The organism is Pseudomonas sp. S2_H10, assembly GCF_054668285.1.
Map to the genome: position 1 here is coordinate 6,091,811 of NZ_CP162754.1, position 57,671 is coordinate 6,149,481.

General features: G+C 58.1%; 51 protein-coding genes (2 of these 51 running past the window's edge). 24 read left to right on the plus strand and 27 right to left on the minus strand.

The genetic code is table 11. The features are described from left to right. A protein-coding gene (locus tag AB4O16_RS27640; RefSeq protein WP_460156343.1) for a sensor domain-containing diguanylate cyclase crosses the window boundary here: on the plus strand, positions 1-442 show its end. It extends 1,055 nt beyond the left edge of the window; 442 of the gene's 1,497 nt are visible here — the last part of the coding sequence; the start codon falls outside the window, past its left edge; its stop codon occupies positions 440-442. Between the two features lie 3 nt (positions 443-445). Here AB4O16_RS27640 and AB4O16_RS27645 read toward each other — a convergent pair whose 3' ends face one another. From AB4O16_RS27645 to AB4O16_RS27685, 9 genes are all read right to left on the minus strand, one after another. Then, entirely contained in the window at positions 446-1,363 is a 918-nt protein-coding gene (locus tag AB4O16_RS27645) for a LysR family transcriptional regulator (protein WP_460156344.1), read from the minus strand. An 819-nt stretch (positions 1,364-2,182) separates the two neighbouring features. Then, the gene (locus AB4O16_RS27650) at positions 2,183-3,049 is read right to left on the minus strand and encodes a S66 peptidase family protein (RefSeq protein WP_460156345.1); all 867 of its coding nucleotides are present in this window, start codon (positions 3,047-3,049) and stop codon (positions 2,183-2,185) included. A gap of 37 nt (positions 3,050-3,086) precedes the next feature. Next, positions 3,087-4,811 carry a condensation domain-containing protein gene (locus tag AB4O16_RS27655; RefSeq protein WP_460156346.1) on the minus strand — a complete coding sequence of 575 codons (1,725 nt, stop codon included), beginning with the start codon at positions 4,809-4,811 and terminating at the stop codon, positions 3,087-3,089. Beyond that, entirely contained in the window at positions 4,808-8,527 is a 3,720-nt protein-coding gene (locus tag AB4O16_RS27660; protein WP_460156347.1) for a MupA/Atu3671 family FMN-dependent luciferase-like monooxygenase, read from the minus strand. The genes AB4O16_RS27655 and AB4O16_RS27660 overlap by 4 nt, the downstream gene beginning before the upstream one ends. 16 nt (positions 8,528-8,543) lie before the next feature. Next, the gene (locus AB4O16_RS27665; protein WP_460156348.1) at positions 8,544-18,062 is read right to left on the minus strand and encodes an amino acid adenylation domain-containing protein; all 9,519 of its coding nucleotides are present in this window, start codon (positions 18,060-18,062) and stop codon (positions 8,544-8,546) included. 126 nt (positions 18,063-18,188) lie between these two features. Beyond that, on the minus strand, positions 18,189-19,418 hold the full coding sequence (locus tag AB4O16_RS27670) for an MFS transporter (protein ID WP_460156349.1): 1,230 nt from the start codon (positions 19,416-19,418) through the stop codon (positions 18,189-18,191). Positions 19,419-19,421: 3 nt separating this feature from the next. After that, on the minus strand, positions 19,422-20,006 hold the full coding sequence (locus AB4O16_RS27675; protein WP_460156350.1) for a hypothetical protein: 585 nt from the start codon (positions 20,004-20,006) through the stop codon (positions 19,422-19,424). Positions 20,007-20,240: 234 nt separating this feature from the next. Next, positions 20,241-20,960: a class I SAM-dependent methyltransferase gene (locus AB4O16_RS27680; RefSeq protein ID WP_460156351.1), complete on the minus strand. Its 720-nt coding sequence runs from the start codon at positions 20,958-20,960 to the stop codon at positions 20,241-20,243. A 19-nt stretch (positions 20,961-20,979) separates the two neighbouring features. Further along, positions 20,980-21,684: an alpha/beta hydrolase gene (locus AB4O16_RS27685; RefSeq protein WP_460156352.1), complete on the minus strand. Its 705-nt coding sequence runs from the start codon at positions 21,682-21,684 to the stop codon at positions 20,980-20,982. 269 nt (positions 21,685-21,953) lie between these two features. On the opposite strand from AB4O16_RS27685, the gene AB4O16_RS27690 reads away from it, so the two are divergent. Beyond that, positions 21,954-22,679 (plus strand): polyphenol oxidase family protein, encoded by a 726-nt coding sequence (locus AB4O16_RS27690; RefSeq protein WP_460156353.1) that lies wholly within the window; start codon positions 21,954-21,956, stop codon positions 22,677-22,679. Positions 22,680-23,125: 446 nt separating this feature from the next. Here AB4O16_RS27690 and AB4O16_RS27695 read toward each other — a convergent pair whose 3' ends face one another. The 5 genes from AB4O16_RS27695 to AB4O16_RS27715 all read right to left on the minus strand — a co-directional run bounded on the left by AB4O16_RS27695 (position 23,126) and on the right by AB4O16_RS27715 (position 26,539). After that, on the minus strand, positions 23,126-23,341 hold the full coding sequence (locus AB4O16_RS27695; RefSeq protein WP_460156354.1) for a LuxR C-terminal-related transcriptional regulator: 216 nt from the start codon (positions 23,339-23,341) through the stop codon (positions 23,126-23,128). A 95-nt stretch (positions 23,342-23,436) separates the two neighbouring features. Continuing rightward, a complete protein-coding gene (locus AB4O16_RS27700) occupies positions 23,437-23,826 on the minus strand; it encodes an autoinducer binding domain-containing protein (protein ID WP_460156355.1) in 390 nt (129 codons plus the stop codon). A gap of 190 nt (positions 23,827-24,016) precedes the next feature. After that, positions 24,017-24,382 carry a DUF2784 domain-containing protein gene (locus AB4O16_RS27705; protein ID WP_460156356.1) on the minus strand — a complete coding sequence of 122 codons (366 nt, stop codon included), beginning with the start codon at positions 24,380-24,382 and terminating at the stop codon, positions 24,017-24,019. A gap of 60 nt (positions 24,383-24,442) precedes the next feature. Then, complete coding sequence (gene dapA, locus AB4O16_RS27710) at positions 24,443-25,318, minus strand: 4-hydroxy-tetrahydrodipicolinate synthase (protein WP_160387258.1); 876 nt, start codon at positions 25,316-25,318, stop codon at positions 24,443-24,445. A 285-nt stretch (positions 25,319-25,603) separates the two neighbouring features. Continuing rightward, entirely contained in the window at positions 25,604-26,539 is a 936-nt protein-coding gene (locus AB4O16_RS27715) for a GGDEF domain-containing protein (RefSeq protein ID WP_460156357.1), read from the minus strand. Positions 26,540-26,707: 168 nt separating this feature from the next. Between AB4O16_RS27715 and AB4O16_RS27720 the strand changes: the two genes are divergently transcribed. From AB4O16_RS27720 to AB4O16_RS27730, 3 genes are all read left to right on the plus strand, one after another. Further along, positions 26,708-27,406 carry an AzlC family ABC transporter permease gene (locus tag AB4O16_RS27720; RefSeq protein WP_160387253.1) on the plus strand — a complete coding sequence of 233 codons (699 nt, stop codon included), beginning with the start codon at positions 26,708-26,710 and terminating at the stop codon, positions 27,404-27,406. Continuing rightward, positions 27,406-27,717: an AzlD domain-containing protein gene (locus tag AB4O16_RS27725; RefSeq protein WP_160387273.1), complete on the plus strand. Its 312-nt coding sequence runs from the start codon at positions 27,406-27,408 to the stop codon at positions 27,715-27,717. Before AB4O16_RS27720 ends, AB4O16_RS27725 begins: the two co-directional genes overlap by 1 nt. A 63-nt stretch (positions 27,718-27,780) precedes the next feature. Beyond that, positions 27,781-27,927, plus strand: coding sequence for a hypothetical protein (locus AB4O16_RS27730; protein ID WP_178120608.1), 147 nt, complete (start codon positions 27,781-27,783; stop codon positions 27,925-27,927). 48 nt (positions 27,928-27,975) lie between these two features. Here the strand turns inward: AB4O16_RS27730 and AB4O16_RS27735 are convergent, their stop codons facing one another. Together AB4O16_RS27735 and AB4O16_RS27740 are read right to left on the minus strand one after the other, a co-directional pair. Further along, positions 27,976-28,251, minus strand: coding sequence for a hypothetical protein (locus tag AB4O16_RS27735; protein ID WP_160387272.1), 276 nt, complete (start codon positions 28,249-28,251; stop codon positions 27,976-27,978). 235 nt (positions 28,252-28,486) lie between these two features. Continuing rightward, positions 28,487-29,167: an SOS response-associated peptidase family protein gene (locus tag AB4O16_RS27740; RefSeq protein WP_160387251.1), complete on the minus strand. Its 681-nt coding sequence runs from the start codon at positions 29,165-29,167 to the stop codon at positions 28,487-28,489. Between the two features lie 144 nt (positions 29,168-29,311). Here AB4O16_RS27740 and AB4O16_RS27745 point away from each other — a divergent pair, with 144 nt between their 5' ends. Continuing rightward, positions 29,312-30,211 (plus strand): polysaccharide deacetylase family protein, encoded by a 900-nt coding sequence (locus tag AB4O16_RS27745; RefSeq protein WP_160387249.1) that lies wholly within the window; start codon positions 29,312-29,314, stop codon positions 30,209-30,211. A 118-nt stretch (positions 30,212-30,329) separates the two neighbouring features. Beyond that, positions 30,330-30,569 carry a DUF1652 domain-containing protein gene (locus AB4O16_RS27750; protein ID WP_160387247.1) on the plus strand — a complete coding sequence of 80 codons (240 nt, stop codon included), beginning with the start codon at positions 30,330-30,332 and terminating at the stop codon, positions 30,567-30,569. On the opposite strand, the gene AB4O16_RS27755 is transcribed toward AB4O16_RS27750, so the two are convergent. Next, positions 30,570-31,454: a LysR family transcriptional regulator gene (locus tag AB4O16_RS27755; RefSeq protein WP_160387245.1), complete on the minus strand. Its 885-nt coding sequence runs from the start codon at positions 31,452-31,454 to the stop codon at positions 30,570-30,572. 127 nt (positions 31,455-31,581) lie between these two features. Here AB4O16_RS27755 and AB4O16_RS27760 point away from each other — a divergent pair, with 127 nt between their 5' ends. The 9 genes from AB4O16_RS27760 to AB4O16_RS27800 all read left to right on the plus strand — a co-directional run bounded on the left by AB4O16_RS27760 (position 31,582) and on the right by AB4O16_RS27800 (position 39,954). Next, positions 31,582-32,730: a muconate cycloisomerase family protein gene (locus tag AB4O16_RS27760; protein ID WP_460156358.1), complete on the plus strand. Its 1,149-nt coding sequence runs from the start codon at positions 31,582-31,584 to the stop codon at positions 32,728-32,730. Positions 32,731-32,740: 10 nt separating this feature from the next. Continuing rightward, the gene (gene catC / locus AB4O16_RS27765; protein WP_007985250.1) at positions 32,741-33,031 is read left to right on the plus strand and encodes a muconolactone Delta-isomerase; all 291 of its coding nucleotides are present in this window, start codon (positions 32,741-32,743) and stop codon (positions 33,029-33,031) included. A gap of 55 nt (positions 33,032-33,086) precedes the next feature. Continuing rightward, positions 33,087-34,016: a catechol 1,2-dioxygenase gene (gene catA, locus AB4O16_RS27770; protein ID WP_460156359.1), complete on the plus strand. Its 930-nt coding sequence runs from the start codon at positions 33,087-33,089 to the stop codon at positions 34,014-34,016. A gap of 184 nt (positions 34,017-34,200) precedes the next feature. Further along, positions 34,201-35,160 carry an AraC family transcriptional regulator gene (locus AB4O16_RS27775; protein ID WP_460156360.1) on the plus strand — a complete coding sequence of 320 codons (960 nt, stop codon included), beginning with the start codon at positions 34,201-34,203 and terminating at the stop codon, positions 35,158-35,160. Between the two features lie 227 nt (positions 35,161-35,387). Then, complete coding sequence (gene benA, locus AB4O16_RS27780; protein ID WP_460156361.1) at positions 35,388-36,752, plus strand: benzoate 1,2-dioxygenase large subunit; 1,365 nt, start codon at positions 35,388-35,390, stop codon at positions 36,750-36,752. After that, positions 36,749-37,237 (plus strand): benzoate 1,2-dioxygenase small subunit, encoded by a 489-nt coding sequence (benB, locus tag AB4O16_RS27785; protein WP_160387235.1) that lies wholly within the window; start codon positions 36,749-36,751, stop codon positions 37,235-37,237. Before benA ends, benB begins: the two co-directional genes overlap by 4 nt. 10 nt (positions 37,238-37,247) lie before the next feature. Beyond that, on the plus strand, positions 37,248-38,261 hold the full coding sequence (benC, locus tag AB4O16_RS27790) for a benzoate 1,2-dioxygenase electron transfer component BenC (RefSeq protein WP_460156362.1): 1,014 nt from the start codon (positions 37,248-37,250) through the stop codon (positions 38,259-38,261). Between the two features lie 149 nt (positions 38,262-38,410). Beyond that, positions 38,411-39,184, plus strand: coding sequence for a 1,6-dihydroxycyclohexa-2,4-diene-1-carboxylate dehydrogenase (locus AB4O16_RS27795; RefSeq protein ID WP_460156363.1), 774 nt, complete (start codon positions 38,411-38,413; stop codon positions 39,182-39,184). 41 nt (positions 39,185-39,225) lie between these two features. Next, positions 39,226-39,954 (plus strand): alpha/beta hydrolase, encoded by a 729-nt coding sequence (locus tag AB4O16_RS27800; RefSeq protein ID WP_460156364.1) that lies wholly within the window; start codon positions 39,226-39,228, stop codon positions 39,952-39,954. Here the strand turns inward: AB4O16_RS27800 and AB4O16_RS27805 are convergent. Next, entirely contained in the window at positions 39,929-40,291 is a 363-nt protein-coding gene (locus AB4O16_RS27805; RefSeq protein ID WP_460156365.1) for an NUDIX hydrolase, read from the minus strand. The genes AB4O16_RS27800 and AB4O16_RS27805 overlap by 26 nt on opposite strands. Before the next feature lie 219 nt (positions 40,292-40,510). Here AB4O16_RS27805 and AB4O16_RS27810 point away from each other — a divergent pair, with 219 nt between their 5' ends. Then, a complete protein-coding gene (locus AB4O16_RS27810; protein WP_160387225.1) occupies positions 40,511-40,711 on the plus strand; it encodes an SPOR domain-containing protein in 201 nt (66 codons plus the stop codon). Positions 40,712-40,758: 47 nt separating this feature from the next. Here AB4O16_RS27810 and osmE read toward each other — a convergent pair whose 3' ends face one another. Together osmE and AB4O16_RS27820 are read right to left on the minus strand one after the other, a co-directional pair. Next, positions 40,759-41,109, minus strand: a complete 351-nt coding sequence (osmE, locus tag AB4O16_RS27815; protein ID WP_160387223.1) for an osmotically-inducible lipoprotein OsmE — start codon at positions 41,107-41,109, stop codon at positions 40,759-40,761. A 13-nt stretch (positions 41,110-41,122) separates the two neighbouring features. After that, on the minus strand, positions 41,123-41,362 hold the full coding sequence (locus AB4O16_RS27820) for a hypothetical protein (RefSeq protein WP_057396004.1): 240 nt from the start codon (positions 41,360-41,362) through the stop codon (positions 41,123-41,125). 285 nt (positions 41,363-41,647) lie between these two features. On the opposite strand from AB4O16_RS27820, the gene AB4O16_RS27825 reads away from it, so the two are divergent. After that, complete coding sequence (locus AB4O16_RS27825) at positions 41,648-41,983, plus strand: hypothetical protein (protein WP_160387221.1); 336 nt, start codon at positions 41,648-41,650, stop codon at positions 41,981-41,983. Between the two features lie 86 nt (positions 41,984-42,069). On the opposite strand, the gene AB4O16_RS27830 is transcribed toward AB4O16_RS27825, so the two are convergent. Then, entirely contained in the window at positions 42,070-42,630 is a 561-nt protein-coding gene (locus AB4O16_RS27830) for an RrF2 family transcriptional regulator (RefSeq protein WP_160387219.1), read from the minus strand. 309 nt (positions 42,631-42,939) lie between these two features. Between AB4O16_RS27830 and AB4O16_RS27835 the strand changes: the two genes are divergently transcribed. From AB4O16_RS27835 to AB4O16_RS27850, 4 genes are all read left to right on the plus strand, one after another. Then, positions 42,940-44,142 (plus strand): NAD(P)/FAD-dependent oxidoreductase, encoded by a 1,203-nt coding sequence (locus AB4O16_RS27835; RefSeq protein WP_460156366.1) that lies wholly within the window; start codon positions 42,940-42,942, stop codon positions 44,140-44,142. Between the two features lie 136 nt (positions 44,143-44,278). Continuing rightward, on the plus strand, positions 44,279-45,568 hold the full coding sequence (locus AB4O16_RS27840; protein WP_460156367.1) for an NAD(P)/FAD-dependent oxidoreductase: 1,290 nt from the start codon (positions 44,279-44,281) through the stop codon (positions 45,566-45,568). A 25-nt stretch (positions 45,569-45,593) separates the two neighbouring features. Continuing rightward, positions 45,594-46,148 (plus strand): helix-turn-helix domain-containing protein, encoded by a 555-nt coding sequence (locus AB4O16_RS27845; protein WP_160387215.1) that lies wholly within the window; start codon positions 45,594-45,596, stop codon positions 46,146-46,148. A 20-nt stretch (positions 46,149-46,168) separates the two neighbouring features. Beyond that, positions 46,169-47,515, plus strand: coding sequence for a glutamine synthetase family protein (locus AB4O16_RS27850; protein WP_460156368.1), 1,347 nt, complete (start codon positions 46,169-46,171; stop codon positions 47,513-47,515). Between the two features lie 287 nt (positions 47,516-47,802). Here AB4O16_RS27850 and AB4O16_RS27855 read toward each other — a convergent pair whose 3' ends face one another. The 4 genes from AB4O16_RS27855 to AB4O16_RS27870 all read right to left on the minus strand — a co-directional run bounded on the left by AB4O16_RS27855 (position 47,803) and on the right by AB4O16_RS27870 (position 51,877). Next, positions 47,803-49,161: a purine-cytosine permease family protein gene (locus AB4O16_RS27855; protein ID WP_460156369.1), complete on the minus strand. Its 1,359-nt coding sequence runs from the start codon at positions 49,159-49,161 to the stop codon at positions 47,803-47,805. A 5-nt stretch (positions 49,162-49,166) separates the two neighbouring features. Then, positions 49,167-49,844 carry a cysteine hydrolase family protein gene (locus AB4O16_RS27860; protein ID WP_460156370.1) on the minus strand — a complete coding sequence of 226 codons (678 nt, stop codon included), beginning with the start codon at positions 49,842-49,844 and terminating at the stop codon, positions 49,167-49,169. A 404-nt stretch (positions 49,845-50,248) separates the two neighbouring features. Continuing rightward, a complete protein-coding gene (locus AB4O16_RS27865) occupies positions 50,249-51,292 on the minus strand; it encodes an LLM class flavin-dependent oxidoreductase (RefSeq protein WP_460156371.1) in 1,044 nt (347 codons plus the stop codon). 99 nt (positions 51,293-51,391) lie between these two features. Continuing rightward, positions 51,392-51,877 (minus strand): flavin reductase family protein, encoded by a 486-nt coding sequence (locus tag AB4O16_RS27870; RefSeq protein ID WP_460156372.1) that lies wholly within the window; start codon positions 51,875-51,877, stop codon positions 51,392-51,394. Between the two features lie 324 nt (positions 51,878-52,201). On the opposite strand from AB4O16_RS27870, the gene AB4O16_RS27875 reads away from it, so the two are divergent. Beyond that, complete coding sequence (locus AB4O16_RS27875; RefSeq protein ID WP_160387960.1) at positions 52,202-53,608, plus strand: purine-cytosine permease family protein; 1,407 nt, start codon at positions 52,202-52,204, stop codon at positions 53,606-53,608. 146 nt (positions 53,609-53,754) lie between these two features. On the opposite strand, the gene AB4O16_RS27880 is transcribed toward AB4O16_RS27875, so the two are convergent. Continuing rightward, positions 53,755-54,375 (minus strand): glutathione S-transferase family protein, encoded by a 621-nt coding sequence (locus tag AB4O16_RS27880; RefSeq protein ID WP_460156373.1) that lies wholly within the window; start codon positions 54,373-54,375, stop codon positions 53,755-53,757. A 348-nt stretch (positions 54,376-54,723) separates the two neighbouring features. Between AB4O16_RS27880 and AB4O16_RS27885 the strand changes: the two genes are divergently transcribed. Beyond that, positions 54,724-56,049, plus strand: coding sequence for an OprD family porin (locus tag AB4O16_RS27885; protein WP_160387962.1), 1,326 nt, complete (start codon positions 54,724-54,726; stop codon positions 56,047-56,049). A 298-nt stretch (positions 56,050-56,347) separates the two neighbouring features. Here AB4O16_RS27885 and AB4O16_RS27890 read toward each other — a convergent pair whose 3' ends face one another. After that, positions 56,348-57,671, minus strand: the 3' portion of a protein-coding gene (locus AB4O16_RS27890; protein ID WP_460156374.1) for a hypothetical protein. It continues 242 nt past the right edge of the window; 1,324 of the gene's 1,566 nt are visible here — the last part of the coding sequence; its start codon lies off the right edge, out of view — the gene reads right to left on this strand; its stop codon occupies positions 56,348-56,350.

Genomic DNA, 57,671 nt, shown 5'->3' on the forward strand with positions numbered 1-57,671 from the left:
TGCCGAAATGGGCCGAGCCCGGCGCAGCCAGTCCGAACTGGCGCTGCTGATGATCGATGTCGATCATTTCAAACCGTTCAATGACCGCTACGGCCACCCGGCCGGTGATGAGTGTTTGCGCAAGGTCGGGGCGATCATCACGGACAACATCAAGCGCCCGGGTGACCTGGCCGCCCGTTATGGTGGCGAGGAGTTTGCGGTGGTGCTGCCCGGCACCGACTACGTCGGGGCATTTCTGGTGGCGGAGAAAATCCGCCGCGCGGTGCTCGACGCCGGGATAACCCACAGTGAAAGCCCGCAAGGCGCCGTGACCGTCAGCATAGGCGTGTGTGCCAGCAATGGCGCATCACCGGTTCGCTCCGAAGAGCTGATCGATGCGGCGGACAAGGCGTTGTACGTGGCCAAGGCCAGTGGGCGCAACATGAGCGTGATTGCCAACTAAGCGTCAGATGAACCGGTCCGTTCCCTCGACCAGTCGGGTGGCCAGGAAGGGCTTTTTCAGCTGTTCCAGCCACCAGCCCAGTGCGCGACCGTCATGGTCGCCACGCCAGCCGGCGTAGAGGATGTTCGGCTCACGCGGGTCGGCCATCGTTTTCTCGACCAGCGTGCCGTTTTCCAGCAACGAACCCACCCGGTGCCGCGGCAGCCAGCCCACCCCCAGCGCATTGCACTGGGCGAGGATTTTCGCGCGCATGCTCGGCACGGCCAGCACCGTTTGCCCGCCGGTGACGCCGTAGGTGCTGCCCTCGGTGACCCTTGATGAATCGGCCACCACAATCGCCCGGTGCTGCGCGACCATGGCCCGGGTAATCGGGCCCTTGGCCTTGGCCAGCGGGTGTCTGGGCGACACCGCAAACACCCATTGCATTTCCCCCAGTTGCATCCAGCGCAAGTTGGCAATGGCCGGCGGTTCATTGGTGGCACCGATGACCAGGTCCGCGCGGCCTTCACGCAGGGCTTCCCAGACGCCTTTGAGGACTTCCTGGGTGATGCGCAGCGGCACGCCGGATTGCAGCGCATCGAACTCGTCGATCACCGGGATCAGGGTCTCGAACTCCAGCAGTTCGTCGGTGACGATCCACAGGCGGCTCTCCCAGCCATTGGCAACCTGCCGGACCCGTTGGGTCAGGCGCGCGACGTCCTGCATCAACCGCGCCGCTTCGTTGACCAGCAACTCGCCCGCCGGGGTCAGTTGCAACCGGTAGCGGCGGCGGTCGAACAGCAACGCATCGAAACGCTCCTCCAGTTGCCGCGCCGCATAGGACACGGTCGACGGCGCCTTGCCCAGATGTGCCGCCGCCCGCGACAGGCTGCCGGTTTCGCGGATGGCCTCGAGCAGCGCCAGGTCTTCGGTAGACAACATGTGCAAAATCCTTGGCGGCAATACGGTATCTGCAGAAGAATATGCGTTTCCTGAGTTCTGTGTGAGGCAATAAAACCGCGACCATACTTCAAAGGACTGCGATTTTTAACGCTGCGCCATTTATTGCTGCGACTCGGAGCTGTCGTCGGTGCCAGTGGTGCTGACAAGTACAACGGTGGTTTAACGTGGGCTACGCCATAGCTGATAAACGGAAGAAAGATATATCGGTGTAGTGTAGTGATTTTATAAAGAAGAAAGGGATGTTCCAAGACGACAAGGTCCTGATGCGCAATCCGTTTCGCTAGCGCGGCACGTATCTCAAGGCGATTGGAGTTAGAATTCCACAGGCCATTTTATTCTGCAACGCAAACCAGAAAAAAATCATTTTCGGCCGCAAGTTCCTTTATCGACGATGAACACGCGTAGCAAGGGTAGGGTAGTGCCTTTTTGGTTTTGAGTGACTGCCAGAAGCTCGTCGTGTTTACTATGTGGAACTGTATTGTCGGAATAAACCGGGTTGCGAGTTTAGTAATTGCTGGCTTTATCCGTTGTATGCTTGGTTTGTGATGGTCTTCCTGGGGGAAGATTTGCAGTTAGAACATGCCCTGGGACACCATATTCTTCAAAGCCTTTTAGCCGCTTCAGCTATTTTTCTTCTCCTGCTTTTAGTCGCATTTGGTCTCCCTTAATGACTAAGAATCCGCGTTGAGTCCCTTCATGCACTTAGAAGACCGATGGCTGGCCGCAGTTGCGAGTTGCCGGTTAGAACGCTGTATTTTCACAGGCGGTTAGTGCCAGAATGAGACTTGGTAGTAACCGCTAAAAAATGATCGAGGTGCCGGACAATGTCACCGTGCGGCCATATGGCCAAGGGAGGTTAGTCGTGCCGTGTCCGAATTGCGCACCCGTGAGGATAGGCACACCGAGGGGTTTCAAAAGTTCGAATACCAATTCGCTGGCTGTGTAATCCGCATCAGCAGGCAGATAGCACTTCACAAATTCACCCAGCACGATTGCTGATGCACCTTCCAGTGCACCACTGGCGCACAGTTGGAGGAGGAATCGATCCAGTCGAAAGGCATGTTCCGTTGTATCTTCGAGCATGAGAATCGCACCCTGTGTGCGCAACGGCCATTCACTCCCCGCCAAACTGGCGAGTACGGCGATGTTACCGCCGACCAGTGGCCCTGTAAGGGTTCCCCGCACGGGTTCCATGGCGTTGTCACATTGGATGACCCCCGACGCCTTGGGGTTGTCGAGCATTCCCCGTACGGCCGTGCGTGTCGCCACATCGACGCCATTCGCCAGGGAAGTGACCATGGGGCCATGAAACAGATTTACGTGACCATGCAAATACAGGTAGTTGAGCAAGGCAGTTGAGTCGGAACTGGCAATGACGGATCTATCAGTTGCATTGAGCAGAGGCAAGGCGGGGATGCAGTGCTGGACGCCAAATCCTCCTCTGGCCATCCAGACGACGTCCACATCAGGATCGGTTAATGCCCAGATCAGGTCTTCTGCGCGCTGTTGTGTAGTGCCAGCGGTGTAATGCCACTTTTGGTGGATGTGACGCCCGAGAATCACCCGATGGCCCCAGCTTTGCAGAAGGGCAACTCCCTGAGCGAGGTTTTCTTGATCGGGAATGCCCGAGGGGGCAATGACGGCGATGGTCTTTGTTGTACTCACAATCGTTACTCTCCGATGTGTTAAATGGCAGCGCTGTTCAATCCTTTGAACATCTTCTGTTCCTCGGACTTAAGTCCCCGCGACGTGATGCTTTCTGGATGCAGTGTGCCATTTCCCCCAGTGCCAGAGCGCTTCGCAGTTCGCAAAGACGCACGCCGATGCCCATTTTCTGCTGAATCTCCCATATGAGTTGGATGAGCAGTAAAGAATGACCGCCAAGCATGAAGAAGTCATCGGTTCGGTGCTGTGGACGAGCCGGCAGCAACGTGTCCCATAGGTCTGCCAGACGGTGCTCCATGTCATTGAGAGGCGCGGGTATCGACGCAGACAAGGGTGACACTGCCCGTGTGGGAGCCCCCGGGGCAGCGACAGTGCGGGAATAATTGATGATCGATTGCGGCATCAACGAGGCGACGCAGGCATCGTCATTGGCGGGCATGCGGGAAAAAACCGACAGGAAACCCTCTGCAATATCCCTAATGGTCTGAGCGTTGAAAGCGAAGGACTCGTACTCGATGGTGCATCTGAGTTCTTCACCCATGTCGCTCACGTTAAGCATCAGCGGGAACTTGGCCTTGCCATTGAAGACATTCATGTTCGGCGTGAAAGGACCTGTGTAGTGACTGGTCGACACTGATCTGGGTTGGAATTGCAGATAAGTGCTGATGAATTCCTCTGCATCCTCACCTTGCCCCCGGGCCAGCTCTACCCATCGTTCATAGGTCAGTTCTCGGTGTTCCAGTGCGTCGAACAACTGATCCCGTGAATGCCGTGTGAAGGAGGCAACGGAATCTTCGGCCGCTACCCTGACATTGACAACCAGCGTATTGATAAAGCAGCCAAGAGTATTCGAAAAGTCTTGACCATCCCTGAATGCAGTTGTGGTTGCCATGAAGATGCGTTGCGAACCGGTCAGAAGATGCAAAAGCGCACCCCAGACACAAAGGAGTCCACTGAACTCGGTCATTTGCTGGCGGCGACACCATTTGCGAAAAGACACAACTGCTGGTTGTCCGATCAGGAATTGATGTTCACGGCCGGTCCTGTCCCTCTCGGTGCGTAGCAGAGGAGTGTCGTAAGGAAGCGGCAGCGGTTGTGCGGCACCTGCAGTTTGCGTTTTCCAATAGGCCAGCAGCCGCTCACGTTTTTGTTCGAACTGCTGAAGCTGCGCAATGGCGTAGTCACGATATTGGAGTGGTACCGTTAGGTGTAACGGGCTAGACGCGACGTGGCTGAAATACAGTGCATCGAGTTCCTGGCACAACAGATTGATCGAGCGCTGATCAGTGGCAATGTGGTGGGTCAGCAAGATCAATAGATGATCATTGTCCGCGAACTGTCGCAGAAATACTCTGAAGACAGGGCCTGCTCCCAGGGCGATATCAAGCCTGGAAATGTCTGTCGCAATCTGGCTGCAGATGTTTGCGCGCTCCTCGTATGGCACCGCTGAAGGCTCGAGCCGTTCCAGTTGCCAGCCTTGCGCCGTTTCGACTTTCTGCCAGACGGTTCCCTGGTCGAGGATATAGCGCGTTCGTAAAATTTCATGGCGAATCACGAGGTCCTGTAATGCTGCTTTCAGGGCCGTTTGATTCAGTGCGATGTCCAGGCGAATGGCGAGCGTGACGTTGTAGAGCGGGCTGTGAGAGGAAAGCTGAGTCATGTACCACAGACGCTTCTGAGCCGCGGACGCTGGATACAGCGTCATGTTCGCAGGTACGGGACAATCGTTGCCGTCGTAGTGGTTGCTGTGCTGGGTACTCATGGCCGTCCTCCTAGCGAAGCGAGTTCCTTCAAAGAGGTAAGGACGTCGTTTCGACTCACTCCGAAGTCAACCAGACAGGCAATTTCGTCCACGCCGATCGCCGCCATTTTTTTTGCGAATGTTGCGCACCTGGCCGGCGTACCAATGAGCGAGGCACCGCTGAGGTATCTCGTTACAGCATGCTCGACCAGTGCGAGGCGGTCTTCATCGCCAAGTTTATTGACCTGCTCGTAAGTGGTACGAGAGGAGGCGAAATCCAGATGCTCCTGCAGGTATCTGGACAATGCCCCGGCACCCACCGTGTCCACATTAGTGGCGTCGGGATGAATGTAGGTGTGCAACATAACGGTCACCTTCCCGGGTTTTCCATCCAGCGCGGTCCGGTAGACTGCAATGCGTTCGGCAAGGCTGTCGACGTCAAGCGCCAACAGTGCCGTGAGGATGTTGAAACCGGCCTCTCCAGCGTCCCTGAAGCTTTGTTCGCTCTCGGACGCCGTGATCCAGATCGGTAGCTCGGCTTGTTGGGGACGAGGAAGTGGATGGGCTTTTGTATGGCGCCCCAGGCCGTCATCTCCTTCGAATGCCTTACCGCGCCACAGCCCGCGCAATTCGCGCACTGCTTGTGGCAGTTGCGCGCGCCGATCGGCGAATCTGGAGGGGGCCAGAAGAAAATCGGTGGGGTGAAAGCCAGGTGCGATGGCCATTCCGACACGGCCACCAGACAAATTATCGACGACGGACCACTGCTCGAAAATCTCCAGTGGATTGTGCAAGGGCAGCACGATACTGCCCGCGCGGATGGCCAGGCGCTGGGTCACCATCGCCAGGGCACCGGCCAGGACAGAGGGGGCGGGGAACAAACCACCAAACTTGTGAAAGTGTCGCTCAGGCACCCAGACGGCTTCGAAGTTGTGCTCATCTGCGAACCTCGCGGCGTCCAGCAGCAAAGCGTAAGTGTCGGGTTGCGCCTGGGGGGCGGCTTCGCCGGAAAAGAAAAACAGGCTGAAACGCGGCAGTTTCTCCGTGCCAAGGGTGGGCAGCGCCATTTCACCTGGATCATCCAGTGTCCGGGGGGCATACGGGGCACAGGCTACCAGGCCTTCCCCGTTGCTCTGGGAGGCGGATTTCTCCAGAGCACACGCTAGATCGCATACGGTAGGGGCGTGGAGAAATGAGCGTAATGAAATGCGCACGCTAGTCAGTTTCTCCAGACGGTCCATGACATCCAGCGCCGTGAGCGAACAGCCCCCCAGGTCGAAAAAGTTCTCTGAGTTCCCTATCGAGGAAATCTTCAGTACTTCGCTGAAACTGTCGCGGACCAACGTTTCCCAAGAGCCAGTGAATGGCTCAACACGCTGTTCTGTTGGGGGGGGCGATGTCGAATCGTGGTCGGGGGAGGCGGCTGTTTCCGCTCTACAAGGCTGACTATGGGCGGGTGGTAAAAAAGCCGCGCGATCAAGCTGTGGGGCTGGCAAAGCCACCCTGCGCACGTCCATCCCTTCGTACAGCAGAGACCAATTGACAGGGGCGCCGTGTGTCCATGCCGAGGCGACGATTTTTAGCAGCTGCGCCATTGCATCTGGTGTGTCCCTCTCAATGGTCAGTGACGCCTGAAGCATATCTACCCGCAACAATGGATGGGTTTGTTGTGCGAAGGAGGGGCGGGTTGGCACCACGCGGAGTCGATGACTGAAACCCTCCTTCCAGTAACCGGGCGTACGCCACAGGTGCTCTGGCACGCTCTTGCCATCGAGGTCGTTCCAGCCGGTGCCGGCGCAGGCGCTGACGTCATCGAGTAACTGGCGCAGTTGATTCACGGGCGCATCGCGTGCGGCGAGCAGCACCAGCCGAGCACTGTCCTCGATGCTCAGGGCACCCGATAGGCAGGCGGCGCAACACGCTCCGCTACCCTGTGCGTACCAGGACGTTACTTGCACGCCCAGCGCAATGAGGGTTCTGGCCAGTGAAACCTGAAGGCAGAATCCGAGCAGATGCGGGGTTTGCTCTGGTTGACTCTGCGCTTCGATACGTGGATCGCTCCCTGTGACCGAGGCTACCTTGTCGGCGATGGACTGAAAGTGCCGATCGAAGCTGGGTAAGGCCTCACGAAGTTGCTCCAGCGTCTGGATGCAAACATCAGCGAGGTCGGCGAACACGAAGGTTGCATTGAACTGCGCGGGGACCGGAACTGCTGTGGCATGCGCTGTTTTCAAGCACCAGACCAGATCGTCCGGCGTGTTGCCCACACAGGCGAAGCGAAAGGTGCCGATGGCCGTTCTGTCGGCCAAGCTGTAGGCCACATCCTGAGGTCTGAGTGAGCGCTGAATGCTGCGCTCGCTGATTCGCAATGCGTCATTCTGAAGATTGCTCTCACGGGTTGCCGACAATGGAAAAATCAGTGGTCCCAGGTATTGGGGCTGTTTGCCAGTGGCATGTTGCACGTGTTCTTGCAGAACGATATGGGCGTTGGTTCCACCCAGCCCGAACGAACTGACACCGGCCATTCGGCAACCGTTGACCTGCCAGTCTTCTGCTTTAACCGGCACCGTAAAGCGATCCGCGTAGCGCCGACTTTCCTCATGAAACTGCTTGAATCCCACTTGCGGCGCAATTTTACGATGAGTCAGAGCCAAGACTGTTTTTATGACGCCGGCAATTCCTGCAGCCGCATCAAGATGCCCGATGTTACCTTTGACGCTGCCAATGAAGACCTTGCCTGCGGGCGCTTTACAGCTGGCTTCTTCCAGGCCTGCCAACTCCACCGCATCACCGATTGCGGTCCCGGTGCCGTGGGCTTCTATCAACGATATTTGCTCTGCACCGACACCGGCGCGCAGACGTGCTCGGGTAATGACCTGTGCCTGGCCGGAGGCCGATGGCGTGGAAAAGCCCATTCGGCCGGCGCCGTCGTTGTTTACCGCACTGCCACGGATAATGGCGTGGATGTGGCACCCCGCTGCGCGTGCAGCGCTGAGTCTTTGCAATATCAGAACACCTGCACCTTCGCCTCGAACGGTTCCGGTGGCGTTCGCATCGAAGGGCAGGCAGCGCCCATCGCGGGACATGATTCCATCGGGGGTATACAGATGCCCTGTGTATTGTGGCCAGCCGATAGACACGCCACCGGCAATGGAAATCTCACAGTCGTTGGCCTGCAGAGCCTGGCAGGCAAGGTGCACCGCAACCAATGAGCTTGAACAAGCACTTTTGACTGTGATCGCCGGGCCGCTGGCATTCAACCGATAGGCAACGTTGGCAGCCAGGTGGGCATCGCCGTTAAATACATCAGCGCTGTAGGCGCTGACAGATCCCGCCGGCGCATCGCAAGCCTGGCGAAAGGCATTCTGGCTCTGTGCGGCAAACACCCCGATAGATGCATCGTCGGTTCGTTCAAGGGCGGCATCGTCCAGAGCCAGAAAAGCGCACTCCAGAAACTGCCTGTGCTGCGGATCAGTCAGTTGTGCTTGTCCAGGCGTGATGCCAAATGCGCCCGGGGCGAAATGGGTCGCATCCTGTAGCACCGCACGGAAGGGGACGTATCGGCTGTTGTCGATCAGATCCACTGCCAATCCTGAGCCCAACAACGCTTCGCGGCGGATGGGCATGATCGATTGCTTTCCTTCGACCAGATTTGTCCAGAACTCGCCAGGGGAGTTTGCGTCCGGGAACCGACACCACATTCCGATAATGGCAATGTCATCTCTTTCTTGATCCATTGGTTGCATACCGTTATCAATCCATTGTTAAGGCGCTGACTGTTGCCAGTCCTTGTCGAGCGACGATGAGTCGGGTTTGGGTCGAGATCGTGGTGTGCCTGAACAGATCGGTCACACTCAAATCCAGCTTGAATTGACGATTGAGCTCGCGCTGCAGCGACAGCGTCAGGAGCGAATGCCCGCCGACCTCGAAGAACGTATGGTTTTCGCCCAGGGTCAGACGGGTTCCGAGTACCGCCTGCCAAATGGCCTGCACACGCCCATGAATACCCGGAGCCCTGGTGACGGGCGCGTGGTCGGGTATCGCAGCGCCGAACAAGGCAAGCATTTTTTGCTCATCCAGCTTGCCGCTGGACCGTAATGGAAAATCGGCAAGTGCCATGATTCGCGAGGGTATTGAATGTGAAGCGAGACGCTGCCTGAGATGAGCAAAGATCGACTCGATGAGATCTGCAGACTCACTTTGCGTAACCACGAATGCGACGATCTCGTCGTTTGCCCGGCACAGGTTGTCCTGGCGGATCAGCACAGCCGCACGCCTGACTTCACAATGTTCGCGCAGTACGGCTTCGATGCCTGCTGGTTCGACCCTGACCCCTCGAACCTTTATTTGTGAGTCGCGCCGGCCGAGAAACTCCAGCAGGCCATTTTCGTTCCAGCGCACCAGGTCACCCGTCAGATAGGCGGGTTCGCCAAAGTGTTCGCAGAGCCGACTGTCACAGAAGCCGGAGGTTGAGGTTTGCCCCAGATAGCCAACGCCGACACACGCGCCCAGGAGCATCAATTCTCCGGGGGCCCCCCGTGCTACCAGGGCTTGCTGACTGTCGACGACGAAGGCGCAAACATTGGGCAGCGGACGACCAATGGGAATGTAGGCGTCGTGGTCGTCGATGATCTCGTGGTAAATGCAACCGATGGTCGCTTCCGTTGGACCGTAGAGATTGAAGATACGCGCCGCCGGAATGAGTGAACGGACGCGTCGGGCCGTCATGCCACTCAATCGTTCGGCGCCAATGATGATCCAGCGCAGTGCCTGCAGATGCTTTATCGCCAGATGTGACGGCGTTATCTGGCCCATCAGCGCATCGAGAACGGACGGTACGAAATCCACCACGGTCACCTTGTAGTCGTTGACCACGCGGGCAAATTCATTGATATCGAATCGTTCGTTGCGTGTGGGCAGCACACAGGTGCCGCCCAGGCTCAAGGGCCAGAGTATTTGCCAGACGGCACTGTCGAACGTCAGTGGCGTCGTTTGCAGTGTGACGGGGTAACCATCAGCGAAAAAATCCGACATCCAGGCGAACCGATTGAGAATGCCGCGATGTGCAATGACCACGGTTTTCGGGAGAGCTGTAGAGCCCGATGTGCTGATCGCATAAATGGGCCTGTCGCTGTCATTCTGCAAGCCGTGCCCGTGAGCGCTGCCCGCCTTGTTTTTGATATTCAGGAGGGTGAGACACAAGGCGCTTTCTTGCTGTTCGATCAGTACATGTGCCTGGATGTCGGTCAGTATTTTGTCCTTGACGGTGTCAGGCCATGCGGGGTCAATGGGAACGAACGCGGCGCCGACCATCAGTATCGCCAGCTCGACGACTGCTGGGTTAATCAGCTCGCACACCATGAAAGGCACAAACTCTCCGGGTTCCACGTCCGACTGCTCCAATCGTCGACTCAGCGAGGTTGCCTGTTCCACTAACTCCGAATATGTCAGGTTATGGCGCCCGCGAACGGCCCATGCGTTGCCGCGTTTCATCGCCGCACCCAGGATTGCATCGAGGAGCGTCTGGTGTCCGCTGAGGGGCTGACGAGAACCGGCCAGAGTTCCCGTCAACTCCGCACGCTGTGCAGGAGGCAGCATTGACGTATGAAGGACAGAGGCCTGAGGCGCGCTCAAGAGATTGTGCAAAAGGACCGGCAACTGTGCCGCGATGCGCTCAATCAGTTTCGAGTGCAGTTTGCCTTTGGCTCCATCCACCAGAAACGTCAGCGCGTGAGCCTGACGCTCAACCGTCAAGGCAATGTCGCCACTTATCGTGCCCGAGTCAGTGGGTACTGGCTCGATCGTCCGGTATGGATCGGCAGACTGCAAAGTGTCGTTATGCAGTGAAAACACCGCTTGATACAGAGCACTTCGTCCCGGCTGTCGAGTCGGCCGTACCGCGGCCACGAGTTCATGCAATGGCAGATAAGCTCGGTCGAGGGCGTTGGCAACGCGGGTCTGGACAATGCCGCACAACTCGGAAAAGCCCAGTGAAGGTGCCAGTTCGCAATGAATCGGCACCGTGTTGATCAGGGGAGCCACGACATCGGCTTCACTTGGCAGGATTCGCAGTGAGACAGGCAGGCCGATAATGACTTCGCTGTCATTGCCATAGCGGCATAACACGATCGCAAACAGAGAGATAAGCGCACTGCTGAGCGTAATCGAGTGCTCGCTGCAAAACTGCTCGAGCGCTGAAGTGATCGTGGCGTCGATATCTACCCGGCGGCGAATGCTTTCTGTGCCCGGCACCAGGCCGTGAGTGTCTGCCAGCGGAAGGTCGAGCAGCGTTTTTGCATGGCGAAGATGCTCCGTCCAGTACGTTATGGCGCCGGCATCCCGAGCCCGTTGGGCCGCTGTTTCAAGGCGTCTGCGGGAATCCTCGAAAGGCGGGGGTGGGAGGCTGACCGGTTGCGGGATCAGGCCGAGCATGTGTGCATAGGTTCGGTCAAAGTCGCGCAGTATCAATTGGCATGAGTACGCATCGACAACCATATGGTGAGCAAGAAGCACGAGATAATGTTTGCCGCCATGCAGCAGGACGGCAAAGCGAATCGGTGCGCCTTGAGTCAAAGCGAACGGACAACGCAGTGAATGAGGAAGGTATTGTACGGAGAGGGGAAGGTCCAGATGCGTCACGGATTCCCAGAGGGTACGCACGGAACCAGCGGGTGCAATTATCGCTTGAGGGCCGGCCGGGCTATCGTGGACGCAGAGGCGCAACAAAGGATGGCGTGCGACGATGTGATCCAGTGCCTGATCAACGATAGTGCGATCAGGGGTGCCACTTATACGGGCGCCCCACAGTATCCAGTTGTTGTCCGCGCCACCCGATATCAGGTGCTGCAACCAGAATTGCACCTGTTGATGTGATAGCGCAAAAGCGCTGCTTTTGTTCGCGATGTTTTCACTCAGAGGTGATGGTTGGTTTTGAAGAATGGTCGCGAAGGCCTCCAGGGTCGGATTCGAAAGCAGGGCAGACGGGTTCACGTGCAGTCCGTAAGCCTGATTGATCACCGCGCAAACCGACATCGACGTGAGAGAGTTGCCACCCAGGTCGAAGAATCTTTTGTTGCGCTCAGGAAGTGCAGGTAGTCCCAATTCATCGCGCCAATATCCCGCGATGACTGATTCAAATTCACTGAGTTCCAGGTGCTGTGACATGACGGGAGCGCGGGCGCGAAGGGCGGCCTTGTCGACTTTTCCGTTTGCCAGATAGGGGAAGTGCTCCATGATGGTGAGTTCGGATGGCACCATCCCTGCGGGCAGACAGTCGTGCAATTGACGTCGAATGTTTTGCGGGTCGCAAGCAAGACTTGTTGCAGGTATCAGAAAGCCGCACAGCACATTTTCGTCGTTGAGGTTCTGACGGACCAGGACGCAGGCCTGTGATATTTCCTCCAGAAGAATCAGCGCGTTTTCGACTTCAGCCAACTCAATACGAACACCGTTGATCTTGACTTGCTCATCGCGTCTACCACAGTGCAGCAGGTGCCCATCCGGCAAGCGGCGTGCGATGTCTCCTGTGCGATAGTGTTGCGAACGCTTGTCTGGCGCGCCGATGAGCAGCGCCGCCAGGTCTGAGGGCGCATTGATATAACCCAGCATGACCCAGGGGCTGCGCAGCTCGACTTCACCTTCCATCGAACCGTCGCCGACCTGGTCGTTGATCAGGCAGACTTGCGTGCCATCCACTGGTAGACCAATAGGCAGGGTGGGGTAGGTGCAATGAGTGCCATGTTCGAATGACGCCTGCAGCGCGAGCGTCGATTCGGTTGGGCCAAAGCCGTTGATCAATCGAGCGGTGGCTGCAAAATGTTGATTGAAGAGGGCCAGGTCACTTGAGCGCGCGGCCTCTCCACCCAACACCACGCAGCGGATTGTAGACAGCGATGTTGGCAGCAGAGGTGCCTTGAGCAGGGCGCGGAAGGCTGAAGGCGTGGCATGCAGAACCGTAATGCGTTGCTGCTCCAGCCAAACAGCGATGCCGGATAGACCGTGCGTTGCGAGGCTTCTCACGGAGAGCCTTGCGCCAACGGTCAGTGCTGCGAATACATCCATTAGCGCGGCATCGTAACCCACGCTCGCGATCATGCTGAGGCAATCAAGCGAAGTGATATCGATGCTGCGGATGTAACTTTCGATATGGTGTATCAACGCAGCTTCGCTCTGCGCTACTCCCTTGGGCACTCCCGTTGAGCCCGAAGTGAAAAGCACGTAGGCCGGCCGGACCTCGTCCTGTATTTGCCGATAAGCGGCAAATGTCGCGTCTTCATCCTTCACCGTATATCCGGCGCGAGTGTCGATAAGTGTTTTCACCAAGGGCTGCACGTGCGACGAGAGATCCGGCGGAGCATCCAGCAATAACGTCCTCGCACCAACGATACGGACAATTTCGCTCAATCGTTTGACGGGAACATTCGTATTGACGGGAACGAATACGGCTCCGGTACGCAGACAGGCGAAGATCGCGACAACGGCTTCTATCGCGCTTTTGCAATAAATGACAACGGCGTCGCCGGGCTCGATGCTCCTGTGCAATTGGGCAGCGACTGCCAGGGATCTTTCCTTGAGGGCTTCATAGGAAATTCGGCAAGTATCCTCCTCGATCGCCGTGCGCTCAGGCTGTTCCTCGACCCGTTGGTTGAAACGTGTCCAGATCGACTCGATGGCAATCCGGGCATGAATATGCTCAGGGGCAGGTAACGAAAACGTGTTGATTGCAGCGTCACGCGGTGCTTGCTCAATCGTCGCGAGCCACTGAGACACCAGCCACTCAAGGGTGTCTTCGTTGAATAGCTCTTGCCGGCCATCGACGTAAAGGCAGGCTTGATTCATGTCGTATCGCACCTGGAAGCTCAAAGAGCTCTCGGTGTAGCCCGTGTCGATTTCCTCTGCATCAAACCAGGTCTGATCGAGGGTGGCCCCGGGCTTCTTGATCATCCCGAATCGAACAGGTAGCAGTTGCCTGTTGGGGCAGAGACCTTGGACCAAGGCATGCAGTCGGGACGTTGAGACGTTGAGATGTCCATGGCATTCGCGAATGCTTCTGCTCGTCAACGTGAGCGCTTGCTGCCAATCGGCATTCGCGGGTAACTCCACGTGAATGGGCAATAGCGCGCATTGGAACCCCAGTTCCCGAGACAAAGCCGTGTCTCTATGGGAGTAGACCGCACCCAGCAACACATGTGAGCGCGCTGTCCATTTATGCAGAACCAGCGCAAGGGCTGCCGCGAGGACTTCATAGGGGGTCGAAGCACATTCACGTGCAGTGCGGAGCAATTGCCGCCAGGCGCTTCGCTGCAGATGCACAACATGTCGTGTGGATCGCAGGTTGGGCATGAGAGACTCGCCGACAAGCTTATCTATCGGGATATCAAGCTTGGGCAGACCGCGCAGGCGCTGTTCCCACCAGTCGATATCATTTCGTTCGGGTGTTGCTCCTGGTTCTGCCACTTCTTCAGCGCGGAGTAGCGGTTTCCCTTCCAGCAGTAGCGCGAGATCACCCAATATTCGCTCGATGGAGTATTCATCTATCAACACGTGATGGAACACCAGCAGGAGCTGAACTACTTCGTTTCCATTGTTCAGACAATAAACCTTCCATGCACCTTGACCCTGAATATCAAGGTCGCGCCGAGCAAGATTTATGCACCAGTCTGCGAGGTGTTCTGACGCCAGTGCAGCGGTTTCAATGACCTCCAGCGAAGGGGAATGGGACGTTGCCACCCAGTTGTCATTTTCGATCCTGGCGTGCAGCACGACATGGTGCGCGGCAAGTGCTGCAACACAGCGCTCTACTTCGCGAATGGCGACGGTACGCCGAAGTTTCAGGCAGAATCCGACTTGAAGCGCTGGCGTGGGCCCCATCAATCGCGTGTAAGCGAGAAGTTGTTGCTGACCATTAGTCAGGCGTCCTGGCGATTGCGAGAGGGTGACTGGCATCTGTCTGGAGCTGATGTCGCTTGCTGACAAGTGTTCAGACAGCCTTGAAGCCGTGGGTGCCTCGAATATCATCGAGGCATTTATCGGTTGTCCGAGAACGTGACTTAATTGCTGTGCTACCGCACTTGCCATGAAAGAGTCGGCACCCATGGCAAAGAAATTGTCGTCCAGACCGAGAGCCTCGAGTTTCAAGGCGTGTTTCCATATCGTTCTCGTCAGCTCTTGAACGGTTAGCCCCGACAATTGCTCAGGGGCGACGGAAGGAAGCGCTTGTCTGGGCGTGCTACAGAGTTGTCGGATATCGACTTTACCGTTTGCCGTAAGCGGCATGGCGTCAAGAATGACCCACCTGGCAGGCAGCATGTATGGCGGCAACTGGCGTTCTAAACGCGCACGCAGTTGGGCGCTGCAATCGATAGCGCTATGAAGCGTCAGAAAAGCAGCAAGTTCCTGTGTGCCGGGGTTTGCGCCTTCGCGATCAACCAGGCGTACAACCGCAGCATCTACTTGCGGACAGGCCAGCAGGGCGCACTCGATTTCGCCAAGTTCGATCCGGTAACCGCGAATTTTCACCTGAGTATCAAGCCGTCCAATGTATTCAAGGTTGCCATCTGCCAGGAGTCTGGTCAGGTCGCCAGTTCTGTACATTCGCGCTGATGTCGAATCAAACGGGTTACTGATAAAACTGTTTGACGTTAGCTCCGGCTGATTGAGATAGCCCCGAGCTAAGCCAATGCCCGCGATGTAAAGTTCGCCGATCACGCCAGGAGCTACTGGTTTGAGGTTTTCATCCAGTAGATACAGGTGGGTATTGGCAATCGCACGGCCAAGCGGTACCCGAGTTGCGCTGCTGTGGCGATCGCACTGCCAATGCGTGACGTCAATGGATGCTTCAGTAGGGCCGTAGAGATTATGCAGTTCGCTATTGGGGAGCGTGGAGAAGAAACGCTGCTGAAGTTTAGGCAGGAGCTCCTGACCACTGCAGAAGACTCGACGGATCGACTGGCATTGTCTCACCTGCGAAGTGTCCAGAAACCTTTCAAGCATCGGAGGGACGAAATGAAGGGTCGTAATGGACTGATGCTTGATCAAATTGCCCAGATATTCTGCGTCGCGGTGTCCGTCCGGTTTGGCGATCACCAATGTGGCGCCGCTTATAAGTGGCCAGAAGAATTCCCATACTGAAACATCGAAATTGAAAGGCGTTTTTTGCAGAACCCTGTCATCGGTGGACAGGGCAAAAGTGTCATGCATCCAAAGCAGCCGGTTGACAACACCTTGATGAGGCAGCGCCACCCCCTTGGGCTTGCCTGTGGATCCGGAGGTGTACATGACGTAAGCGAGATTTTCCGGCGTGGTGAGTTCGGACAGATTTGCGACTGCAGGTTCCGACTCGGTTGCGGCTTCTTCAACGCAGATGATGTGGTGAATGTCGGGGAGGGGAGGCAGGCGATCGATCAATATTGTGTGGGTCAGCAGTATTGTGACTGCACAATCGTGCAGCATGTACTCCAGCCTCGCCGCGGGCGTATCGGGAGTCAGCGCAAGGTACGCGCCACCGGCCTTGAGAATTGCCAGCAGACTGATGAGCATTTCCAGTGAGCGCTCAAAATATACGCCCACCACCAGGTCAGGCCCGACACCAAGCCCGCGCAATCTGCCGGCAAGTGCGTTGGCCCGAGTATTGAGTTCACCGAACGATAGTTGTTGATCATTGAATATGGCCGCCACGCCGTCAGGCCGTTGCGCCACCCTTTCTTCTACCAGTCGATGCAAACCGACGGCGCTCACGCCCGGCGCTTCAATCGGTAGATGTTGTTTGTGAGATGACTGTGCTGCGTAAGATCTGCTTAACGCGGACCTGTCCACTTTGCCATTAGCCAGTCGCGGAAATGCCTCAAGGGGTTTCCAGGCAGCGGGAATCATGTAGTGAGGCAAAACCCGGGGTACATCTCGTCGACACATGGCAATGAAATCATCGCTCACTGTTCGGTTGACGATAAACGCGACCAGTAGAGGGCCATGAGGCACATCCTCGGCAATCACGACAGCGAGATCCTCCCACTCAAGAAGCTGCTTTAGTACTGCTTCGATGTGGGTCAACTCGACGCGATACCCGCGAATCTTTACTTGCTCATCCCTGCGACCGCAGAACACTAACTGTCCATCTTCACGCCAGCGCGCAAAGTCCCCGGTACGATAAGCAGAGAACGTTCCGGTAACACCTTTTGCCTGCACAAAGCCGCCGGTATTCCCTTCTGCTCGATTGAGGTAGCCCGCCCCGACACCCGCGCCAGAAATGCAGATCTCTCCTGTTTCGCCTGCGGCAACCTCCCTGCCTTGGGCATCAATCAGTGTGACCTGAGTCGCTGTGATGGGCATGCCAATGGCGGGTGCCTGTTCGCCACGCGCCACGGTGTGGCAGAGCGAATAGGTGGTTGTTTCGGTAGGGCCATATAAATTGCAGACTCTGCGCACGTGTTCTAGTCGGTAGATCGATTCGACCAGTGACGCGGATAGTGCTTCGCCCGCAAGATTGATGGTTTCGACAGTCGTTGGAATTGCCTGAAGTCGCACAAGCTCTTTCATGACGCTTGGGACAGTGTTGATCAGAGAGATAGACGGGATGGGGGTTTCATCTGACAGCGATAGTGCATCAGGTACTACGTGAACTGAACCGCCGGCGGCCAATGGTGCCATCACTTCAAAGACGGACAAGTCGAAACAGATAGAGGTCGAGAACAGAACGCAGCGTAGTTCTTCGCGACTGTAGTAGCGGGAAGCCCAATTCACCAGGTTCATCGCATTGCGATGACGGATCAATACACCTTTGGGGAGACCCGTTGACCCGGATGTATAGATGACATAAGCAATGGAGTCTGCATGCAGGCGCGGGAGGGCAGTGGCACTATAAGATTGGCCGATTGTTGGCAGATGAGAGGGCGGGATCACCTTGCAAGTATCTGGCATACAGGATTGGAAGTCGGATCCGTCTGCGCAAACCAACGCAGTCAATTGCGAGTCGTGTATTACAAACTTCAACCATTGCGCTGGATATTTCAGATCCAGTGGCACATAGCCGCAACCCGCTCGCAGAATGCCCAGCAAAGCACACACCAGGTCTGGAGAGCGGTTCAATGCCAAACCGATAAACTGCCCGGGTTTAACGCCGGCATCCAATATCGCCAAACACCATTGCCGCGAACGCCGCTCCATTTGTGCATAGGTCATAGATTGATGCTGTGCACCCGTCAATGCCAGTTTGTCAGGGGTTTTCGTGACTTGGCGCAGAATAAATTCTGGAAGATCTTCTGGCGGACTGCTCAAGGATGAAGCCCTCTTTAATGTCGGGCGCGAAGTTGATTCACTGCAGCGAACCAGAATGTTTACCGCGCGTTCATGAGCCTCCCTGTTGCAGGGAATGCGAGTACAAGGCTGTGGTTCTATTGAATATCAGGGTCTGTATTCAGCTCTCAGGGCATTTTTGAATTTTTTTGTACAACCTATAGCCAATAGTACCGTTGTCACAGCGATAGCCTGGTATTCAAAGATATTTCGTAGCTCTTCAGGTGTGGTAAATCGGGTGCTTAATATAAAGACCAGTACACCAAAGCAACCGGTGATGGTATTGAACGTGGCGTAAGACCTACCGTGAAGTTCGGCGGCGGTAATTCTTTGCGCACGACTAAGGCTGACAATAGAGGTTTGACAGCCAAGGCCGATACCGATGTATGAGCAAAAGGCTATGAGAAATGCATCGGAACGCGCAAAGCTGAATAACGATACGGCCAGGATTGCCAACCCTAACAACGTTATGCGCAATGCTCCCAAGCGTCGCGTGAGTCGTACGATAATCAATCCCCCCGCGATGGCGCCAATAGAATAAGCCGCGTCAATCTTCCCATACGCTTCCGCATTGAGATTGAGTGGGCCTTTGACAAATGGCGCCAGCAGTGCATTGGACATGTACAGAATATTGATATTCAACAGTATCAAAAGGTAGTAGCCAATCAGGCTGGGCTGTCCGGCAATATACTGAAAGCCATCTCGTATGGATCGCAGGTGATAGGTTATCGAATTCAGCACGTCTATTTTGGCGTTTGTTACGGGGCGTGGCGTGTGCAGAGCACTGGCCAAATAGGCAACGCAGATACTCGATATCAAGAAAGCGCCGCTGGCGATATAAATCGTCAGGGCTGCACCAAAATATACAAATAATATTCCGGAGCAGGTAGCACCCGCTACTACACCTGCCTGGCCACTGGTGAATGAGAGAGCATTGAGCTTGAAGTTATTTTCCTGGCTGGTGTGTTTAGCCAAAATCACCCGCCAGGACATCAGTTGTATCTCTGCGCAGATCGACATAAGGAAACTGACGGAGTATGCAAGCAACGGGGTAGCGTGCTCGGTCATAAATAATGAAGCATAGGCAAAAAGTATTAAAAAGCGCGTGATTTCGGAGGAGAGCACAAGTTTTATCGCTGGGAATTTATCCGCGACACTGCCAATTATCATTGAAAGAAATATGCTTGGGATCACCGCAATCAAAAGGCTTATTGCTGCACTGGCGGCATTTCCTGTCAGATGGATGACGATCCATGTATTGATAAAAAAGAATAAGCCGGAACCTGTTCTTGAAAAAAATATGGCAGTGGCGTAAAGAGGGGCTGAAATTTTATTCATTGTTCAGTCCTCGACTTGTATCGTTAAACTGGGCGCTGTGGAAGTCAAGTATCGATAGCCCAACTCTACTGCCTCAACATCGAGTTCTGTTGGGTGAAACTTCTCAAGATAATCACTTGACTCAAATAGATGTCTTGCCTGTTGGGGGCGTTCAATTATGAACTCCAGTTCATTTTTATTTGATGACCAGTGAGCACCATTGAAGAACTCAAATCCTTGAAAGTGTGTCTTGTACAGAAAGTTTCTACTATAACACGTGCCCATATAGAGATGAGTGTAGTGGCGGGTCTGGAAGTAGTTGATTGTTGCAGTCAACATGAAAATGCCCAGTGATCTTTTGAGCTGGGTGATATCGTAAAAAGCAAAATTATAATGTGCTATTTGATTGGTGACATTCATGCTAACCAAGCCAACCGTTTCCTTGCCGATAACGAAATGCATTACATGTGTGGCATTGTCCGGACTCAGGATTCGAGAAAATCGCTGTTCATCAACCACACCTTCACCAAATCTTAATTCTGCACATTTCAGACACATGGCTCTGATAGGGCCAGTCATGGCGAAGTCGGAGATTGCGATCAGTGTCACCTTTACATCCTTGCAGAGTTTGAGCGTTCGTCGGTTTCGGTAGCTATTTTCAAACCTGCAAAGCGCTATCCTCGTGCTTCGGGTCAAGCAGAATCTGGGTTTACGTGAAGGTAAGAAGCCACGCTCGTAGAGTTCAACGACTTCTTCCGGGGAGTCCGGGATAGCCCAAACAGCGTAAGGGAACGTGTAGTTCTTATAGTTCGGATTTGATTCTGAAAAAATAAATTTCATGAGTTATTTAACCCCAATCAGAATCATTCTTTCCCCATCATTTCTGAAGGGCTGTCCCTGGATGTCATACCCTTCGATATTTTGGAATCCTGCTTGACTCATCCAGCCCTTGATCTCCGTGAAGGGTAATAAGCGGATGCTATAGGGGGCTTCTGTTATTGTTCCATTCTTGACGAATCGGCGCCTGATCTGAATCCGACCATTTTCAGCATCATACTTGAAATGGTCGATCATGAAGTTCTCACCTTTTTCTTGAACAATTGAAGCTGGAAGAGATTTCAGGCAGCGGTCTCGATTGATGTGATCCATCAAAAAACGACCACCTTTTTTTAACGAGGCGTGAATCTCTCTCAATTGTGAGTGACAGCCTTCGTCATCCGTGTAGCCAAAAGAGGTATACCAACTCAGAGCACAGTCAAACTCATCTGCCCAGCCCGTCTCCAGAAAATTTTTGTTTTCATAGCAGACCTTAAGATCGTCGGCGCGCGCATTTTTTGCAGCTAAATCCAATGCGCTCTGGCTCCAGTCAATACCTGTGACGCGGTAGCCTCGACGCGCCAGTTCATTGGAGATCCGGCCATGGCCGCAACCAATATCAAGTATATGATCACTCTTCTTGAGTCGGCAAAGTTGCTCAATCAGATCGCATTCTTTTTGGGTTCTTTCATACGTCAGATAGCTTTCCGAGAAGTACAGATAGAGGTCATCAAATGTATTTTTCATTTCCGAGCCTTATAAAAATTTACGTCAGCCATCTTAGAATGCTATTCAATGTGAGATGTCTGCTCTGCGGGTCTTTGCTGAAATGACTGCCCAAATCGTGATCTGCATGACGGATACAGTGATGTTCAGCATTAAGGCAGTTTCTTGCTCGTTCAATAAGTTTGCATGGGATTTCAGCTGGAATGACGCTATCGTTTTCGGCGGAAATAATCAGAAGTTTTCCTTTGAATTTCTCAATAATGGAAAAACATTTACTGTCTTCCCAGCTTCGGTGGCGGCGAATACACGAAGAAAAGGATGGGCCAAACTTTAATTTCTCAGCCTTTTCTGAGTAAACTGCGGGTATCGCGAGTCCCAACCGGTTCGCGGAAGCTTGGGCAGCAATATGCAATGCGTTGTGTGCTCCCATGCTGAAACCGATGATGTTGAGATCAGTATGCAGGTTGAACTTATGTACCACAGCTAATGCTTGTTCGGTTCTTCTCTCCAAGCTGGAATTTTTCAGTTTCCCCCCTGTATTGCCATGCCCAAGAAAATCAAATGTTATAGACTCATAGTTATGGTTGTGCAAATAGGTTTGAAGATTGTAGAAGTCTTTGCTACTTGATGTGCCGGCGCCATGCATAATTAGAACTGTTTTTTTGGGGTTTTTGCAACTCCAGCGCTGGCCACGCAAATCTACATTCCCGCAACGTATGTTGAAATTTTCTATTTGTTGTTCCATAGGACCTCTGTAAATTTCACCAAGATTTCAGGTGGCGCTTTTTTGTAGGGGAGATTTATAGATGCTAATCAGCCAGGCTGCACCTACAAGATTTGGTAGTTAAGTCTGGCATGGCCTATGCTTCGCTCGCGTAAAAAGAATAGGCAGTGAAATTTTGCCAGCGCTATTTTTTGTGCATTATGATGGCTGACTACAGTGTTTTTACTGTTGATTCCGGGTTCTTATGCCGCTATAACACAATGTGTGAAATTCTAATTCATGAGGTGTGAATGGCCTTTTTCGCCGATAACCTGAACGCTCTACCGGTCGCTCATTCATTCGGCGGAGTGTGGGACACTCGTAAACCTGCGGGCCTTTTTTACTGTGCTCAGAAACATGGTTCCACCGTCATTGAGGTAGTTGATGAGGAGGAGGCAGGAGTTATTTCGGGGGATGCAATGTTCACACGCACGACGCGGCCCATTGGCATCCTGACGGCAGATTGCTTGCCAATTCTTATAGGCTCTAAAGCGGATGAGTTCGTTGCCGCCATACATGGCGGTTGGCAGGGCTTGGCGGCAGGGGTGATTGAAAATTCCTTCAGTGCTTTCCGTCTCGCTGGTGTTTCTTTAGAAAACTTACAGATCGCGATTGGCCCCGCCATACACTCATGCTGCTATGAAGTTGGAAGGGCTCTTGTTGGTAAAATAGAACAGGTGCACGGGCATTTATGGCGTGGCAGACAGGCACCTTGGTCAAGCGTACACGATCGGTCGAAAATGGCCGCCAACTCGCGGCGAGCTCCAGCCAGTCATGACGAGGCCTGGTTTGATCTCACGCTTTATTGTCTTTATTTGCTAGAAGCCTCCGGTTTGGATCGTGCGCAAATTCAAACTGCAGGAATATGCACTTATTGCTCTGGTCAGGGCTGGGGGAGTTACAGGCGTCGGACCCACAGATCTGAAGATAAAACCTACCAATACTCATGGATTTGTCGAAAGGTTTTTGATGTTTAAAGTGTTCATCTGGTTCTGTGTTGTATAAGTTGTAGTGAGATATCATGTGGGATTTTTATACGTAACGTTCGTTACCGCATAAGTGATTGCTTGCGCTTCGTTGCTGGTACCTATTTCGTTCTGTGTGTTCACCGGTGCACCAGCAACTATCCATATTTCCGATGTTTTTCATCAGCTACCCAACGTGGTACTTATTTTTCTTTGAGATTAATATTCTTGTGAGAGGTTACGAATTTTGCCGCGTTGGAATATTTTTTTGTACAGTGTAGCAGTAAAGTTTTTATTTGAAAGTTTGGTGTGTGCATTGATGTGGAGTTATTAAAGATTTGTACGGTAATGTCGAAAAATATTGAGCCTAAGTGTCGGATGAGTCACTCATTGAAAAGCTAAAGTCTAGATAATCATTTATTATTTTTTGCTGTTTTATTTATTCTGTGTCTTATGTTTTATATGTAGCCTTTAACTATTGCATGGGCAATGGCTTGTGCTCGGTTGGTTGTGTTCAACTTTTTTTGTATTTTCTTGTGGTGAAAGTTTATCGCGTCTTGCGACAGGCCGAGAATTATTGCGATTTCTTCTGAGGTTTTTCCGTCTGCGCCCCAGAGCAATATTTCTTTCTCTCTGGATGATAAGGATATTGTCTGTGAAATGGTGTTGTTCAAATCAAATAATCTTCTGTAAACTTCTTCTGCAATGGTTTTTATTAGTTGGCGTGATGTTTTTAGCTCGCGATGGTCAATTTCATAACGGGTTCTTGCTAAGAAAAAAGCTCTACTACTCCTTCGGGTTTTTGAGTGGACTGAGTTATAAAATAAATCGAATCATTTGTTTTTATAGTGTGTAAGGTTTCATGGTTTTGTGCTTGATTGAAAGTTACTTGTTGTTCTGGCGTGATTTTAAAATGCCCTGTGCCTCTATAAGGGCTTTTCCTGGTAAGGAAACTCGACACGTCAAGTGGGTAGTTTCCGTAAGTAAATACTCTAGGGTTTGTAAAAGGGGTTGGGTGCTGGATGTGATAGGAGAAATAGTCAAACTTTATTTCTTTTGTTATATTAAGGCATGTGGCCCATAAACGTTCGACTGTTTCGCTTTGCGATATGACCGTGTGAATATGATTTTTTAGGGAGAGTAGGTCGGTGCGATTCATGATGCCCCCTTTGCAGTTTAAACTTTCCGTAATAGGGGGTTACTATTGATTAGTATAGATTGAATGTTAAGTCGGACTGTTCCTGCGTTTTCAGTTCCTTTTCCATTTATCGAGTAAGTCAGTTCCTACAAACTACTCGCCAGATTCAACTCTTCGCTTTGGAAAAGGAGTTGCCGCAGACTGCGATCCTTCAGGGGCGCTTCCACTTCCTGATCATTCGAAGATAAACCAGCAGATTGATCACCAGCACCACGCTGCCCAAACCCAATTGAATGGTCGGCGTCAGGCCTGCCGGGTAAATCACCGGCCAAATGTAATGCTCGATGAATCCACCGCCATAGCCGGATTGCCCGGCCCCATGGCGCAGGCGGTTTTCCCAGTCGGTCAGCGGGCAGGGCAAGTGGAAGAATTCCACCGCCATACCCCACAACGCAGCCGGCGGATGCCACCAGATCAGGTGGCGCCATTTGAGCACCAGCAGCCCGCCGAACAACACAAACACAATGAACAGCAAGTGAACCAGCAGCAGCCCGTCGGCGGCGATTCGGTACAGCATGTCTGTGCCCCTGAAGGCTGAACGAATCGCTCCATGGTACTCGGGCCGGTGGCGGGCGCTCTATCGATTGTCGCGGGCCAATGCGCTGAGCACGCCTTGCAAACGCTCGGTCATCGATTCACTGCTGCGTTGCATCGGTGCGCGCAGTTCATCGCCGATCAAGCCTTGCAGGGCCAGCGCGGTTTTCACCGGGGCCGGGTTGGGCTCCAGGAACAGGCTGTTGATCAGCGGCAGCAAACGGAAAAACGTGGCGCGGCCCTCGGCCAATTTGTTGTCGCGGATCTGCCGGTGCAACTGCACGAACAGTTCGGGATGGACATGCGCCGACGCGGCAATCGCACCTTTGGCGCCCAGGCACAAGGCGTTGAAAATCTGGTTGTCTTCACCGCACAGCACGTCGACATGGCCGCTAGCGAGCAAGGCGAGAGTGTTGGAAAAATTGCCGCCGCAATCCTTGATCGCGACGATCCGCTCGTGGGCGACGATGTTGAGCAAGGTCGCCTGCTCGAAAACCACGCCGGTACGGTAAGGGATGTCGTAGAGAATCAGCGGCACGCTGGAGGCATCGGCGACCGTGCGGAAAAACGCTTCGAGGCCGGCCTGGGACGGGCGGATGTAATACGGTGCCGGCACCAGCAGGCCAGCCACCGGGCGCTTGAGGATCTCGCTCTGGAACTGCAACAACTCGCTCAGGTTGTTACCGGCCAGGCCCATGACCACCCGTTGCGCCGGCGCCAACTCCAGCACCGCATCAAGCACCGCCAGTTGCTCAAGCTTGCCCATCGCCGCCGGTTCGCCGGTGGTGCCGCACACGATGAGGCCGTCGACGCCGCTCTCCAGCAGATGGCTGACCAGCCGGCGCAAGCCGACGAAATCGATGGCGCCGTTGTGGAAGGGGGTGACCAGTGGAACCCAGATACCTTGAAACGCAGACATGCACTTTCTCCTGATGGTTGACCGATTTCGTCACCGTCAGGGGCATGGAAGGAGAGTAAGCAAGGGGAGGGTGGTCCGTCGCGCTCAATGTCCTGTCAGCTCATCTGACGGGACAGCGCGCCCCGGTCACATGAGCGACTGTTTCTTCGATTTGAGGGCGTGCGCAACGCAACCTTGCGCCTTGGCAATCAAGCCAATGACGGAAGTGTTGAGGTTGAAGGTTGCGGACATACTTGCTTACACCCTGAGTGAGGCGCCCAGTTTTAAAAGGCCGAGCGCCGTTTGTCAATCACGAAAGTCAGCGAACTCGGCGCGCATCCGGCCATTGTGCTTGGCCTTGTAGAGCAGATGATCGACCTGCTCGACGAATTCCGGGGCCGTCGCATGCGTCGACGCCAGGGTGGTGCCGACGCCCAGGCTGATACTCAGCAGCTTCGACACGTTCGAGAACTCATGGGGGATCCGCTGCTGGCGAATCAGGTGCAGGCATTTGTGCGCCACCAGCCGAGCGGATTCGGCATCGGTTTCCGGCAGCAGCCAGACGAACTCTTCACCGCCGATCCGGGCGATGAAATCCCGGGGCCGATTGGCCGCCAGCGACAGGGTCTGCGCGACGTGGCGCAGGCATTCGTCGCCCTTGATGTGGCCGTAATGGTCGTTGTACTGCTTGAAGTAATCGATATCCAGCACGAGCACCGACAACGGCAAACCGCTGCGCTGGGCCGTGTTCCACTCGCGCTCCAGCACGGTGTCGAACATGCGCCGGTTGGCGATGCCGGTCAGGCCGTCCTGGAAGGAATACTCTTCAAGCTGTTTTTGCAGGCGGATCAGGTGCTCTTCGGTTTTCTTGCGCTCACTGATGTCGAACATGAAACCGACCAGCGCCTCGACTTCACCGTCCTTGCGCACCACGTGCACCACATCGCGGATCCACACGTACTCGCCGCTTTCGGTGAGTGCGCGATAGTCGGCCTCGTGATCCATACCGGCCCGCGACTGCGAGACGCAGAAGTCCACGACGTAGTCGCGGTCATCGGGGTGCATGCGTTCGACCCAGTCATTGACCGAAAGCCAGCTGTGCTGTTTCCAGCCGAGCAATTGCTCGATCTGCGGCCCGATGTAACTGAACGTCATGGTTTTCCAGTCGATGCGCCAGGGAATGGCTTTGGTCGACTCAAGCAGGGTTTTGTAAACGTCGCTGTCGGTTTCGACTGAACTCATGAAGGGCCTGCCTCGATGAAAATGCTGGGCCATCATGTTGCTACCACCTTGGCGAATCAAGCGGGCAGCCGATGAATGGCACGCGCTCGTGGCAGTGAGCAAGATTGTTCAAGCCTTCGCCCGCGACTGCTGGCACAGTCTCGGGTCTTTCCCTGTCTGTAGAACGTCATGTCCAATTCACTCATGCCGCGCAGTGCCTTTCTGCGCGGGGCCGCAGCGATCATGCCGCTGTCCCTGGCCACCGCGCCCTGGGGCTTGCTGGCCGGCTCCATGGCCATCGAAGCCAACCTCACGCCCCTGCAAGGCCAGGGCCTGTCGAGCATCGTGTTTGCCGGTGCGGCGCAACTGGTGGCCATCGGCATGCTCAAGGGCGGTGCCGGGATCTTTTCGATTTTGCTCACCACCTTGCTGCTGACCTCCCAGCATTTGCTCTACGGGATGAGCCTGCGTTCGGTGATCTCTCCGTTACCGGGACGCTGGCGCGTGGGCCTGGGGTTCTTGCTCACCGATGAGCTGTTCGCCCTGACCAGCCAGCACGACAAACAGCAATTCAACCGCTGGTACGCCCTGGGCGTGGGCCTGACGTTCTACATCGCCTGGAACCTGTTCACCCTGGCGGGCATTGTGCTCGGCAGCAGCATTCCCGGCCTTGAACACCTGGGCCTGGATTTCTCCATCGCGGCCACCTTCATCGCCCTGATCACCCCGGTGGTGCGCAACGTGCCGACCGTGGTGTGCGTGGCGGTGTCGCTGTTCTGCTCGGTGCTGTTCAGCTACTGGCAATGGGGCTCGGCGCTGGTGCTGTCGGGGCTGGCGGGCATGACCGCCGGGTTTGTCTGCAATAAATTCCATGGTGGCCGCACATGATGGTCTGGGCAGTGATTGTCGGAATGGGCGTGTTGGTGTTCCTCAACCGCTATGTTTTCCTCGAACCGCGGTTGCCACTGCGCCTGAGCAGCAATGCCCGGCAGTTCCTCGGGTTTGCCGTACCGGGCATGTTGACCGCGATCTGTGGGCCGATTGTGTTCATGCCGGAGAAACAGCTGAACCTGCACTGGGACAATCCCTACCTGATCAGTTCGCTGGTGGCGGTCGGGCTGGTGCTTTACACGCGCAATACCTTGCTCAGCATGTTGTTGAGCATGGGGTTCTTCTTTTTGCTGCGCTGGTGGCTCTGAGCGGGGCAGGGACTTGATCTAAGCTTAAGTTGATAACCGATCCCTTCAGGAAGAGAGGTGAACATGGCCAATGAACCCAAGCAACCGAACCCGGAAGAAGACGTGGACGAACCCACGGAAGAAGAGATCGAGCGGCAGAAGCGCTCGATACCGGACTGGAAGCATCCTGACGACGGTACGGAACTGTCAGAGCCTGACCGCAAGTTCTGACCGGCGCATACGACAAAGCCCCGCCTTTTGAGCGGGGCTTTGTCGTGATCACCCTCGTTCCAGGACCTCTGGAAACTCGGGGTGGGCTGCGCGATGTCCCAATGTCCTGTCGATCCAGGCGTTCAGCTCGTTGACCATCACCGGCGGTTTGCCCGGGTAATGTTCAAGGGTTGAACTCAGGATTTCATGGATATCGGGAACAGATCGAAGGTTGCGGGTTTGAATGTATTGCTTGATAAAGCAGTCGAGTTGGTAGTGCTCCGTCTTTGTAAGATGAACGCACGCCAGGCCCACGACTTGATCGTTTTCATAGTCGTCGCGCAATTTGGTTCTCTGCAAGGCTTGTTGTTTAGGATTTCCTTGATCGCTGACTCTTTGGTCAACTAATGGTGTTGCGGGAAATTCGGCGCGAATGCTAGCTGTAGTCACCGCGATTGTATCTATTTCGACTATGGAGTCTGACAGGCGGTACAAACGTTCCAGTTGGTGTTGTTACAAGAATGAAACAGTCGTTGTAATGCTGGTATTAGTGACCGCTTTACTGCCGTTATCGATAAGTTCACGGAACTTGTTCAATCAGCGCAGCGCCCTGGTTCCTGACATTGCCGACGGCCTTGTCCACTTTGTACCACTCAAATACATCACTGATTTCGCCCTGGGACAGCGCCATTTCCTCGGCGCGCTCCTTGGGCGTGGCCGGGTCCAGCCATTCGCGCGCCAGTTCGGGGGAAAACACCACCGGTCGGCGGTCGTGCACATCGAGCAGGCCGCCGGCGCTGTCGGCCGTGAGGATGACGAAGCCATCGTGCTCCCTGTGCGGGGCTCCGCCAATGGGGTACTGGCCGATGGCGGCGCAGAAAGCCGGCGCCCGGTCCCGTCGTCGAATCAGCCAGGGTTGTTTGTTGCCGTCATCGGCTTCGACCCATTCGAACCAGTTATCGATCGGGCAGATCGCGCGATGCGGCCAGATCGCCCGGAAATAGGGGCCGTGGGCGACTTTCTCGACCCGGGCATTGATCGGCGCCGCGCGGTCCGTCGCCCAGTGCGGGCGCCAACCCCAGCGCACGGCGTCGGCGTGCAGCCGCTCGTTCTCCAGGTGCAACAGGGCGAGTTGCGTGGTGGGCGCGGCGTTATAGTGCGCCAGGGGTTCGTTGCCGACGTGGTTGATCAGCGCGTCGGGGATGCTCAGCACCGCCACGAAGTCGTGAATCCCGCGGTATTGCGACAGTCGTCCGCACATGGCCTGACACTCTGGATGAGCATTTTTTTCAGTTTAGATGGTGGCGACGAAACGGGCCCGGCAAGCATCGGAACCAAACCCTGTGTACCCTATCCAACTTCGGCCAGCCCGAGGGGCAACAGAGGGTCTGACCCAAGGCGAAACATGAAGCACCTGTTCAAGTTTTTAGCGGTATGTGCAATGGCGGTCGGCCTGCTGGGTTGTATCGCGGCACCCATTGAAATGACTCCGCAGACCGAGCAGCGTTTGCACGAGCAGCCCCCCATCCGGTTTCTGCTGACGTTCGACGACGGTCCCAGTGCATCGAGCTGGTGGAACCCCACCGTCACCGTGCTCGAGAGCCTGGCGCAGAACCCGCTGCAACCGGGGATCAAGGCCGTGTTCTTCGTGCAGACCCGTGCACCGCGAGCCGGTGGCAGCGAGCTGGGCCGGGACATCATGCGGCGCGAGCACGCCGAAGGCCACATCCTCGGATTTCACACCGCCACGCCCTGGCACACCAATCATCGTTCTCTCGAGCCGCCAGAACTGGAGCGGGCCCTCACTGATGGCAGCGCCGACATCGCGGCGATCACAGGCGCCCCTCCAACCTTGCTGCGCCCGCCATTCTGGAACTATGACAAACGCACCTTCGCCGCTTATCGCCAGCATGGCCTGCACGTGCTGCTCACGGACCTGAGCGCCAATGACGGCAAGATCTGGGGCTTCAACGCCAGCCCCCGGCGGCGCTCGCACATGCTGCGCTCGATGTCCGAAGTGCGCGAACGCATTGCCCGCGGCGAATTGCCGGTGGTCGACGGGGTGATTCCGGTGGTGGTGACCTTCCACGACCTCAACCGTTATACCGCCCGGCATACCCGCGAGTACCTGCAGATCCTGCTCGACAGCGCCCGGGAGACCGGGGTGAAAACCGCGGACAAGCCGTTTTACGACGATCAGGCCGCGTTGCTGCGGGCTGCCCTGGCGCGAACCGTGCGCGACGATTCGCAGCCGGTCGAGTTGCCAGGGTTCTGGAACTGGATCTGGGGCGCGAACACCCATTAAAAACTGCAGAAAGTGAGAGCTGGATAACACTAATTGCGAATGATTCTGTTGCAGATCGCAAAAGTGTATCTATTCTGAAACGGATCCAATCCGATCCATTGTCGCCGAGGCACCAGTCATGGTTCCTGTTTCAGTTCTTTGCAACATTATCGAGTCCGGTTTCGAGCCGCTGTCGTGCGAGTGCACGGAGAGTCTCGGGCTGCTGCGTATCGAAGTCTATGACGTGGCCACCGGGCGGGTGGAGCTGTTGCTCAGCGGAGTCTCGACAGCCGAGCTCACCAGCGTGCGCGCCATCTCCGACTTCATCGGCGAGTTGCGTACCGAGATAAAGGCAGGGCGCCGGGCCTTTGCCGGTTGATCAGCCGCGCGGCAGCAGCTCGTCAATCATCCGCAAACAATGGTTCAACCCCGGCGACACATCGCCCACCCGTCGGCTGAGTATGATCGGCGAGGTCGCGTTGTCTTCCAGCAACGGCGTGAAGCCGATGTCGTCGCGGTGCAGCAACTGCACCGAGGCCGGTACCAGCGTGACCCCGATGCCAGCCCCCACCAGCCCGATCGCCGTTTGCAGTTCGTTGGTCCATTGCGCGACGTGAATGCTCACGCCACAGGACTCGAACAGTGCGATCACATGGTCGGCGTAACTCGGCCGTGGATTGCCGGGGTACAGCACAAAGGGTTCCTTTGCCAGCTCCCGCAGGGTGACGGGACCGGCGAGCAGCGGATGGCCGGCGGGCAGGGCGGCGACCAGGCGGTCTTCGGTCAGCACGGTCTGGATGATGGCCGGGTCGTCGATGCGGATCCGGCCGAAACCGATGTCGATGCGCCCGGCCTTCAACGCCTGCACCTGTTGCAGGGTGGTCATTTCCGACAGACCCAGCTCCAGCTCCAGCGGCTCGCCACTGCGTAGGCGGCGGATCAGTTCCGGCAGAACGCCATACAGGGTCGATGGCGCAAAACCGATGCCCAGCCAGGTTTTTTCCCCCAGGCCGATACGCCGCGTGTTGTCGCAGACCTTGTTCAGTTGTTCGAGCAGGGCAGTGCAGTGCTCATGAAAAAACCGTCCGGCGTCGGTCAACTTCAGCGGTCGGCCGCGCTCGATCAGCGTCACGCCCAGTTCGTCTTCCAGTTGCTGGATCTGCCGGCTGAGGGGCGGCTGGGCGATGTGCAGCAGCTCGGCGGCGCGGGTGAAGTTGAGGGTTTGAGCCAATACCTGGAAATAACGCAGGTGACGCAGTTCCATGGAGCCTCCGGGCGTGGATCGGTTGCATACCTTATAGGTATCAAGTCAGACCAATTCTATATTGGCATCGCGAAAAAAGCCGTACGAGAATCGATTCCAGAACTTCAAGAACCTGACGGGTATCGAAATGCTTGCAACTGCCATTGAGTCGATCGAGACGATCATCGTCGACCTGCCGACCATCCGCCCGCACAAGCTGGCGATGCACACCATGCAGAACCAGACCCTGGTGATCATTCGCGTGCGTTGCGCCGACGGCATCGAAGGCATTGGCGAATCCACCACCATCGGTGGCCTGGCCTACGGCAATGAAAGCCCGGACAGCATCAAGACCAACATCGACACGCACTTCGCGCCGCTGTTGATCGGCCAGGACAGCGGCAACGTCAACGCCGCCATGTTGCGTCTGGAACGCAGCATCCGTGGCAATACCTTCGCCAAATCCGGTATCGAAACCGCGCTGCTCGATGCCCAGGGCAAACGCCTCGGCCTGGCGGTCAGCGAACTGCTCGGCGGCCGGGTTCGCGATGCGCTGCCCGTGGCCTGGACCCTGGCCAGCGGTGACACCGAAAAAGACATCGCCGAAGCAGAAAAAATGCTCGACCTGCGCCGCCATCGCATCTTCAAACTGAAGATCGGTGCCGGTGAGGTCAACCGTGACCTGGCCCACGTGATTGCGATCAAGAAAGCCCTCGGTGACCGCGCCAGCGTGCGGGTCGACGTCAACCAGGCCTGGGACGAAGCCGTCGCCATTCGTGCCTGCCGGATCCTCGGCAGCAACGGCATCGACCTGATCGAACAGCCGATCTCGCGCAACAACCGCGCCGGCATGGCCCGCCTGAACGCCATCAGCCCGGCGCCGATCATGGCCGACGAATCCATCGAATGCGTGGAAGATGCGTTCAACCTGGCCCGCGAAGGCGCGGCCTCGGTGTTCGCCCTGAAGATCGCCAAGAACGGTGGCCCGCGCGCCGTACTGCGCACCGCCTCCATCGCTGAAGCGGCCGGCATCGCCCTGTACGGCGGCACCATGCTCGAAGGCGGCCTGGGCACCATGGCCTCGGCCCATGCCTTTGTCACCCTGAACAAACTGGCGTGGGACACCGAGCTGTTCGGCCCGTTGCTGCTGAACGAGGACATTCTCAGCGAACCGCTGGTGTATCGCGACTTCGAACTGCACGTGCCGAACACACCGGGCCTGGGCCTGAGCCTGGATGAAGAGCGCCTGGCGTTCTTCCGCCGCGACAAGACATCGACTGCCATTCATCAAGCCTGAGGAGAGCATTATGCTGTTCCACGTAAAAATGACCGTGAACCTGCCGGTCGACATGAATCCCGAAGCGGCCGCCACATTGAAGGCGGACGAGAAAGCCCTGGCCCAGCGCCTGCAAGAGCAGGGCAAGTGGCGTCACCTGTGGCGCATCGCCGGGCACTACGCCAACTACAGCGTGTTCGATGTCGACAGCGTCCAGGAACTGCACGACCTGCTGATGCAACTGCCGCTGTTCCCGTACATGGCCATCGAAATCGATGCGATGTGCCGGCATCCTTCTTCCATCCGAGACGATGACCGCTGAGCCCAGCCTGTTCAGCGCGCTACGCTAATAATTACAAGATGAGGAACCCACCAAAATGAACGTCAAGATTTCCCACACTGCCGAAGTCCAGAAGTTTCTCGAAGAGGCCAGCGGCCTGCTCAACGACGCCGGCAATCCACGGACCAAGGCGCTGGTCTACCGCATCCTGCGTGACTCGGTGAACATCATCGAAGACCTGGCCGTGACCCCGGAAGAATTCTGGAAAGCGGTCAATTATCTCAACGTGCTGGGTGCGCGCCAGGAGGCCGGGCTGCTGGTGGCCGGTATCGGCCTGGAGCATTACCTCGACCTGCTGATGGATGCCGAAGACGAACAGGCCGGCAAGTCCGGCGGTACCCCGCGCACCATCGAAGGCCCGCTGTACGTGGCCGGTGCGCCAATGTCCGAAGGCGAAGCGCGTCTGGATGATGGCGTCGATCCGGGTGTGACCCTGTTCATGCAAGGTCGCGTGTTCAACACCGCTGGCGAACCCCTGGCCGGCGCCGTGGTGGACGTCTGGCACGCCAACACCGGCGGCACCTACTCGTACTTCGATGCCTCACAATCGGAATTCAACCTGCGTCGCCGCATCGTCACCGACGCTGAAGGCCGCTACCGTTTCCGCAGCATCGTGCCGTCGGGCTACGGCTGCCCGCCGGACGGTCCGACCCAGCAATTGCTCGATCAACTGGGCCGCCATGGCCAGCGCCCGGCGCACGTGCACTTCTTCATCTCCGCGCCGGACCATCGCCACCTGACCACCCAGATCAACCTGGATGGCGAAAAGTACCTGCATGACGACTTCGCCTACGCCACCCGCGACGAGCTGATCGCCAAGATCACCTTCAGTGACGATCAGGCCCGTGCGGCGGCTCATGGTGTGAGTGGTCGTTTTGCCGAAATCGAGTTCGACTTCACCCTGCAGTCGTCGGCCCAGCCACAAGAGCAACAACGCCACGAGCGGGTCCGCGCACTGGAAGACTGATAGCACACCCCTGTGGGATCACCACTCTGTGGGAGCGAGCTTGCTCGCGATGGTCGTCAACGATGACGCTGGGTACCTGATGCCCCGTGGCGTCCTTGAGTCCATCGCGAGCAGGCTCGCTCCTACAAGGGTTTCGGATCTAGAATGAAACGACGCAACCTATAACAACAACGAGAGTGACCTGATGATGCCAGCGCAACTATTGAGTCAGCGCAGCCGGGTGTTTGACCATGCCGACCCTTACGCGGTGTCGGGCTACGTCAATCAGCACGTCGGCAACCATTGCATCCTCATGCCCCGCACCGGCCAGCCACTGGCCAGTCTCGACCATCGCAAGTTCGCCAGCCTCGACCTGTGCCGCATCAGCTACGGCGCCAGCGTGCGAGTGACCTCGGGCGCGCTGGAGAACATCTATCACCTGCAGGTGTTGCTGCAAGGCAATTGCCTGTGGCGCGGCCACGGCCAGGAACACTATTTCGCCCCCGGCGAACTGCTGTTGATCAACCCCGACGATCCGGTGGACCTGACGTACTCCGACGATTGCGAAAAATTCATCCTCAAGGTCCCGACCCGCTTGTTTGAATCGGTCTGCGATGAGCAGCGCTGGCGCTATCCGGGGCAGGGCGTGCGGTTTCTGGAAAACCGTTATCAGCTCAATGAACTGGAAGGCTTCGTCAACCTGCTGGCGATGATCTGCCAGGAGGCCGAAGCCACCGAGCAGATCCCCGGGGTGCAGGAGCATTACGCGCAGATCATCGCCAGCAAGATGCTCGGCCTGATGAAAACCAATGTCAGCCGCCTCGAACTGGGTTCGCAGACGGCCACGTTCGAAGCGATTGCCGATTACATCGCCAATAACCTCAAGCAGGACATCGACAGCGCAGCACTGGCGCAACAGGCGCACATGAGCCTGCGTTCGCTGTACGGACTGTTCGAGCGCAATGCCGGCCTTACCCCGAAAAACTACCAGCGCCAGAAACGCCTGGAACGCATCAACGCCTGCCTGAGCGACCCGACCTGCAACGTGCGCAACGTCACCGAAGTGGCGATGGACTACGGCTTCCTGCACCTGGGAAGGTTCTCCGACAGCTACCGCAAGCAGTTCGGCGAGTTGCCATCGGATACCCTCAAGCGCCGACATTGAGGCCTTCAGGTTTGATGTTGTCTGGTCTGGCCCCATCGCGAGCAAGCTCGCTCCCACTTTGGATCGCATTGCCCCTGTGGGAGCGAGCTTGCTTGCGATGGGGCCGGCACATTCACCCTTAGCTCCCTGCACAAAACGGATAAAGGTCTGCACCCCGCGGATACTCCGCCCCGTCGCCCCGTCCTAGCATGACCCCTGCCTGAACAATAACAATGGAGGCGGCGGCCATGACCCTGCGACCCGAATACGTGCATTCCCTGCTTGAAGACGATCCCGAGCAGGGCCTCTATCGCTGCAAGCGCGAGATGTTCACCGACCCCCGGTTGTTCGACCTGGAGATGGAACACATCTTCGAAGGCAACTGGCTGTACCTGGCCCACGAAAGCCAGATCCCCAACATCAACGACTTCTACACCACCACCATGGGGCGCCAGTCGATCTTCATCGCGCGCAACAAGGACGGTGTGCTCAACGCCTTCATCAATGCCTGCAGTCACCGTGGCGCGACCCTGTGCCGGCACAAGTCCGGCAACAAGAGTTCCTACACCTGCCCGTTCCACGGCTGGACCTTCAACAACTCCGGCAAACTGCTCAAGGTCAAGGACCCGGCCAATGCGGGCTACCCGTCGAGCTTCAACTGCGAAGGCTCCCACGACCTGACGAAAGTCGCGCGTTTCGAGTCCTATCGCGGCTTCCTGTTCGGCAGCCTCAAGGCCGATGTCTTGCCGCTGGTCGAGCACCTGGGCGAGTCGGCGAAGATCATCGACATGATCGTCGATCAGTCCGCCGACGGCCTGGAAGTGCTGCGCGGTTCGTCGAGCTACATCTACGAAGGCAACTGGAAACTCACCGCCGAAAACGGTGCCGACGGCTACCACGTCAGCAGCGTGCACTGGAACTACGCGGCCACCCAGAACCAGCGCAAGCAGCGCGAAGCCGGTGACGAAAACCCGACCATGAGCGCCGGCAGCTGGGCCAAGCAGGGCGGTGGTTTCTACTCCTTCGACAAGGGCCACATGCTGCTCTGGACCCGTTGGGCCAACCCCGAGGACCGTCCGCTGTACGAGCGTCGCGACGAGCTGGCGCAAGACTTCGGCAAGGCCCGCGCCGACTGGATGATCGAGAACTCGCGCAACCTGTGCCTGTACCCGAACGTGTACCTGATGGACCAGTTCAGCTCGCAGATCCGCATCGCCCGGCCGATCTCGGTCAACCGCACGGAAATCACCATCTACTGCATCGCCCCCAAAGGCGAAAGCGACCACGCGCGTTCGAGCCGGATTCGCCAGTACGAAGACTTCTTCAACGTCAGCGGCATGGCCACGCCCGACGACCTGGAAGAGTTCCGCTCCTGCCAGACCAGCTATCAGGGCAGCGTCACCACTTGGAACGACATGTCCCGGGGCGCCGAGCACTGGATCGAAGGCGCCGACGAAGCGGCCAAGGAAATCGACCTGCACCCGCTGCTCAGCGGCGTGCGCACCGAAGACGAAGGCCTGTTCGTGCTGCAACACAAATACTGGCAGCAGACCATGCTCCAGGCCCTGGCGGCCGAGCAGTCGAAGCTGATCGCCGTGGAGGACGTGTTATGAGCATTTCCTATGAAGCGGTGCGCGATTTTCTCTACCGCGAAGCGCGCTACCTCGACGATCGCCAATGGGACGAGTGGCTGGAGCTTTACGCGCCGGACGCGACGTACTGGATGCCGTCCTGGGACGACAACGACGAACTGACCGAAGACCCGCAGCGGGAAATCTCGCTGATCTGGTACGGCAACCGCACCGGCCTGGAAGACCGCGTCTTCCGCATCAAGACCGAGCGCTCCAGCGCCAGCGTGCCGGACACCCGCACCTCCCACAACATCAGCAACATCGAGCTGCTGGAACAAGCCGACGGACTGTGCAAGGTGCGCTTCAACTGGCACACCCTGAGTTTTCGCTACAAGACCGTCGACAGCTATTTCGGCAGCAGTTTCTACACCCTCGACGTGCGCGGTGAAAACCCGTTGATCAAGGCCAAGAAAGTGATCCTGAAGAACGACTACGTTCGCCAGGTCATCGATGTTTACCACTTGTGAGGCGGCCGTCATGACCCATTCCATCGCATTCAATTTCGAAGACGGCGTCACCCGTTTCATCGACGCCAACCTGGGCGAAACCGTGGCCGATGCCGCGTACCGCCAGGGCATCAACATCCCGCTGGACTGCCGCGACGGCGCCTGCGGCACCTGCAAGTGTTTTGCCGAAGCCGGTCGATACGATCTGGGCGAGGAGTACATCGAGGACGCCCTCAGCCCTGAAGAGGCCGCACAGGGTTTTGTCCTGACCTGCCAGATGCGCGCCCAGAGCGATTGCGTGGTGCGCGTACCGACGTCCTCCGAGGTCTGCCGCACCCGTCAGGCCAGCTACGACGCGACGATCAGCGCCGTACGCCAGTTGTCCGACAGCACCATCGCGCTGTCGATCAAGGGCGAAGCCCTGAGCAAGCTGGCGTTCCTGCCGGGTCAATATGTGAACCTGGGGATTCCCGGCAGCGAGCAGACCCGCGCCTATTCGTTCAGCTCGCTGCAGCGCGATGGCGAGGTCAGTTTCCTGATCCGCAACGTGCCCGGCGGCCTGATGAGCAGCTTCCTCACCGGCATGGCCAAGGCCGGCGACTGCATGAGCCTGGTAGGTCCCCTGGGCAGTTTTTACCTGCGCGAAATTCGCCGTCCGTTGCTGTTGCTGGCCGGCGGTACGGGGCTGGCGCCGTTCACCGCGATGCTGGAGAAGATCGCCGAGCAGGGCAGCGATCATCCGCTGCATCTGATCTACGGCGTGACCCACGATTTCGACCTGGTGGAAATCGACCGCCTCGAAGCCTTCGCCGCGCGCATCCCCAACTTCACCTACAGCGCCTGCGTCGCCAGCCCCGAGAGCCAGCATCCGCTCAAGGGTTACGTGACCCAGCACATCGAACCCGGGCATTTGAACGATGGCGACGTCGACGTCTACCTGTGCGGCCCGCCGCCGATGGTCGAGGCGGTCAGCCAGTTCATCCGCGAGCAAGGCATCACGCCGGCGAACTTCTACTTCGAGAAATTCGCCGCCAGCGCGGCGTGAGTCGACCCTGAATACCACGACTCAATGTAGGAGCGAGCCTGCTCGCGATGGACTGGAGAACGCCGCGTTTAGCCAGTAAGCACGCGTTTTCGTTAACGACCATCGCGAGCAGGATTGTGTTTCGACCGATATTGCCCGATGAGGTACACATGAACAGATTTCACGACAAAGTCGCCCTGATCACCGGCGCTGCCCAAGGCATTGGCCAGCGGGTGGCCGAGCGCATGGCGGCGGAAGGGGCGAAGCTGATCCTGGTGGATCGCTCCGAGCTGGTGTTCGACGTCCAGCAACAACTGGCCGCGACCAACCAGGTATTGGCCCTGACCGCCGACCTTGAACAGTACGAGGAATGCAGCCGGGTGATGCAAACCGCCGTCGAGCGCTTCGGGCGCCTCGATGTGTTGATCAACAACGTCGGCGGGACGATCTGGGCCAAGCCGTTCGAGCACTATGAAGCCGCGCAGATCGAGGCCGAAGTGCGCCGTTCGCTGTTCCCGACCTTGTGGTGTTGCCATGCGGCGCTGCCGTTCATGCTGGAGCAGGGCAGCGGGGCGATCGTCAACGTATCGTCCATCGCCACCCGCAGTCTCAACCGCGTGCCCTACGGCGCGGCCAAGGGTGGGGTGAATGCATTGACCGCTTGTCTGGCGTTCGAAACCGCCGGTCGTGGTGTGCGGGTCAACGCCACCGCGCCTGGCGGCACCGAAGCGCCGCCGCGACGCATACCCCGCAACGGTGACGGGCAGAGTGAGCAGGAAAAAGTCTGGTACCAGCAGATCGTCGACCAGACCCTCGACAGCAGTCTGATGAAACGCTACGGCACGCTGGATGAGCAGGCAGGGGCTATTCTGTTTCTGGCCAGCGACGAAGCGTCCTATATCACCGGCATGGTCATGCCTGTGGGCGGCGGCGATCAGGGCTGAGGCGAGCGACAGACAATCCATCGGCAAACGGAGTCAGGGTGATGAGCGACAAACCCACGATAGTGCTGGTCCACGGTTTTTGGGGCGGTGCTGCCCACTGGAACAAGGTCATCGCCAAGTTGCTCAGCCGCGGCGACACGAACATTCGTGCCGTCGAGTTACCGCTGACGTCCCTGGCCGAGGATGCCGAGCGCACGCGCAAGATGGTCGCCCAGGTGCCCGGCCCGGTCCTGCTGGTGGGGCACTCCTATGGCGGTGCGGTGATTACTGAAGCGGGGGATCTGCCGAACGTGGTCGGGCTGGTGTACATCGCCGCGTTCGCGCCGGACGCCGGTGAAAGTCCCGGCGGCATCACACAGCGCCATCCGCCTGCGGCAGCGGCGAACCTGGCGCCCGACAGCGACGGTTACCTGTGGGTCAGGCCCGAGCTCTATCACGAAAGCTTCTGCCAGGACCTGCCGGCAATCGAGGGACTGGTCATGGGGCTCACTCAGAAAGCGCCGCTGGCGAGCACCTTCGGTGACACCATCGGCACGGTGGCCTGGAAGCAAAAACCATCGTGGTACCAGGTTTCCACCGATGACCGGATGATCGCACCCGAAAACCAGCAATGGATGGCTGCACGGCTGAACGCCCGGGAGATTCTGACCTTGAATGCCAGCCATGCGTCGCTGGCCTCGATGCCCGCCGAAGTGGCGGCCTTGATCGACAGGGCCGCGACGGCGTTGGCCAAGGGCCAGGCGCCTACAAGCGGCGCAGGTACGCGCTGACAATCGCGAGTGCGGCCGCGCTGATGTTCAGGTTATTGACCGTATCCAGCGGGTGCCACATGCAATCGCTGATTTCGTTCAGCGGCCGCAATTGCCCAAGGTTCAGCACCGATACCTCGAAAACGTGGTGTCGGGTGCCGTCCACCTCCAGCTCCAGCACGTACATCAACACGTCCACCCGCAGGCCGGTTTCCTCCCACAGCTCGCGAACGGCGGCATCGGCCGCGCTTTCGCCCTGTTCGAGCTTGCCGCCGGGCAGCGTCCAGCGTCCTCCCGGCTTGCGTACCAGCAGCACATGCCTGTCCTGCTCGAAAATGATCGTTGCGCGTACTTTCATTGATTACCTTGTGGCCGGTGTCATGGAGCAGGCTTGCATGTAAATGCAGTATTCGGGCCAGGCAAATTTTACTGCCATCGAGCATTTTGAGCTGCTGGAATGACGAAAAGTGCCAGCGGAATTTGGAATTTCCACGGCGACGTCTGGTCGGTATTTTGGAGAAGGGTGGGTGTAAGGTAAGCAACTCAACCTGAGATCACTGCCCAAGAGGAGGTGACCATGAGCGTTCCGATGTTGAACAAAATGCACATGAACGGCTATGACGTACTCAGCGTGAACCACGGCCCCTGGCGGGTGTGCACCCAGGGTGACCGGCTTGGCTCGTTCGCCAGTCGCGAGGAGGCGCTGGCGTTTGCGGCGTCGCTACCCGGCTACAGGGCTCGAACCGGCAAGCCGGCGGGCAGCCACCAGGCTAAATGACGAAAGGCTTGAAGCCCCGGTCCTCCGGGGCTTTTGCTGTAGGGGAATCAGTAACCTCCGCCACCGCTGCTGCGCGACGGCTCTCTGGCTTTTTGCTGCGTGTGGCTCCACTGCGCGCAGGTCATGAAGCTCTTGTGGTCGACCATGCCGCGGCCATCGAAGCTGACGTTGTACGCCTGCTGTTGGCCGGCTTGAGTCAGTTTGTAGTCAAAGCAGGTTCCGGGTTCGACGGTACGATCAGTGACCGCCAGGGGCTGGCCGCCGATTTGCCGGACTTGTTCCTGCGTCATGCCGGTGTCGACTTTCGCCACCAGCGGCTGGTCCTGATAGATCGAGTTGGTGCTGCAGCCTGCCAACGCGGTCAGTGCGACGACCAGCGTGTACAGAGGCCTGTTCATGGCAGCGCTCCCGCTATTGAGCCTTGTTGCGGCTGATGACCTTGGCTTTCACTTCCTCGGCATAGCCGGACAGTTTTTCTTCATCACCCTGAAACAAAGCACAGAGTTTTTGCACGGCTTGCGCGTCGATTTCGTTCCCGAGCAGGCGCAATTGCTGCTCGATGCGCAAAAGCTCCACGGCCGACCAGCGCAGATCTGACGCAAGCCCTTGCAGATCACGCCGAAGTTCCTGTTCCGATTCGTTAAGCCACATGACGATCTCCTGAATGCTGCACTCCGAAATTTTAGACCCGTTTACCGCACCGGATGTTGTATTCGTCTGAATCAGCAGGGTTTCCTTTGGTCGGGAAAGCAGCAGCGCACCGGAAAATGCGCCGTCCTTCACAATTTACGATTGTGCTCGTGGGCAGAACGACATCAAATGAGCGCAAGCAAGGAACTAATGGGCACAAGTGCTATCAATGACTCGCCGAATCGATGGATGGCTGTACGGGCGACCACCAGCTACATTTTCTTTTTTCGAATTTAAGGAAGCAGCATGCGGATGTTGATGGGGGGAGTCGCACTGGCATTGCTGGGCGGATGTTCGTTGCCGGCCTCGCTGGTACCGGGCGAGCCGAATGTCAGCAAGCACAGCGAAAAGACGCCGAAAGAGTATGCGGCGTGCGTTTTGCCTGCCTGGCAGAAAGAAGTGTCGAATACGACCCAGCTTTCGATTTCCAACGGCTACCGGATCACCGCCCCGAGCGTGATCACGGCCGATGAAGTGCTGGATATCGTGAAGTACAAGGATGGCAGCCGGATCTCGCTGTATCAGGGGCCACCCTGGGCCAAATCCGGCGACCTGCGCAAAATCGTCCGCGACTGTTTGTGAGAACGGCAGGGCAGAAATCCCTCGCCTGAGCGTTTTCTCCATAAAAAAACCGGATGCCTGGCAGGCATCCGGTTTTTTTGTGTGGATCAGTCCGACAGGTTGGTCGTCGGGATGATCTGCTCACTGGCCTGGGCGGCACTTTTCCTTTCCCGCCGCTCGTTCATCCAGCTTTCCACCTGGACGCCGAATTCCGCCGGGGCCTTGCGCCCGAATTTCCTGGCGATGTCGAGGATGGTTTGCTGGGCGAGGGCCTCCTCCATGCGTTTTTGCGCCACCATCATCGCGCCATGCACCGCGCACGGGCCGTCCAGTGCCCAATCCGGCGGGGAACCGTCGAACACCGCGCAACGGCCACGGATCTCCCGGCAATCGAAGATCGACTTGCGGCCGTCGATGGCGTTGACGATGTCGAGCAGGGTGATTTCGTCGGCGGGCCGGGCCAGCTTGAAGCCGCCGCGCATGCCTTCGGTGGCGACCACCAGTTTGCCCTTGGCCAGTTTGGTGAAGATTTTCGCCAGGTAGTCCAGGGGAACGCCTTGCAGTTCGGCCAGGTCGCGCACACTCGCTTCGCGCGAGTCGCCGCCGTTGCCGACGAGAAAAAGCAGGCAGTGGATGCCGTACTCGACACCCGCGCTGTAAAGAGACATACAGATCTCCGACTTGATTAGTCGCCAATTCTAGCAGCCGAAAGCAAGCCGGGCAACGAAGAGTCGCGCTCTAAATTTTCTTTTCCAGCTTGAAAATCCCTTGTCATGCGCGTTCTTGAGGCTTTTCTGTCGAGGCATCGACGGGTTTGAGGGGCGCCCTCCAAAAAAACCTGTTGCAGGATTTAACTCGGATCAATAAAGTCGTAGTTGTTCGAGCGGTACAGGTCGACGGTTTTCGAAAGGCACCGACCCCATGCCCGCTCCCGATGAGCGTGGCTCACAACACTTGTTTATCCCCTGGAGTTAAAAATGAAACAGCACATTCTGGTGATCGGCGCAGGTTTCGGTGGCATGTGGACCGCCTTGAGTGCCACGCGCCTGTTCGACATTCACGCTCACAACGACGTGGAAGTGACCGTGCTGGCGCCTCAGGCCGAGCTGCGTGTGCGTCCGCGCTTCTACGAACCGAACGCCCATCAACTGGCCGCGCCGATTGGCGAGCTGTTCGATGCTGTGGGGGTCAAGTTCATCAAGGGCGCGGCGCAGACCATCGACGTCGAGCACAAGCAGGTCGGCTACGTCGATGCCGTCGGTGCTCGACAAGTCTGCAGCTACGACAAACTCGTTCTGGCCACCGGCAGCCGCCTGGCGTCGCCGAACACCCCGGGCGTGGCCGAACATGCGTTCGACGTCGATCAGATCGAACAGGCCGTGCGCCTGGAAAACCACCTCAAGGCGCTGGCCAGCCAGCCCGATAGCGTGGCGTGCAACACCGTGGTGGTGGCCGGTGGCGGTTTCACCGGGATCGAAACGGCGACTGAAATGCCCACCCGCCTGCGGGCCATCCTCGGCGACCGTGCCGACATCAAGGTGATCATCGTTGACCGTGGCGATAAAGTGGGCGGCTCGATGGGTGAAGAAATTGCCCGGTCGATCGCCGAAGCCAGCGTGGCTACCGGGGTGAAATGGCACTTGAAAGCTTCGGTCGTGTCGGTCGATGCCGACGGCGTGACCCTGTCGGACGGTACCCGTATCGATGCCAAAACCGTGGTCTGGACCACCGGCGTTCGCGCCAGCTCCCTGACCGAGCAGATTCCCGCCGAGCGCGATCACCTGGGCCGCCTGCATGTCGACGCCCACCTGAAAGTGCTGGGCCAGGACGACATCTTTGCCACCGGCGACGTGGCTTGTGCGGCCAGTGACGAGATCGGCAACTTCGCCTTGATGACCTGCCAGCACGCCATTGTCCTGGGGCGCCACGCCGGCAATAACGTGGCGGCGCAGATCCTCGGCGTCGACCCGACGCCGTACAGCCAGCCGAAATACGTCACCTGCCTGGACCTGGGCGCCTGGGGCGCGGTGTACACCGAGGGCTGGGATCGCCAGGTCAAGCTGGTCAAGGAGGAGGCCAAGGCATTGAAGACCCAGATCAACACCCAGTGGATCTACCCGCCGGCGGCTGACCGCAACGCCGCCTGGGCTGCAGCTGATCCGTTGATTCCGATTGCCTGATACCTTCGCTGACGCGTCCGAATAAACATCCCGCCCAAGTCCTCTTGGGCGGGATTTTTTTGCGTGGCATTTGCCTGTGTGAAATTTACCGTGTATTTTTTCATGAAATTAAAAATATAAAATTTCACGAGGCCGTATGTTTCAGCAATCCACGCAACATGTCGCCAGTTACTACGCCCATTCCTGCGCCGATCGCCTGGTCCCTCGAGCCGCTCTGGAAGGTGAACAAGACACCGAAGTGCTGATCATCGGGGCCGGTTTCAGTGGATTGCACACGGCCTTGCGCCTGGCGCTGGCCGGCAAGCGCGTGACCCTGCTCGAAGCCAGCCGGGTGGCCTGGGCTGCGTCCGGGCGTAATGGCGGGCAGGCGATTCTCGGTTGGTCGTGCGACATGCCACCGTTGGAAGCGGCGCTGGGTTACGAGCGGGCGCGGCGATTGTGGGACGGCATGCGTTGGGCCGCGCGTGAGCTGCGTGACTTGCCCGGCCGCCACGAGTTCGATTGCGACTACCGCGCCGGCCATCTGTGGACCTCGGTGATGCCGCGTCGGATAGGCCTGCTGACCGAGTGGCAACACGAGGCCAGCCACAAGTGGGGCCACGACAAACTGCAATTCATCGAGCGCAGCGATTTGCCCCAGTGGGTGGCCAGCGAGCGTTATCAGGCCGGGCTGTTCGATCCCGAGGGCGGGCATCTGAACCCGTTGAAACTGGCCCTTGGCCTGGCGGATGCGATTGAGCGGGCCGGTGGCCGCATCCACGAGCAAAGCAAGGCGCTGAGCTATGGCGAGGAGGGCGAAGGTTTTGTGGTGACGACCGAGCGCGGTCGTATTCGCGCGGATGTATTGGTGCTGGCGTGCAACGCCTACCTCGATCGGCTCGACCCGCAACTGGCCAGCTGTGTATTGCCGGTCGGGACCTATCAGGTCGCGACCGCGCCGCTGACGAAGGAGCAAGCCACGGCGCTGTTGCCGAGCAACGTGTGCGTGACCGACAACCAGTTCGTGCTCGATTATTTCCGCCGCACCCCGGATAACCGCCTGCTGTTCGGCGGCGGTTGCACTTACCTGGGCGGGATGCCCAAGGACATCGCCGCCGCGACCCGGCCGTTCCTGGAGCGCGTTTTCCCGCAACTCACCGGTGTCGAGCTGGAGTTTGCCTGGGGCGGGCACATCGACCTGACCCTCAAGCGCACGCCGGACATCGGCCGCCGGGGTGATCTGTACTGGATGCAGGGCTATTCCGGGCATGGCGTGCTGCCGACGCTGGCCGCGGCGCGGGCGGTGTCCGATGCGGTACTCGGTCAGCCCGACGAGTTGTCCCTGTACCAGGGCCTGGACAACGGCAGTTTTCCAGGCGGCAAATACCTCGCCGCGCCGCTGGAAGCCATCGGCAAGGCCTGGTATCGGCTGCGCGACAGTATTTGAAGCGACACTTTCTGGAAGCCTCTCGATGGACATGCAAGAAGAAATCTCGGCGCTGGCGATCCTGATCCAGGACCTGCGCAAGCACAAGAAGTACACCCTCAAGGAACTGGCGGACAAAATCGGTCGCTCGGTCGGCTTTCTGTCCCAGGTCGAGCGCGGTCTGTCGCGCCCGACGGTGGCGGATTTGACCGCCATCAGCGAAACCCTGGGGGTGCCGACCACCTATTTCTACAGCCTGCCCAAACCCATGGCATTGCCCTGGGTCACCCGCCCGGACGAGCGCCGCACGCTGTACTACGCCGACGGCATCACCGACATCCTCGTCTCGCCAAAGATGCGCGCCTCGTTTTCGATGCTCGAAAGCCAGCTGGAGCCCGGTGCCAGCAGCGGTGACCGGCACATGAAGGACAGCTCGGAGCAGGGCGGTTACGTCCTCGAAGGCGAGCTGACCCTGTGGCTCGACGACAACGAACCGGTGACCCTGCATCCCGGCGACAGCTTTCAACTGGCCAGCCATGCGCACTGCCGCTACGGCAACCTGTCCGACCAACTGACCCGCGTGCTTTGGGTTTACACCTGATAACAACAAGGAACAAAACGATGGATGCTGTGTGCTCTGAACTGCTGGCCGAGGTTCGCAACTTCCGCCACTGCAACCCCGAAGTGCGATACGTCGACCTGATCTCCCTGGACATTCCGGGGCATTTCTACGGCAAGCGCTACCCGATCGAGATGCTCGAAAAAGTCGCGGCCGGCAGTGCCCTGAAGTTGCCGCAGAACTGCGTGCTGCTCGGCACCCAGGGCGGGCTGTTCAAGATTGGAGATTATTGCTTCAACGATGGTGACCCGGACGCACCGCGTCGCCTGGTGCCCGGCACGCTGAAACGGGTGAACTGGGAAAAGCAGCCATTGGGCCAGATGCTGATTACCTCGGACGGCACACAAAAGCCGATCGAATTCGAACCCCGCGAAGTGCTGGCGCAGGTGCTGGAGCGGCTCAAGCGCAAGGGCATTCATCCGGTGGTGGCGTTCGAGCTGGAGTTCTACCTGTTCGACAGCCGCCTGAAGGACGGCTTGCCGCAATTTCCCCGTGACGAGCTGAGCGGCGATGCCGATGATCAGCCGAACATGCACATCGAGCGCTTGTCGCGATTCGCCCCGGTGCTCGATGAAATGGTCGAGACCGCGCGTGAGCAAGGCGTCGATGCCACGGTGATCACCGCCGAACTCGGCCCGGGCCAGTTCGAAATCAACTTCGGCCATTGCGATGACGGCCTGCGCGCCGCCGACTGGGCCGCCCTGTTCTGCCGCAGCACCCGGGGTGTGGCGCTCAAGCACAACTACCGCGCCAGCTTCATGGCCAAACCCTACTTGCAGCATCCGGGCAGCGGCATGCACGTGCACGTCAGCCTGTATGACCAGTCCGGCAACAACCTGCTGGCGGCGAACGGTCAGCGGGCGCTGCGCCATGCCGTGGCCGGTTGCCTGGAGGTGTTGCCGCACTGCATGCCGATTTTTGCCCCGAACCACAATGCCATGCGCCGCTTGAGCGCCACGGTGAACGTCGCGTCTCGCGCCAGTTGGGGTTTCGAGGATCGCGATGCGTGCTTGCGGATTCCGGAGTCGGACGTCAAGAACCTGCGCATCGAACACCGCCTGGCGGGCGCCGATGCCAACCCGTACCTGGCGTTGGCGGCGATCCTGGTGGGATTGGAGCAAGGCCTGGAAGGCGAGCGCGAGCCGATCGCCCCGCTCAACGAAGACCGCAGCAGTGGCATCGATTTTCCGTTGGAAATGCTTGAAGCCGTGAAGTCCATGCAAAGTCATGCAGCGTTGCGCGAAGGCTTGGGGGCGGAGTTCGTGGACGTCTACTGCGAAAACAAGCGTCAGGATCACCTGGCATTTCTGCATGACATCAGCGCGCGGGAGTATCGCTGGTTCCTGTAGTCGCCCTTAGAAAATATGTGGATATATAAGGGGTTAGAGCGTTTAGTAACTGGATAGTGAATAAAAATATCTTGTTACAGCCGGAAATATTCCGTAATATCCGCGCCGCGTTCACCACCACGGTTTATGCATTTTTAAATCCCAGGCGTCCATCAGCTGCCTGGGATTTTTTTGCCTGGAATTCCGTAGGAGCCGGCTTGCTGGCGAACCGGGTTGTGTGGTGTGTCAGGCAAGCCGCCATCGCTGGCAAGTCGGATCGCCGCACCGCAGCTCCTACAGGGGGGGCGTTACGCGGACTCTGCCACCGGCGCCCGCTTGCCGAGCTTCATCAGCCAGTAGTAGCTCAGCGCAGGCACCAGCAACCCGACCACCCACGCCAGGTCCACCCCGTCCAGCGCCGTGGCCACCGGGCCGACGTACAGCGTGGTGTTCATGAACGGAATTTCCAGGGCGATCGCGAGCACGAAACTGCCGCAGGCGATCCAGTTGATGCGCCCGTAGACGCCGTTCAGGTCGAAGATGTCGTCAATCCGGTATTGGCCTTTGCGCAGGCAGTAGTAGTCCACCAGGTTGATCGCCGTCCACGGGATCAGGAAATAGCTCATGAAGAAGATGAAGTTCAGGAAGAAGTTGATGAAGTCGTCCTGACTGATGGTGCACAGGGCCGTGGCCACCAGGCTGATCAGCAGCATGAACACACCGCGTACCCGCGGGGTCACCTTGAGTCGGGCGAAAGGCTCGATCACGGTGATGGTCGACATGAACGCGCCGTACAGGTTGAACACGTTGATCGACACCTGGCCGTAGACGATGAAGGCGAACAGCAGCACCGCGCCAGTGCCGAACAGACCGGCGAGATGCCCGCCGACGTTGCTGGAAAAGTCGCCGATGCCGACGCTCAGGATCGCCCCGAGAATCATCATCCACGCACCGCCGCTGACCGTGCCGGCGTAGCTGTACCAGAACACCTGCGCAGTCGGCGTGTTGCTCGGCAGGTAGCGCGAGTAGTCGGCGACGTAAGGCGCGTAGGACAGTTGCCAGGTCACGGCGATGCTCACCGCCACCAGGAACTTCGACAGCGAGAAGCCGGTGGGCAGCCATTGTTCGGCCGGGATCGGCAACTGCAAGGCGAGCGCCGTGGCCGCGACGAACACCACCAGCGACAGGATCGACAGCAGCTTCTGCAAGCGGTGAATCAAGCGATAGCCATAGAGTGCGACGACAAAGCACAACGCGCCGATCAGGTAGATATTGCCGGACATCGGCAACGGGCTGACCGATTCCAGTGCCTGGGCCGCAAGCAAGGTGTTGCTGACGAAGAAACCCAGGTAGATCAGCATCACGAACAGCAGCGGCAACACCGCCCCCAGCACGCCGAATTGCGCGCGGCTCTGGATCATTTGCGGAATGCCCAGCTTCGGTCCCTGGGCCGAGTGGGAGGCCATGAAAATCGCCCCCAGCAACGAGCCGATGATGATCGCCAGCGCACTCCAGAACAGGTTGAGCCCCATCACCACCGGCAACACGCCGGAGGCGATGGTGGTGATGTTCATGTTGGCGCCGAACCAGATATAGAACAGCGAACCCGGCTTGCCGTGGCGTTCGGTCTCGGGGATGAAATCGATGCTTCTTTTTTCGACTTGCATGGCGATCACTCCTGAGTCCGGACGAGACGGGATTGCAGACGGGCGATGGTGCTTTGCAGCTCGTGGGGCTGGTGGGCAAACAGGTCCGGATGCTCGGGGATCAGGCTGACGTACTCGAGTTGTTGCAGGGCGCGCAGGCACTGTTCACTTGTGAGTATTTCCAGCGCGTAGACCCAGTTGGCCATGATCAGCAGGGCCGAGTAATGCCCGGCCTCGGTGGTCGTGGTGCAGGCATCGCTGACCAGGCGCACGCGATAACCGAGGGCGAAGGCGTCGAACACGCTGGTCATCACGCAGACGTCGGTGAGCACGCCGCAGACGATCAGCGTGTCGACCTCCAGGGCCTTGAGGCGGGCATCGAGGTCGGTGCGGTGAAAGGCACTGTAGCGGCCCTTGTCGATGATCAGTTCACCGGGCTGCGGCGCCAGCGATTCGATGATTTCCACTTGGCGGGTGCCGGCGCGGTAACTGCCGGGGCCACCGTCGGCGGCCAGCGGTTCACCCTGGGGCAGGTCACTGCCGTCGGCCTGATTGATGTGGCGGGTATAGATGACAGGCATCCGCTGGCTGCGTGAGGTATCGAGCAGGGCGGCGGTATTGGCGACGACGGTGTCGAGGTTGTCGAGGACAAAACCGTCCTCCTGCTGCATGTCGATGATCAACAGCGCGTTGTTATTGTTCATTGGGCAAACCTGATCAAGGCGAAACACGATGCACCGTACGCGCCAGGCCATGGCGAGACGCGGAGTGCGTGATTGGCTGTTCGGGTGGGCTCAGTGAACTATTTGCCAGAAGCCGTTCTGCTTGGCCGCAACGCTGGCGCGCAGGCGCTTGAAATGCAGGTGTGAAGCGCTCCATTCACCGCGCAGGTAAGCCCGCGCGGCACCGCAGGGAAGGGTGAGTGATGGGAGACGACCAGTCATCATTGGAATCGACCCTTGTGGGAACGCCTGCTCCCACAGAACAAATGACACCTGTAGGAGCGAGCTTGCTCGCGAAAAACTTCGGGGCAACGCAGTCATTCAGATGGCGCGCGTTATCGTTGGCGTCCATCGCGAGCGAGCTCGCTCCTACAGGGGACAAATGTCTACCGGAACGCTGGCACCACGTGCTTGATGAACAGCTCCAGGGATTTTTTCTTTTCCGCGTGGGGCAGGCTGTTATCGCACCAGAAGCTGAATTCGTCGACCCCCAGTTCCTGGTAGTACCTGATGCGCGGAATGATTTCTTCCGGGGTGCCGATCATGGCGGTCCGGTGCAGGCTTTCCAGCTCGAACTCGGGGCGGCCGGCGAATTTCTCTTCCGGGCTTGGCGCGAGGAAGCCGTTGACCGGGGTGGTCTTGTTGCCGAACCAGGCATCGAAGGTGCGGTAGAACTTCGAGATCGCCTTGGCCCCGACTTCCCAGCCCTGCGGATCGTCGGCGGTGTGCACGTGGGTGTGACGCAGCACCATCAGTTGCGGGCGCGGCACGCCAGGGTTGTTGTCCAGGGCGGCCTGGAACTTGTTCTTCAGGTCGAGGACCTCTTCGTCGCCTTTCATCAGCGGCGTGACCATCACGTTGCAGCCGTTGGCCACGGCGAAGTTGTGCGAGTCCGGGTCGCGGGCGGCGATCCACATCGGCGGGTTCGGTTTCTGGATCGGCTTGGGCACGCTGGTGGACGTCGGGAATTTCCAGATGTCGCCGTCATGGGCGTAGTCGCCGTTCCACAAGGCGCGCACCACCGGGACCATTTCCCGCAGCGCCTGGCCGCCGGAGGAGGCCGGCATGCCGCCGGCCATGCGGTCGAATTCGACCTGGTAGGCACCACGGGCCAATCCGACTTCCATGCGCCCGTTGCTGATCACGTCGAGCAACGCGCATTCACCGGCCACCCGCAGCGGATGCCAGAACGGCGCGATGATGGTGCCGGCGCCCAAGTGAATGGTGGTGGTCTTGCCCGCCAGGTAAGCCAGCAGCGGCATCGGGCTTGGCGAGATGGTGTATTCCATGGCGTGGTGTTCGCCGATCCAAACGGTGCTGAAACCACCGGCTTCGGCCATCAGGGTCAGTTCGGTCAGGTCTTCGAACAACTGACGGTGGCTGACGCTTTCGTCCCAACGTTCCATGTGTACGAACAGGGAAAACTTCATGACGCTTACCTCGGAACTATTGTTATTGGCCCGTCGGCGCAGGGCATTGATGATTGTTGGTATACCATAATACCGAATGATCGCAACTACAATGGCAAATCAGGCTGGAACGGGCAGGGCACCCATCTTGCCGTGGCAATACACCAGTGGCCCGCTGCTCTGGTGGGGCACGATCAGGTTTTTCACCGCGCCGACCATGATGGCGTGGTCGCCGCCTTCATATTCGCGCCACAGTTCACATTCGATGACCGCCGTGGCGTTGGCCAGAATCGGGTTGCCCAACTCGCTGAGCGTCCACTCGATCCCTTGCGCCTTGTCCTTGCCTTTGCGTGCGAAGGCATAGGCTTCGTTTTGCTGGCCGCCGGACAGCACGTGGATGGCAAAACGCTTGTTCTTGATCAACACCGGGTAGGAGTCGGAGCTGTAGTTGGGGCAGAACAGCACCAGGGCCGGGTCCATCGACAGCGAGCTGAAGGCGCTGGCGGTCAGGCCGACGATTTGCCCGTCGTCATCGAGGGTCGTGATCACGGTCACTCCGGACGGGAACGAGCCCATGACTTGTTTGTAGATGGCGGCATCGATCATTGGACGGTCCTCGGGTGGTGTGACGCGGTTCTTATGTGGTTGTAGGTCTGATGGTATACCGTAATACATCTATTGCAAGGTCTTTTTAGGTGAACCGATAAACGTCGTGTTTTCGTCGGAAGGTCAATGTTTACGGGGCTTTAAGCTAGCCAGCGCTGGCGGGATCCGGGCAGGATAGCGGCTCAGATGCTTGTTCAAAGACCGGATCAGTCTTGTTTAAAGTTTGGAATACCATAATATGGTCGGCATCTGAGGGGCGACCAAAGAGTCCCCCCGGTTTGGCTTCATACAAAGATAAGAACAGACAAACTCGAGTTCATGCACATGTCCCAGATGTCCCGGCAAGATCCGTTGATCGAGAATCACACGGTCGACTACGTTCCACTCGCAGAGCGCCACGGGAAGGCCCGCGATCTATTCACCCTGTGGTTCAGCACCAACATCGCGCCACTGCCCATCGTCACCGGCGCAATGGTGGTCCAGGTGTTCCACCTGAATCTGTTCTGGGGCCTGCTGGCGATTGCGCTCGGGCACATGGTCGGTGGGGTGGTGATTGCCCTCGCGTCGGCCCAGGGGCCGTGCATGGGCATTCCGCAGATGGTGCAGAGCCGTGGCCAGTTCGGCCGCTACGGCGCGCTGCTGATCGTGTTCTTCGCCGCGTTGATCTACATCGGCTTCTTCATTTCCAACATCGTGCTGGCCGGCAAATCGATTGTCGGCATTGTGCCGTCGGTGCCGGTACCGGCCAGCATTCTGATCGGTGCCCTCAGCGCCACCGCCATCGGGGTGATCGGCTACCGCTTCATTCATACTCTCAACCGCATTGGCACCTGGGTGATGGGCAGTGCCTTGCTCGCGGGTTTCCTCTATATCTTTGCCCATGACCTGCCGGCGGACTTTTTCACCCGCGGCGGTTTCAACCTGTCGGGCTGGCTGGCCACGGTCTCGCTGGGCATCATCTGGCAGATCAGCTTCTCGCCGTATGTGTCGGACTACTCGCGCTACCTGCCGGCGGATATTGGGATCGCCAAGCCATTCTGGGCCACGTATCTGGGGGCAACCCTGGGCACCATCCTCTCGTTCACCTTCGGCGCCGTAGCAGTACTGGCGACCCCGGAAGGCACCGAGGCGATGGCGGCGGTCAAGCAGTCCACCGGGTGGCTGGGGCCGATCCTGATGGTGCTGTTCCTGCTCAACATCATCAGCCACAACGCCTTGAATCTGTATGGCGCGGTGCTGTCGATCATCACCTCGATCCAGACTTTCGCCAGCCAGTGGACGCCGAGCATCAAGGTGCGTGTGCTGTTGTCGAGCATCGTGCTGGCGGGTTGCTGCGTGGTGGCGTTGGGCGCTTCGGCGAATTTCATTTCGCAGTTCATCGGCCTGATCCTCGCGCTGTTGCTGGTGTTGGTGCCGTGGGCCTCGATCAACCTGATCGACTTCTACCTGATCAAGCGTCGTCGCTACGACATCGCTTCGATCTTCCGCGCTGACGGCGGCATCTACGGGCGCTTCAACCTGCACGCGATCATTGCCTACTTCATCGGCATCATCATGCAGCTGCCGTTCGCCAACACGTCGCTGTACGTCGGGCCGTACGCCAATCTGGTAGACGGCGCGGACCTGTCGTGGCTGGTCGGGCTGGTGGTGACATGCCCGCTGTATTACTGCCTCGCTACGCGCAGCCAGGCGCAGCAAAGCCATGGGGTGAAGTTCGGCTACACCGATTGATCTCGGTAGGAGCGAGCCTGCTCCGGGCGGCGTTCCGACGATGGTCGTTAACGATAACGCGTGTAAGCAGGATAAACGCGGCGCACTTGAATCCATCGCCGGCAAGCCGGCTCCTACAGGATTTGCGTGTGGCCCGGGGTTGCCGTTCAGGCATCCTTGAACACATTCAGGCCGCGCTGCACCGCCGGCCTGGCTTCGACGCTGTCGAACCAGCGCGAGAGCTGGGGAAGCAGCCTCCATTCCAGCCGGTCACGGAACGCCCCGGCGATGGTGAACGCGGAGATGTCGGCCATGGTGAACTGCGCCCCGGCCATGAATTCGCCCGTCAAAAAACTTTCCGCATAGGTCAGTTGCTCGATCACCCGCAGATCGATGGTCGCCGCCGCCTTGTCCTGCCCCGCCTTGTGCAGAAAAAAGGCGGCATGGCTGGGTGCGATGACGTCGGTCACGAAAAAGAAATAGCGATCAATCACCCGGGTGCGCTCAGGTCCGGGTTGCGCCGGTGCCAGCCTTCCGGGTGCCATGGAGTCGGCGTACTGGATGATCGCGTTGGACTGGTTGATGACCAGGCTCGGCGTGGTCCCGTGATCGACCAGGGTCGGGACTTTCCCGGCCGGGTTTAATGCCAGGTAGGCCGGCCCGCGATGCTCCTGTGCATACAGGTCGAGCCTGCGTGCTGTGTAGGCGATGCCGGATTCTTCCAGGGCGATCGCGGCCCGCAGGCTGTTGCCGGTATTGGCGCCGAACAGCTCTATCCGATCGTTCATGGCTATTGCTCCTTGAGGGACTCACGGGCAGCCAGGCAACACTGCCGATGAAGTCAGTATGGTGAAAATCCGCCGCACCGATATGCAAAAACAGTGATCGTGCATACCCCTGCGCGACAAGGCGTATCCCTCCACGAAAACTACTTTCACTGCATTTGATAATAGCCGTGCGAAATGTTTTAAGAGTTTCACGAACCAGTCAGTAAACCCTCACCACGAACGACTCCCATCACTCATCGGGCGCGCCTGTTGTCGCCCTCGTGGTGAGCGCGGTTGCGTGGGCGGTAATCGGGCCCTGTCTGGCGGTGAAACCTTCAAATAACGATAAGAAACACCCAGGAGCACCCTATGTTCAAACGCGCCATTCCCACCGCCGTCCTGCTGGCAACCAGTTCGGTGTGCGCACAGGCAGCCGATTCCGCAGCCCATGGTTTTCTCGAGGACAGCAAGGCCAGCCTCTCCATGCGCACCCTGTACTTCAACAGCGACAATCGCGATGGCGCAGCCGATCCTTCGAAAACCGAAGAATCGGCCCAGGGGTTCGTCTTGCGCTATGAGTCGGGGTTTACCCAGGGCACGCTGGGTTTCGGGCTCGATGCCCAGGCATTGCTCGGCATCACCCTGGACAGCGGAGCGGGGCGCCACGTCGGCAGCGGCATGATTCCGTCCGACGGCGACGGCGCGGCCGACGCCTGGAGCAGCTTCGGCCCCACGGCGAAGATGCGCCTGGGCCGGACCGAGTTTCGCTACGGCACCTTGCTGCCCAAGTTGCCGATCCTGCTGGCGAACGATGCCCGTGTATTGCCGCAATCGTTTACCGGGGCGCAGGTCACTTCCAACGACATCGATGGCCTGACGTTGACCAGCGGTGTGCTCGAGCACGCGGTCGGGCGCGCCTCGACCGACCGCACGGGCCTGTCGGTCGCCGGCAGCACGCAAGACAGCAACAAGTTCTACTACGCCGGCGCCGACTACAGCCTCACGAAGAATCTGAGAACCCAGTATTACTTCGCGCAGCTGGAGGATTTCTACAACCAGAACTTTCTCGGCCTGACGCACACGCTGCCCATCGACAGCGCCAGCTCGCTGACCACCGACCTGCGCTACTTCCGCACCACCTCGAGTGGCGCCAACAACTCGGCTTCAGGTCGTGCGCAAGGTTATCGGGTGTCGGGTTACACCGACGACAACGACGGTGAAATCGACAACAGCACCTGGGTTGCGATGGTCACCTACACCCATGGCGGGCACGCGGTGTCGGTGGGGCATCAGCAGGTGGGCGATGGCAGCAACTTTGTCCAGCCCAACCAGGGCAGCCTGGTGGACAAGGGGGCGGGCGGCGGCAGTGTCTACCTGCCCACCGACAAGATGATCCAGAACTTTGCCCGCGCCGGAGAACAGACGAACTTCGGGCAATACACCTATGACTTTGCCCCCATGGGCGTGCCGGGCCTGAAAGCCACGATCGCGTATCTGAAGGGCACCGACATCAAGGCGCAGAACGCCAGCGACCAGTCCGAGTGGGAGCGCGACATGACGCTGGATTACGTATTGCAATCGGGGACGTTCAAGGGGGTGGGGTTCTCCTTGCGCAATGCCACGTCCAACACCGATGCGGGCCGCAATGTGGATCAGACCCGGTTCATCATCAACTACACCTTGTCGCTCTTGTAAAAACGCCACAACCCCCTGTGGGAGCGGGCCTGCCCGCAATGGCTGAGTGTCAGGCGACATCGATGTTGAATGTACCGGCCTCATCGCGGGCAAGCCCGCTCCCACAATGATTTGGGTGGTTCGCAGGTTTTGCGTACAGCCGCTGGACCTGTGGGAGCGAGCTTGCTCGCGAAGGCGGCGTGTCAGGCGACATCGATGTCGAATGTGCCGGCCTCTTCGCGAGCAGGCTCGCTCCCACAATGATTTGTGGGTGGTTCGCTGATTTTGCGTACAGCCGCTCCCACAGAAAAACCATTTCTCAGGGTTGGTCGCCGCTTGCACTCACGCCCTTGTCCCACAGCGCAACCAACCCGCCAAACGTCCCGACATAGGCCGTGCCATCCGGTGCCAGGGTGATCGGCGACCAGTTGTTGTCGAATGCCTGGCCGACGCCGGTCAATGCCTTGAACCGGGTCTGGCCGCTGGCGAAATCCAGCGCCATCAGGTACCAGGCGTTCTCGCCACCGGCCTGCGGTTCGAAGGTGTAGAAGTACAGCAGGCCGTTGCCCACCGAGAGTTTCGGCACCACCGAAGGCGAGCGTTCCCTGGATTGCCACACCTGGTCGCAGCCCGATTCATCGGCGCGGATATCGATGCGGCTGATGCCGCCGTGCACCGCCTGCCAGTCCTTCTGTGCGAAGGCGCTGGTGTAGCCGGCGTTGTTCTCGAGGATGATCGAGCGCCCCCAGCCGATGGCCGAGTTGTCGGTGGCCGAGGCGTTGTTGTCGAACACCGGCAGTTTGCAGATCAGGCGATTGCCGGCGTAGTCCTGCTCGCGACGGTAGACCAGCAGGTTGATGCGTCCGTCGCTGTTGTCGGTGATGGTGACGTAGCGTTCGCCGAGCAGGGTCGGGGTGGTGCCGCTGCCCTGATTGATCGCACCGACCTTGCGCCCGGTGCCCCGGTCGTACGCTTCGCGCCAGCCTTGCACGGGCTTGCCGTCGGCAGCGGCGGCGAAGCGGTACATGGCGTGATCGGACACCAGGTAGACGCCATCGGCCGCTACCGACATGCCGTTCTGGATTTCTTCGTTGGCCAGTTGAATGCCCAGCGCCTTGCCGGTGTCCGGGTTCAGGGTGCCGATGCGGCCGCGTCGGGTGATCCACCAGATCAGGCCCTGGTGGTCGGACATGACCCCGGTGACGGGATCGCACTCACCCTTGGGAAACCAGGCAGTCGGGCGCACGCAATCGTGCGGGACCTTGTCGCTCAGGTCCCAGTCGTCGACCTTTTCGAACGACCACGCACCGGCAGCGTCCTGACGATGCACCACGCGCTGGATGTGCTGCTCGGCGTCGGCGATGACCACGCGATTCTGTTCGTCGACATAGAAATAGGCGCCGGAGGTGTCCGCCATGATCTTGTCCGGGTCCAGGGTAATCAACGCGTGGAAGGTCGACGGGCGCGGCGGCAGCGGGTAGCGGGCCAGCAGCTTGAGGGTGCGCGGTTCCAGCAGTTGCAGCTCGAACTGCATCAGGTTGGCGCACAGCACCACCAGGCGACCCTGCTGATCGAAGGTGTGAATCGGGCACATGCCGCCGGGTTTGCGGCTGCCGTCGCGGCTGCTCGTTTGCATGTCCCGA

Coding starts and splice junctions, on each gene's coding strand:
- AB4O16_RS27645 (WP_460156344.1), bottom strand. CDS start 1,363: ATGTTGTCTACCGAAGACCTGGCGCTGCTCGAGGCCATCCGCGAAACC.
- AB4O16_RS27655 (WP_460156346.1), bottom strand. CDS start 4,811: ATGAGTACCCAGCACAGCAACCACTACGACGGCAACGATTGTCCCGTA.
- AB4O16_RS27660 (WP_460156347.1), bottom strand. CDS start 8,527: ATGGATCAAGAAAGAGATGACATTGCCATTATCGGAATGTGGTGTCGG.
- AB4O16_RS27670 (WP_460156349.1), bottom strand. CDS start 19,418: ATGAATAAAATTTCAGCCCCTCTTTACGCCACTGCCATATTTTTTTCA.
- AB4O16_RS27680 (WP_460156351.1), bottom strand. CDS start 20,960: ATGAAAAATACATTTGATGACCTCTATCTGTACTTCTCGGAAAGCTAT.
- AB4O16_RS27685 (WP_460156352.1), bottom strand. CDS start 21,684: ATGGAACAACAAATAGAAAATTTCAACATACGTTGCGGGAATGTAGAT.
- AB4O16_RS27690 (WP_460156353.1), top strand. CDS start 21,954: ATGGCCTTTTTCGCCGATAACCTGAACGCTCTACCGGTCGCTCATTCA.
- AB4O16_RS27700 (WP_460156355.1), bottom strand. CDS start 23,826: ATGAATCGCACCGACCTACTCTCCCTAAAAAATCATATTCACACGGTC.
- AB4O16_RS27705 (WP_460156356.1), bottom strand. CDS start 24,382: ATGCTGTACCGAATCGCCGCCGACGGGCTGCTGCTGGTTCACTTGCTG.
- dapA (WP_160387258.1), bottom strand. CDS start 25,318: ATGTCTGCGTTTCAAGGTATCTGGGTTCCACTGGTCACCCCCTTCCAC.
- AB4O16_RS27715 (WP_460156357.1), bottom strand. CDS start 26,539: ATGAGTTCAGTCGAAACCGACAGCGACGTTTACAAAACCCTGCTTGAG.
- AB4O16_RS27720 (WP_160387253.1), top strand. CDS start 26,708: ATGTCCAATTCACTCATGCCGCGCAGTGCCTTTCTGCGCGGGGCCGCA.
- AB4O16_RS27725 (WP_160387273.1), top strand. CDS start 27,406: ATGGTCTGGGCAGTGATTGTCGGAATGGGCGTGTTGGTGTTCCTCAAC.
- AB4O16_RS27730 (WP_178120608.1), top strand. CDS start 27,781: ATGGCCAATGAACCCAAGCAACCGAACCCGGAAGAAGACGTGGACGAA.
- AB4O16_RS27740 (WP_160387251.1), bottom strand. CDS start 29,167: ATGTGCGGACGACTGTCGCAATACCGCGGGATTCACGACTTCGTGGCG.
- AB4O16_RS27745 (WP_160387249.1), top strand. CDS start 29,312: ATGAAGCACCTGTTCAAGTTTTTAGCGGTATGTGCAATGGCGGTCGGC.
- AB4O16_RS27750 (WP_160387247.1), top strand. CDS start 30,330: ATGGTTCCTGTTTCAGTTCTTTGCAACATTATCGAGTCCGGTTTCGAG.
- AB4O16_RS27755 (WP_160387245.1), bottom strand. CDS start 31,454: ATGGAACTGCGTCACCTGCGTTATTTCCAGGTATTGGCTCAAACCCTC.
- AB4O16_RS27760 (WP_460156358.1), top strand. CDS start 31,582: ATGCTTGCAACTGCCATTGAGTCGATCGAGACGATCATCGTCGACCTG.
- catC (WP_007985250.1), top strand. CDS start 32,741: ATGCTGTTCCACGTAAAAATGACCGTGAACCTGCCGGTCGACATGAAT.
- catA (WP_460156359.1), top strand. CDS start 33,087: ATGAACGTCAAGATTTCCCACACTGCCGAAGTCCAGAAGTTTCTCGAA.
- AB4O16_RS27775 (WP_460156360.1), top strand. CDS start 34,201: ATGATGCCAGCGCAACTATTGAGTCAGCGCAGCCGGGTGTTTGACCAT.
- benA (WP_460156361.1), top strand. CDS start 35,388: ATGACCCTGCGACCCGAATACGTGCATTCCCTGCTTGAAGACGATCCC.
- benB (WP_160387235.1), top strand. CDS start 36,749: ATGAGCATTTCCTATGAAGCGGTGCGCGATTTTCTCTACCGCGAAGCG.
- benC (WP_460156362.1), top strand. CDS start 37,248: ATGACCCATTCCATCGCATTCAATTTCGAAGACGGCGTCACCCGTTTC.
- AB4O16_RS27795 (WP_460156363.1), top strand. CDS start 38,411: ATGAACAGATTTCACGACAAAGTCGCCCTGATCACCGGCGCTGCCCAA.
- AB4O16_RS27800 (WP_460156364.1), top strand. CDS start 39,226: ATGAGCGACAAACCCACGATAGTGCTGGTCCACGGTTTTTGGGGCGGT.
- AB4O16_RS27805 (WP_460156365.1), bottom strand. CDS start 40,291: ATGAAAGTACGCGCAACGATCATTTTCGAGCAGGACAGGCATGTGCTG.
- AB4O16_RS27810 (WP_160387225.1), top strand. CDS start 40,511: ATGAGCGTTCCGATGTTGAACAAAATGCACATGAACGGCTATGACGTA.
- osmE (WP_160387223.1), bottom strand. CDS start 41,109: ATGAACAGGCCTCTGTACACGCTGGTCGTCGCACTGACCGCGTTGGCA.
- AB4O16_RS27820 (WP_057396004.1), bottom strand. CDS start 41,362: ATGTGGCTTAACGAATCGGAACAGGAACTTCGGCGTGATCTGCAAGGG.
- AB4O16_RS27825 (WP_160387221.1), top strand. CDS start 41,648: ATGCGGATGTTGATGGGGGGAGTCGCACTGGCATTGCTGGGCGGATGT.
- AB4O16_RS27830 (WP_160387219.1), bottom strand. CDS start 42,630: ATGTCTCTTTACAGCGCGGGTGTCGAGTACGGCATCCACTGCCTGCTT.
- AB4O16_RS27835 (WP_460156366.1), top strand. CDS start 42,940: ATGAAACAGCACATTCTGGTGATCGGCGCAGGTTTCGGTGGCATGTGG.
- AB4O16_RS27840 (WP_460156367.1), top strand. CDS start 44,279: ATGTTTCAGCAATCCACGCAACATGTCGCCAGTTACTACGCCCATTCC.
- AB4O16_RS27845 (WP_160387215.1), top strand. CDS start 45,594: ATGGACATGCAAGAAGAAATCTCGGCGCTGGCGATCCTGATCCAGGAC.
- AB4O16_RS27850 (WP_460156368.1), top strand. CDS start 46,169: ATGGATGCTGTGTGCTCTGAACTGCTGGCCGAGGTTCGCAACTTCCGC.
- AB4O16_RS27855 (WP_460156369.1), bottom strand. CDS start 49,161: ATGCAAGTCGAAAAAAGAAGCATCGATTTCATCCCCGAGACCGAACGC.
- AB4O16_RS27860 (WP_460156370.1), bottom strand. CDS start 49,844: ATGAACAATAACAACGCGCTGTTGATCATCGACATGCAGCAGGAGGAC.
- AB4O16_RS27865 (WP_460156371.1), bottom strand. CDS start 51,292: ATGAAGTTTTCCCTGTTCGTACACATGGAACGTTGGGACGAAAGCGTC.
- AB4O16_RS27870 (WP_460156372.1), bottom strand. CDS start 51,877: ATGATCGATGCCGCCATCTACAAACAAGTCATGGGCTCGTTCCCGTCC.
- AB4O16_RS27875 (WP_160387960.1), top strand. CDS start 52,202: ATGTCCCAGATGTCCCGGCAAGATCCGTTGATCGAGAATCACACGGTC.
- AB4O16_RS27880 (WP_460156373.1), bottom strand. CDS start 54,375: ATGAACGATCGGATAGAGCTGTTCGGCGCCAATACCGGCAACAGCCTG.
- AB4O16_RS27885 (WP_160387962.1), top strand. CDS start 54,724: ATGTTCAAACGCGCCATTCCCACCGCCGTCCTGCTGGCAACCAGTTCG.